The following is a 52677-nucleotide window of genomic DNA, read 5'->3' as shown; positions in this document are numbered from 1 at the left end:
GCCTGGGGCAGGTAGCCCAGACGGCGTTGCGGCACCGCGCGGTTGACCCGGCCACTGACGGGTCTCAGGGTGCCGGCGATGGCCTTGAGCAGGGTGGACTTGCCGGCGCCGTTGGGGCCGACGATGGCGGTGAGGCTGCCGGTCCGGAAGCAGCCGCTGAGATGATGGATGGCCGGATGTCGCTGATAGGCCAGGGTCAGGTCCTGGAGTTCGATGGCCGCGCTCATGGCAGGGCGACCGCCCAGAGCACGGCCAGCCACAGGGCGACCAGGGGAATGCTGGCGAGCAGCAGGCGGGCGGGTACGGAGAGCAGCAGCAGGGAAGCGCGCGGGGATGCCATGATCGAGCCTTGGATAACGTGCAAAAGTTATAACATAACAGATGCAGCGACGTCATCAGGGCGCGCGGGATGAATCACGCCAGGCGAGCAGGGTCGGGTTTTGCCGCAGAATGTTCCCTGCCCCATGCAAGAGGCAGGGTAGGGTGCGATCCTGTCAGGCCGCCTGGGTCTCCGCCATCCGCTCTTCCAGCCGTTGCAGGAAGTTGAGCAGCAGCACCTCTTCCTCCTTCAGCCCCTTGCGCTTGCGCGGTTTGGGCAGGGTACAGAGGTCACCGGCGAGGAAGGCATCCAGCACCCCGGGATGGATGTAGCACTTGCGGCAGACCGCCGGGGTATTGCCCAGGGTGCGGGAAACCGCCTTGACCATGTCCACCAGTTCCTTCTTGGCATCGGTCTGGGTCTCGCAGCGCAATTCGCGCAAGGCTTCCAGGGCAAGGGCGCTGCCCGCCCAGGTGCGATAGTCCTTGGCGGTGAAGTCGGCGCCGGTGAGTTCGTGCAGGTAGGCGTTGACGTCCGACGAGGTCACGGTATGGCGTTCGCCATCACCGTCCACATACTGGAAAAGGTGCTGGCCGGGCAGCTCCAGGCACTTCTTCACGGTGCGCGCCAGCCGCGGATCGCTGACCTTGATGTCGTGCTCCACCCCGCTCTTGCCGCGGAAGTGGAAGGCGATGGTGTTGCCATGCACCTCGGCGTGCCGGTTGCGCAGCGTGGTAAGGCCATAGGACTTGTTGCTCTTGGCATACTGGGCGTTGCCGACCCGGATCAGGGTCGCGTCGAGCAGGCTGATGACCGTGGCCATGACCTTTTCCCGACAGAGGCCGCGGCGGGCGAGATCCTCTTCCACCCGCTGCCGCAGCTTGGGCAGGGCCTGCCCGAAGGCCAGCATCCGCTCGTACTTGTCGGTATCGCGGATCTCGCGCCAGCGCGGGTGGTAGCGATACTGCTTGCGACCGCGGGCGTCGCGTCCGGTGGCCTGCAGATGACCGTTGGCGTCCGGACAGATCCAGACGTCGGTATAGGCCGGCGGGATGGCCAGCTTGTTGATCCGCTCGACTTCCGCCTGGTCGCGGATGCGCTCGCCAGCGGGAGTGAAGTAGGCCCATTTGCCACGCAGCTTGCGCCGGCTCAGACCCGGCTGGCTGTCGTCGACGTAGTTGAGGTCGGGCGGCAGGGGGGTGCAGAGGGCGGTACCGGTGTCGTCACGCTCATCGGCGGGGATGGGCAGGTCGGTCTGGGCGAGGCGTTGCATTACTTTCGAGGGTTTCGAGCGAGAGGTCATGACTGCACCGACGATTTCCTGGTCGAAACGGTGGACTCCAGGAAACAGGACCCGGTTCTCATGACAGCGCTCGAGCCGACCGACGCACAGTTGCGCGAAGCCTTGCTGGCCAAGGCACGGGCGCGCCGCCCAGGGACCACCTTCTGTCCTTCGGAAGTTGCGCGCGACCTTGCGGCGGACTGGCGACCACTGATGGAGCCCCTGCGCGAGGTGGCACGGGAGCTGGCTCGCGCAGGGCGGCTGAGGGTGACGCAGAAGGGCGAGGTCCTGGACACCGAAGCGCCCTGGCGCGGTCCGATCCGATTAAGCTTGGCTTAAGCGGCGTTTAAGTTTCGATTAATGGCCGATGGCTACTCTGGAACCCGTTCAGACAGCAACCAGAGGCATCACCATGAAAAAGCTTACCGCCCTCGCGACCGCCACCCTCCTGCTCACCGGTATGGGCGTTGCCCAGGCCCGCGATCTCGGCCCCGACGAAGCCCTCAAGCTGCGTGACAGCGGCAAGATCAAGAGCTTCGAGGTGCTCAACCAGGCCGCCATCGCCAAGCATCCGGGCTCGACCACCCACGAGACCGAACTGGAAGAAGAATACGGTCGCTACATCTATCAACTGGAACTGCGTGACCCCAAAGGTGTGAAATGGGATCTGGAACTCGACGCCACCACCGGCGAAGTCCTGAAAGATCAGCGCGACGACTGACCGTTGTCCTCGCCGGACTCTTGCTGCTCGGCAGCGTCTCGCCGCTGATCCAGGCCCGCGACCTGGATCAGGACGAGGCCCTCAAGCTGCGCAAGGAGGGGGTTATCCGCCCGCTGGAGACCCTCTTGCAGCGGGTCAACGAACGCTATCCCCAGGCTCGGCTGCTGGAAGCCGAACTGGAAGAAGAAGACGGTCAGTATCGCTACGAGATCGAGATCCTCGTCGGCGATGTCGTCCGCGAACTGGAAATCGGCGCGATGGATGGCGCCATCATGAAGGACGAGGTGGACGACTAGATGCGCCTGTTGCTGGTGGAAGACGATGTCGCCCTGGCCGACGAAATTTCGGCGTTCCTTGCCCGCCAGGGCTATGCCGTGGACTGGCTCGCCGATGGCCGCGACGCTGCCTGGCAGGGTGCTCAGGAGCCCTATGACCTCATCGTGCTCGATCTCGGCCTGCCGGGGCGGCCAGGGCTCGAGGTGCTCAGCGAGTGGCGCGCAAAGGCGCTGGCGACGCCGGTCCTGATTTTGACCGCCCGCGACAGCTGGGCGGAGCGCATCGACGGTCTCAAGGCCGGTGCCGACGACTACCTCACCAAACCCTTTCACCCCGAAGAGCTGGGCCTGCGCATCGCCGCCTTGCTGCGGCGGGTTCGCGGCGTGGCCAACCAGCCGCTCCTGCAGGCCGCCGGACTCGCGCTGGACGAGGCGCGCCAGTGCGTGGTGCGTGGCAGCGAAACTATCTCCCTGAGCGCCGCGGAATTCCGTCTGCTGCGCTGTTTCCTGCTGCATCCCGGGCAGATCCTCTCCAAGACGCGCCTGAACGACCACCTCTACGACGGCGAGAGCGAGCGCGACTCCAATGTCATCGAGGTTCACGTCAATCACCTGCGGCGCAAGCTGGGGCGCGAAGTCATCGAGACGCGGCGCGGCCAGGGCTATCGCCTGGGCGGTGTCGATTGAGGTCCATCCAGGCCCGCCTCAGGGGCGGGCTGGTGGCCATTCTGCTGGTGGCGGGCCTGGTGCTGGTCCTCGGGGGCGCCTGGCTGGTGGACCATGCCTTGCGCCGCTATCTGGAGACCGGGCTGCGCGGCGAGACGGAAAATCTGCTCGCCGCCCTGGTACGTGGGCCCCATGGCCTGCAACTGGACGAGGGCCGCCTGGGCAGCCTCTACACCCGCCCGCTGTCCGGTCGCTATTTCCTCATCGAGATCCCGGCGCTGGATATCCGCTGGCGCTCGCGCTCCCTGTGGGACGCGCAACTGGAAGCGCCGCCCAGGAGTGGCCTGAGCGAGACCCTGGCGGACGGCCCCAGCGGCCAGCGATTGCTCACCTACCGCGCTGACTACCAGCGCTATGGCCAGACGGTACGGGTCGTGGTGGCCGACGACTACAACCCGCTGTTGACCAACCTGACGCGCATCCTCGCGTTCGGTGCCCTGCTGGGGCTGGCGACCCTGCTACTGGTTCTGCTGCTGCAACGGCTGATCGTGCGCCGGGCACTGCGCCCGCTGGACCAGGTGCGCGAGCAGATCGCCCAGCTGCATCAGGGGCGCCGTTCGACGCTGGACGCCGGCGTGCCCATCGAGCTTGCGCCGCTGGTGGAGGAGATGAACGCCTTGCTGCGCCATACCGAGGACGGCCTGAAGCGCGCGCGGCATGGCATCGGCAACCTGGGGCATGCGCTCAAGACGCCGCTGGCGGTGCTCACCAGCCTGGCCGAGCGTCCCGAGCTCCAGGCACTGCCCGAGCAGCGCGAGGTCTTGCGCGAGCAACTGGCGCGTATCCGCCAGCGGCTGGAGCGGGAGTTGCGCCGCGCCCGGCTGGCCGGCGAGGCCCTGCCAGGCGCTCATCTGGATGCCGCCGAACTGCGCGAGCTCTGCCTACTGCTCAATCGCCTGCATGGCGAGCACCTGCGGTTCGACTGCCATCTGCCCGAAGGACTGCGCCTGCCCTGGGACCGGGAAGACCTGCTGGAGCTGTTCGGTACCCTGCTGGACAACGCCGGCAAGTGGGCGGATCGGCAGGTTCGGCTGGAGGTGGCGCAGCGGGAAGAGGGTTATCTGATCCGGATCGAGGACGACGGCCCCGGCGTGCCGGAGGCGCAGCGCGAGGCCATCCTCGAGCGGGGTTCTCGGCTGGACGAGGCGGTGGCCGGTCATGGCCTGGGGCTGGGGATCGCCAAGGACATCGTCGAAGGTTGCGGTGGAACCCTCGCCCTTGAGACTTCCCGGCTGGGTGGGCTGGCGGTGGTCATCCGCCTTCCGGCGCCGGTGCGCACAGCGTCTACGAGGTGACTTCTCGGTCAAGTTCTGCAGCGCGATGCCGATAACGGCATCAGCTCTTGCGATCAAGGAGAACCTCGTGAGCCTCAAACTTAAAGTCACCTTACTGGCGGTCCTGCCCGTCTGCCTGTTCACGCTCGTGCTGGGTGGTCTGTCTTACTGGGTCTTGCACGAGCAGGCGCTCAAGGACGTCGCCGATGCCCGCGAGCGGCTGATGGTGCAGAGTCGCAACGGCCTGCAGAACACCGTGGAAGCGGCCATGACCGTGGTCAAGCCGCTGTACGACAAGGCCGCCGCGGGTGATACCGAGGCGCGCCAGGAGGCCATCCGCCTGCTGTCCGCCATCAGCTACGGCAAGGATGGCTATATCTTCGGCTACGATTCCAACGTGGTCCGCCTGTTCAAGGGCAACGACCCGGCCGGGATCGGCAAGAGCTTCAAGGACAATCGCGATCCCAGCGGCGTCTACCTCAACCAGGAACTGGTCCGGGTCGGCAAGGATGGCTCGCATTTCAGTCGCTACAGCTCTTCGCTGCCGGGCAACAAGGACGTGCTGGTGCCCAAGCTCGCCTATACCGACTACCTGCCCAAGTGGGATCTGGTGATCGGTTCCGCGGTGAACCTGGATGGCGTGGAGGCCGAGGTCGCCGCCGTGGCCGACCAGGTCGCCAAGCGTACCCAGGACCAGCTCTGGCTGATCTTCGGTACCTCCGGCGTGCTGCTGGTGGTGATAGGTATCGCCGCGCAACTTTTTGCCGCCCGGACCCTCAGGCCCCTGGCGCAGATTCGCGAGAACCTCGATGACATCGCCGCCGGCGAGGGTGATCTGACCCGCCGCCTGCCGGTCAACGGGCGTGACGAGATCGGTGAACTCGCCGCTGCCTTCAATCGCTTCGTCGATCGCATCCAGGGCACCATCGCCCAGGTCGTCGACATCACCCACCAGTTCACCGGTCTGCTTGACGATGTGGCCCAGCAGGCCCAGCGCACCGATCGCGACATGCAGCGTCAGCGCAGCGAAACCGATCAGGTGGCGACCGCCATCAACCAGATGTCCGCCGCGGCACAGGAGGTGGCGAGCAGCGCCCTGCGGGCCTCCGAAGCCACCCGCCAGACCGAGGAGAAGGGCCGGCTGGCCCGGGAGACCGTGGCCACCAGCGTGGCGCGCATCCACGAGCTGGTCGAGGAGGTACGCCAGAGCAGCGTCTCCCTCGATGGCCTCAAGCAGGACGTCGGCGCCATCGTCGGCGTACTGGACGTGATCCGCGCCATCGCCGAACAGACCAATCTGTTGGCACTCAACGCCGCCATCGAAGCGGCCCGGGCCGGTGAAGCCGGGCGCGGTTTCGCCGTGGTCGCCGACGAAGTACGCGCGCTGGCCAGCCGGACGCAGCAGAGCACCCAGGAAATCCAGGGCATGATCGATCGTCTGCAGCAGGCCACTGGCCGTGCGGTGGGTGCCATGGAGCGCTCGGGAGGCATGGGCGAGGCCACTACGGCCCAGGCCGAGCAGGCGGGGACAGCCCTGGCTGCCATCAGCGAATTGATCGCCACCATCAATGCCATGAACACCCAGATCGCCAGTGCGGCGGAAGAGCAGACAGCGGTGGCGGAGGAGATCAATCGCAGCGTCCATACCATCGCCGGTGCCGTGGACAGCATGGCCCAGGGGGCTCAACAGGGTGCCCAGAGTACTGCCGGCATGGTCGGTCTGGGCGAGCGGCTGGACGGATTGGTTCGCCAGTTCCGTGTATGATCGCCGGCGCGTCGGGTTCTCCGGCGCGCCTCTTCAGGTCGAGTTGGGGGTGCTCACGGGAACCCCACGGCTTCCGAGGCTCTAAGGCAAGGCCTGTCATCCTTGTTTGGAATCGCGAAAGCCAATGAAAAGTGCTCGGCTGGAAAACAAGACGTTCCTGATCCTGCTGGTGGTGGTCTCACTGGCCTTCGTCTGGATCCTCACCCCGTTCCTGGGGGCGGTGTTCTGGGGCGCCATCCTCGCCATCCTGTTCGCCCCGCTGCAGCGCTGGTTCGTCCGCCGCTTCAACAACAGGCGCAACCTCGGGGCGCTCTGCACCCTGTTCGTGATCCTGCTCATCGTCATCCTGCCGGTGGTGTTCATCGCCATTTCCCTGGTCCAGGAAGGCTCGCTGCTCTATCAGCAGATCAGTAGCGGTCAGCTCAACTTCGGCCAGTACTACCAGCAGATCTGGGGCGCCTTGCCGGATTCGGTACGCAGCGTCCTGCAGCGCTTTGGCGCCGGTGACCTGGACGGCATCCGCCAGAAGCTCTCCGCCGGTGCCATGCAGGGCAGCCAGTGGGTCGCCACCCAGGCCTTCAGCTTCGGGCAGGGCACCTTCCAGTTCCTGATCGGCTTCGGCGTGATGCTCTATCTGCTGTTCTTCCTGCTGCGCGACGGTTCCCAGCTGGTGGCGCTGATCCGCAAGGCCATTCCGCTGAGCGACATGCACAAGCGCAGCCTGATGGCCAAGTTCACCGCCGTGGTGCGCGCCACGGTCAAGGGCAACATCATCGTGGCCGTGGTGCAGGGCGCCCTGGGCGGCTTCATCCTCGGCGTGCTGGGTGTGCAGGGCGCGGTGCTCTGGGGCACCCTGATGGCCTTCCTCTCGCTGCTGCCCGCGGTCGGCTCGGCGCTGATCTGGGTGCCGGTGGCCATCTACTTCCTGGCCACCGGCGCGGTGATCAAGGGCGTGATCCTGATCGTCTTCGCCGTGGTGGTGATCGGCCTGGTGGACAACCTGCTGCGCCCCATCCTGGTCGGCAAGGACACCAAGATGCCCGACTACGTGGTGCTGATCTCCACCATCGGCGGCATGTCGCTGTTCGGCCTCAACGGCTTCGTCATCGGCCCGCTGATCGCCGCGCTGTTCATGTCGACCTGGGACCTGTTCAGCCACCGCGACGATATTTGATGAGCGACGTGCTCCAGGGGACTGGAGCACACGAACGGGCAGGGCGCGTCAGCCTTGGTCGGGCTCCGAGGGATAGCGGGTCGCGACCAGACTTTCCTTTACCTTGCGCAGGTGCGGCTGGAAGTCCACGCCGCGCTTGAGCGTGACCCCGGTAGCCAGGATGTCCAGCACGGTGAGCTGGATGATCCGCGAGGTCATGGGCATGTAGATGTCGGTGTCTTCCGGCAGCGGAATGTCCAGGCTGTGGGTGCAGACCTTGGCCAGCGGGGTGTTGCTGGCGGTGAGGCCGAGCACCGAGGCGCCGTTGTCGCGGGCCAGCTTGGCCACGTCCACCAGTTCGCGGGTGCGGCCGGTGTAGGAGATGATCACGAAGAGATCGCCGGTCCTGGCGATGGAGGCGAGCATCCGCTGCATCAGCACGTCCGAATGCGCCGACACCGCCATGTTGAAGCGAAAGAACTTGTGCTGGGCGTCGAGGGCCACGGGCGCCGAGGCACCCAGGCCGAAGAAGTGGATCTGCCGCGCCTGGATCATCAGATCGACCGCGCGATCCACGGTGCGGGCGTCCAGGCGCTGGCGGGCGCTGTCCAGCGAGGCGATGGTGCTGCTGAAGATCTTTTCCGCGTAGGCCTCGGGTTCGTCGTTGGCTTCCACCGCCTGGCTGACATAGACCGCGCCACTGGCGATGCTTTGCGCCAGCTGGATCTTCATTTCCGGATAGCCGCTCACGCCCAGGGAACGGCAGAAGCGGTTGACGGTGGGCTCGCTGACCTGGGCCGCCTGGGCCAGGGCGGCGATGGTGTAGCGGGTGGCCTGCCGGGGATTCTGCAGAATGACCTCGGCGACCTTGCGTTCTGCGCGGTTGAGTTCGCCGATACGGGTCTGGATGGTTTGCAGCAGGGTGCTGGCACGATCCATGAGAACTCCTAGTGGTTGTTGTGCCTCTATCCTAAGGCTATAAAAGGTGTGGGCCGGGCTTACCCCTGCGCCGTATTTTTTAATATAAAGACTACGCGAATCGCCCCGGCTCCCCTATGATGGTGCTGGAATATCTCAAACTTTAAGTAAAAGAACGAATATTTATGGCTGGCGTCCGAGTTCTACCCTGTACCCTGGCAATCTTCGGCGCATTGGGCGACCTGGCCCTGCGCAAACTTTTCCCTGCCCTGTATCAGCTGGATCGTGAAGGTCTGCTGCACGAGGATACCCGCATCATGGCGCTGGCGCGTGACCAAGGCGATGGGGTCAAGCAGCTGGAGCACATCGAGGAGCGCCTGCGCCACTATGTGCCTAAGGCCGATTGGGACGAAGCGGTATGGACCCGGATGCGTGGTCGTCTCGGCTATCGCGCCATCGATTTCCGCAATCGCGAAGACTATACGGGACTTGCCGAGGATGTGGGTGAGACGTCGCCGCTGATCGCCTATTTCGCCACCCCGGCGCTGGTCTACAGCGCCATCTGCGAGAACCTCGCCGCCGTCGGCCTGTGCGAGCGCACCCGGGTGGTGATGGAAAAGCCCATCGGCTACGACCTGGAATCCTCCAAGGTGGTCAACGATGCGGTGGCGCGCTTCTTTCCCGAAGACCGCGTCTATCGCATCGACCACTACCTGGGCAAGGAAACCGTCCAGAACCTCATCGCCCTGCGTTTCGCCAACAGCCTGTTCGAGACCCAGTGGAACCAGAACTACATCTCCCACGTAGAGATCACCGTGGCCGAGAAGGTCGGCATCGAGGGTCGCTGGGGCTACTTCGACCAGGCCGGCCAGCTGCGCGACATGGTGCAGAACCACCTGCTGCAACTGCTCTGCCTGACCGCCATGGATCCACCGGCGGATCTTTCCGCCGACAGCATCCGCGACGAGAAGGTCAAGGTGCTCAAGGCGCTGGAGCCCATCACCGCCGACCAGCTCGCCAGCCGGGTGGTCCTGGGTCAGTACACCTCCGGCTACAGCGACGGCAAGCCGGTGCCGGGCTATCTGGAAGAGCCCAATTCCAACACCGAGAGCCGCACCGAGACCTTTGTCGCCATCCGGGCGGACATCCGCAACTGGCGCTGGTCCGGCGTGCCTTTCTACCTGCGCACCGGCAAGCGCATGCCGCAGAAGCTTTCGCAGATCGTCATCCATTTCAAGGAACCACCGCACTACATCTTCGCTCCTGAGCAGCGCAGCCTGATCAGCAACCGCCTGATCATCCGCATCCAGCCGGACGAGGGTATCTCGCTGCAGGTGATGAGCAAGGATCAGGGCCTGCGCAAGGGCATGCAGCTGCGCAGCGGTCCGCTGCAGCTCAACTTCTCCGAGACCTTCAAGCACCTGCGCACGCCGGATGCCTATGAGCGACTGCTGCTGGAAGTCATGCAGGGCAACCAGTCGCTGTTCGTCCGCAAGGACGAGATCGAAGCGGCCTGGAAATGGTGCGACCAGTTGATGGATGGCTGGTCGAAGATGGGCGACTCGCCCAAGTCCTATGCCGCCGGCAGCTGGGGTCCGCTGACCTCCATCGCACTGATCGCACGAGACGGGAGATCCTGGTATGGCGACGTCTGATCTGGGGCAGGGCGTGACCCTGCGCGAACTGCCTGACCGCGACGCCCACGCGGCGGCGCTGGCCGAGACCGTCACCACCGCGCTGCGCGAGGCCCTGGCGGCCCGCGGCGAAGCGCTGCTGATCGTCTCCGGCGGCCGCAGTCCGGTGCCCTTTCTGGAGCGCCTGGCCCAGGCCGAGCTGGACTGGTCCAAGGTGCTGGTGACCCTGGCGGACGAGCGCTGGGTACCCGGTGACCATCCGGACAGCAATGCCGGCCTGCTGCGCAAGCACCTGTTCCAGGGGCCTGCCGCCGCGGCCGGCTTCGTCGACCTCTACAGCCCGGCCAGCTCCACGGAAGAGGGCATGGCCCTGACCGAAGCCCGGCTGCGCGACGCCCTGGCGACGCCCGATGTGCTGGTGCTGGGCATGGGTGACGACGCCCATACCGCCTCGCTGTTCCCCGGCAGTCCCGGCCTGGAAGAGGCCCTGGACCCGGCCAGCGAGCGCCTCAGCTTTCCCGGCGTGGCACCGTCCGCGCCCCAGACCCGCATCACTCTGAGCCGTGCCTACCTGAGCCGCGCGCGGCAACAGATCCTCGCCATCCAGGGCGCAGGCAAGCGACAGGTGCTGGAAACCGCTCTGGCCGAGGGCGACGAGCTGGCCACTCCGATCAAGGCGTTCCTGCGCGAACCCCTGGTCGTCTTTTGGTGCCCCTGACGAGGAGTTGAGTTTTGGACATGCAGAACAAGATCGCGACCCTAGATGCCCTGTGCGCCCGCGCGCGGATCCTGCCGGTGATCGTGATCAACGATCCCGCTGACGTGCTGCCGTTCGCCGACGCCATGGCTGCGGGGGGACTGACCGCCCTGGAAATCACCCTGAGATCGGCCCACGGGCTGGACGCGGTGCGGCTGCTGCGCCAGGAACGTCCCGAGCTGGATGTCGGTGTGGGCACCGTGCTGGACGTGCGGATGTTCGACGCCGCGGTCGAGGCCGGCGCCCAGTTCATCGTCACCCCGGGCACCACCGAGGAGATCCTCCAGGCCGGGGTATCGGCGCCCATCCCGCTGCTGCCCGGCATCGCCACGCCCTCGGAGATCATGCAGGCCTACCGCCTGGGTTATCGCCGCTTCAAGCTGTTTCCTGCCAACGTCTATGGCGGCGTGGATGCGCTCAAGGCCTTTGCCGGTCCCTTCGCCGAACTCAAGTTCTGCCCCACCGGCGGCGTCAACCCGGGCAATGTGAAGAACTACTTCCAGCAGCCCAACCTGCTGTGCGTCGGCGGCAGCTGGATGCTGCCCGGCGACGTGGTGAAGGCCAAGGACTGGACCCGCGTCGAGCAGCTGTGCCGCGACGCCCTGGCCACACTGGACTGACACTGCGGCCATCCGTCACCCGCCAGGCTAGTGCGGTGTCTCTGAAGTTCGCGCAAGAATTGGCGAGTGATTTTTTGGCTATGGCTAGGCGCCGGTACGAGTCATAGCAGGGCTATGGCGAGGAGTGGCAGCGCCGCCATAGCCGAAAAAGCGCCGCCAAAATTGTGCAGTCAACTTCTGAGACGCCACACTCGCTAGGCTGGCGCGAGCAGGGGCGCTATCATGCGCCCCTGTCTATTTCCTGGCGCCCGTTCCGCGGCGCCTTTGTCGTCCACTACACCGGGAGGTGCCTGATGACCCTCGACAAGAATCCCCCAAACGAAATCCTCGAAGAAAGCGCACCCGCGCCGGCTGGCGAAAAGCTGCAGAAGGTGCTGTCGCGCCTGGGCGTCGGCTCGCGTCGCGACGTCGAGGCCTGGATCGGCGAAGGCCGCATCAAGGTCAACGGCGTGGTCGCGCCCCTGGGCCTGCGCGTCATGCCCAAGGACGCCATCGCGGTGGACGGTCGCCTGCTCAAGCGCGACCAGGTCGAGGAAGTGGTACGCCGCGTGCTGATCTACAACAAGCCCGAAGGCGAGATCTGCACCCGTGACGATCCCGAAGGCCGACCCACCGTCTTCGACCGCCTGCCCAAGCCCAAGCAGGGCCGCTGGATCAATGTCGGTCGCCTGGACATCAACACCACCGGCCTGCTGCTGTTCACCACCGATGGCGAACTGGCCAACCGGCTGATGCACCCGTCCTACCAGATGGACCGCGAGTACGCGGTACGGGTACGGGGCGAGGTGACCGAAGAGATGCTGCTGCGCCTGAAGAACGGGGTGATCCTCGAAGACGGCCCGGCGCGCTTCACCGACGTCCAGCAGGCGCCGGAGGGCGATGGCTTCAACCACTGGTTCCATTGCGTGGTGATGGAAGGCCGCAACCGCGAAGTCCGCAGGCTATGGGAATCCCAGGGCCTGGTGGTGAGTCGGTTGAAGCGCGTACGTTTCGGTCCGGTGTTCATGACCAGCGATCTGCCGGTCGGGCGCTGGCGCGAGATGACCCAGGGGGAGATCGACATCCTCGCGGGCGAAGTCGGCCTGCCGCCGGTGGCGCTGCCGTCCATGGGCGGCAAGACTAAGGAAAAGCTCGAGCGTCAGCAGCGCAAGACCGCGCGGCCGATCGATGCCGGTCGGGGTTCGCGCAACAAGCTCAACAAGACGGGCAAGACCGGCAAGCCCCAGGGGTCGGCCGTGGCCGAGCGTCCCAGCGAAATGGGCCGCAAGCCAGTCAGCAAGGGCCGTACCTCACCGGGCATTGCCCCGCGTCGTGGTCCGAGCGGCGGCGGTACCGGCAAGGGCGGTCGCCGCTAAGCAGAGAGGTCGCCTGGCCCCAGGCGACCGCTAGGCCAGGCTGCAGAATCGATTGCGGCCTTCGGCCTTGGCCTGATAGAGGGCGCGATCCGCGCGCAGCAGCAGGCAGCGCGGAGACTCGACGTCGCGCAGGGTCGCCAGACCCAGGCTCAGGGTGACCGGCAGGGGGATGGCCCCGGCGGTCTCCGACTGGGCCTCCACCGCCGCTCTCAGGCGTTCCGCCACGATATGCGCCGCGTCGTGGCCGGTGGCAGACAGCAGTACGCAGAATTCCTCGCCGCCAAAGCGAAAGACCATGTCCATGCTTCTCAGGTTGTTGCCGAGGGTGCGGGCGGTCTGGCGCAGCACGTCGTCGCCGACGCTATGGCCGAACCTGTCATTGATGCGCTTGAAGTGGTCCAGGTCCAGCATCAGCAGCGACAGCGGCTGCTGGGTCCGGCGGGCCAGTTCCATTTCCCGCACCAGGGCGCGATCCAGGGCGCTGCGATTGCCGACACCGGTCAGGGCATCGCGCAGGGCGTTGTTCTGGGCTTCGCGAAACAGCAGGGCATTGCGCAGGGGAAACAGCAGGCTGCCGAGCAGGTATTCCAGCGCCCCGAGTTCGCTCTCCTGGAAGCGCTCCTGGCGGTAGAAGGTCAGGTCACCCAGGCGCAGGTCCCCCTGGCTCAGGTGATAGTGCACCTGATGACCCTGTTCTTCGCCCAGGCCGATGGCCACGTCTTCCGCGGCATTGCGGTAGCTGAGGCCGGGCAGGTCCACCAGGGTATCAACCTCCTGCCGGAAGAGTTGCAGGACCCGTTCGAGCTCCAGCGAGGTCTGCAGGACGCTGAGCAGGCGCTGACGCAGCGCGCCCAGCACCGCCGGATCGCTGTCGCGGGCGGGGGCGGCCAGGTTGGAGTTGCGCTGCTGGCGAGCGCGATCGAGATTGATGGTGTTGGACGAGGGCGGGACCATGCCTGTTCTCCTTGGCGGATAGTCCCTCTACAGCGAGAAGCGTGCCAGTCTCGCAGTGGCAGTAAAATCAATGACTTAGGCGTATGGTGGCGATTGGCCGTCTGTAAGTTGACGCCTGAAGGCCAGGCGAGTCGCTTTTGCGACCCGCTCGTGACGACTTTCCGACGCGGGGCCTATACCTTGAGTACCAGCTTGCCGAAGTTCTCGCCGGAGAACAGCTTCATCAGGGTCTCGGGGAAGGTGTCCAGGCCTTCCACCACATGCTCGCGGGATTTGAGCTGGCCGTCGGCCAGCCAGATCGCCAACTGCTTCTGCGCCTCGGCATAGCGAGCCGCGTGGTCGAGCACGATGAACCCTTCCATGCGCGCGCGGTTGCTGAGCAGCGCCAGATAGTTCTGCGGGCCCTGCACTTTGTCGCTGTTGTACTGACTGATGGCGCCGCAGAGCACCACCCGTGCGCGGAAATTGATCTGCGCCAGCACCGCGTCGAGGGTCGGACCGCCGACGTTGTCGAAATAGACGTCGATGCCGTTGGGGCACTCGCGCTGCAGGGCGGCCGCGAGGTCCGGTTCGGCCTTGTAGTCGATGGCGGCGTCGAAGCCGAGCTCCTCGATCAGATAGCGGCATTTCTCCGCGCCACCGGCGATGCCCACCACATGGCAGGCCTTGAGCTTGCCGATCTGGCCGACCATGCTGCCCACCGCGCCGGCGGCGCCGGAGACCACGATGGTCTGGCCGGCCTTGGGCTCGCCGACCTCCAGCAGGCCGAAGTAGGCGGTCAGGCCGGTCATGCCGAGCACGGAAAGGTACTGGGGCAGGCTGGCCTTGCTGGGGTCCACCTTGTAGAAGCCCTGGGGCTCGCCCAGGTAATAGTCCTGGATGCCGAGCATGCCATTGACGGTATCGCCCACCTTGAAGTCCGGGTGGTTGGACGCCACCACCTCGCCGACGCCCAGGGCGCGAATGACCTCGCCGATGCCGATGGGCTTGATATAGGACTTGCCCTCGTTCATCCAGCCGCGCATGGCCGGGTCGAGGGAAAGGTACAGATTCTTGATAAGCACCTGACCGGCGCCGGGTTCGCCGATCGGCTGCTCGACGCGCTCGAAGGTGTCGGCGGTGGGTTCGCCGGATGGGCGTTTGGCGAGCAGGAATTGGCGATTGGTACGGGACATGGTGTTCTCCTGACGGGAAGGATCCAGTTCCGACCCGTCAGGAGGGGCGCGGGTTCTAACGGCGGCGTGCGGTCAGTAGCAAACTGGCCAAAATACCGGCGACCAGGCCCCAGAAGGCCGAGCCGATGCCGGCCAGGGTCAGGCCCGAGGCGGTGACCAGAAAGGTGATGAGTGCCGGTTCGCGCTGGCCGGGGTCGGCGAGGGCGCCGTGCAGGCCGTTCATGATGGAGCCGAGCAGCGCCAGGGCGGCTACCGAGATCACCAGTTCGCCGGGCAGCGAGGCGAACAGCGCTGCCAGGGTGGCGCCGAACAGCCCGGCGATGCCATAGAAGAGTCCGCACCAGACCGCCGCGGTATAGCGCTTGCTGGCGTCCTCATGGGCCTGGGGACCGGTGCAGATCGCCGCGCTGATGGCCGCCAGGTTGATGCCATGGGAGCCGAAGGGTGCCAGCAGCAGCGAGGCGAGGCCGGTGGTGGCGATCAGCGGGGAGGCCGGGACCGCGTAGCCATCGGTGCGCAGTACGGCGATACCGGGCATGTTCTGCGACGCCATGGCCACCACGAACAGCGGGATGGCGATGCCGATGGTGGCGGCCAGGGAAAAGGTCGGGCTGGTCCACACCGGCACCGCCAACTCCAGGCGCAGGCCGTGGAAGTCCAGCAGGCCCAGCCCGGCGGCCAGCAACAGGCCAGCCACCAGGGCGACCAGCACGCAATAGCGCGGCCACAGCCGCTTGGCCACCAGATAGGCCAGGGCCATGCCCAGCACCAGCGCGGTCTGGTGCTGGGCCGCGGAGCAGATCTCGATGCCGATGCGAAAGAGGATGCCGGCCAGCAGGGCGGCGGCCAGCGCCGGCGGGACCCGGCGCAGCAGGCGGTCGACGCTGCCGGTGAGACCGCAGAGGGCGAGCAGCACGGCGCAGAGGACAAAGGCGCCGATGGCGTCGCTGTAGGGCACCGATGGCAGGCTGGTGACCAGCAGCGCGGCGCCCGGGGTCGACCAGGCGATGACGATGGGGGTGCGGTACTTCAGCGACAGGCCGATGGTGGTCAGCGCCATGCCGATGGACAGTGCCCAGATCCAGGAGGAGATCTGTCCGCTGCTCAGGCCGGCATTCTGGCCGGCCTGGAACATCAGCACCAGGGAACTGGTGTAGCCCACCAGCATGGCGACGAAGCCGGCGACCACGGCGGCGGGCGAGGTATCGGCCAGCGGGGAAAGGCGTTGCGGAGCCGCGTGCATCGAAAAACCTCAGTGATGGCCGAACAGGATGGGATAGAGGGACAGCACCAGCAGCAGGGCCATGCTCCAGTTGAACAGCCGCAGCCGTGCCGGGCTGCTGAGCAGACGGCGCAGGCCCATGCCGAACAGCGTCCAGAGGCTGACGCTGGGCAGGTTGATCAGGGCGAAGAGCAGGGCGACCAGCAACAGGTTGGCGGTGAAGTTCTCGGCCGGAATATAGGCGGTGACCGCGCCGATGGCCATCACCCAGGCCTTGGGGTTCACCCACTGGAAGGCCGCCGCCTGGAAGAAGCCGAAGGGTTTGCCGCTGCCCGACTCCCGCGGTGTGGGGGCAGAAGCGGTGGCCAGCTTCCAGGCCAGATACAGCAGGTAGGCGCCGCCAATGACCCGCAGGGCGATCTGCAGCGGCGGATAGAGCACGAACAGCTGACCCAGGCCGAGGCCGGTGCAGATGACCAGCAGCATGTGGCCCAGGCTGATGCCGAACATGTGCGGCAGGGTCCGCCGAAAGCCGAAATTCACTCCCGACGCCAGCAGCATCATGTTGTTGGGGCCGGGCGTGGCGGAGGAGACGAAGGCGAAGAGCATGAAGGCGGAGAGCAGTTCGACGGTCATGAGGGGCATCCCTGGGCTTTGCGCCAGCTTAGCCAGGCCGCTCGGGCCGGTATCCGTACACCAAGGCCGCGAACCAGCGGTACAGTTTTCAGGAGTCGACCGAAGGGGTCAAACTGTCCTGGCTTTCGGTTTCGCTCTCCTGGCGGCCGGCCAGGGCCTGATTGAACGCCAGCCAGCCCTCGGCCGCGTCCGCTCCCGCCGAAGCCAGCGCCGCCTGCACCAGGCGCATCTGCTCGCGTCTCAGGGTCTGCTCCAGGGCGGCGCCACCCCGGGTCAGGGATAGCCGTCGCTTGCGCTTGTCCGCGGCATCCGTCTCCATGGCCACCAGTTGCATCTCCAGCAACTGCCGCAGCGGAATGTTCAACGCCTGCTTGCTGACGTTGAGCACCTCCAGCAGCGCCTTGTTGCTCAGGCCCGGCTCGCGCGCGATGAAGAACAGGATGCGCTGGTGGACCCGGCTCAGGCCGCGCCGCGCCAGCATATCGTCGGCCTTGGCGGTGAACGCCTGGTAACCGAAGAAGAAGGTCTCCATGACCAGGCGCTGCTGGGAGGTCTGATTTAGGTCAAGCATATTGACTTGTCTTTCCGGAGTGGATTAGGGTCGGTCAAGTAGTTTGACTCATTACCAGGCCACGGGCCACAGGAGGGCAGATGGCATTTTCCGAACGGGTGACCCGACTCAAGAGCAGCCTGATCCGCGACATCCTGGCAGCGGCGCAGCGCCCGGAGGTGATGTCCTTCGCCGGAGGACTGCCGGCCGAGCGCTGCCTGCCAGCGGTGGACTGGAGCACGATGCCGGCCGGCCTGGGTCAGTACGGCATGAGCGAGGGCGAGCCGGCGCTGCGCGAGGCCATCGCCGCCCAGGCCCGCGCCTATGGCCTGGACTGCACGGCGGACCAGGTGCTGGTGACCACGGGTTCGCAGCAGGCCCTGGATCTGATCGCCAAGCTCTATCTCGACGTCGGCACCCCGGTGCTGGTGGAGGGCCCGACCTACCTTGCGGCGCTGCAGAGCTTCCAGTTCTTTGGCGCCGAGTGCCTGGAGGTCAGTCTGACGCCGGAGGGCCTGGATCTGGAGGCCTTGCGCCTGCGCCTGGAAGAGCAACGCCCGGCCTTCGCCTATCTGATCCCGACCTTCCAGAATCCTTCCGGGGTGCGCTATTCCGCAGCCAACCGTGCGGCGGTGGCAGCCCTGCTGGACGAGTATGGCGTGACCTTGGTCGAGGACGAGCCCTATCGCGAACTCAGCTATGACGGCGCGCCGGCGCGGCCGCTGTGCGGCCAACTCCGGCGCAGTGCCTGGATCCACACCGGCAGCCTGTCCAAGACGCTGCTGCCCGGCCTGCGCGTGGGCTACCTGATCGCCTCGCCTGAACTGCTCAAGCCCCTGCGGGCGCTCAAGCAGGCGGCCGATCTGCACACCTGCCGCATGAGCCAGTGGCAGGTGCTGCAATGGCTGGGCAGTGAGCGTTATGCCCGGCACCTGGAGGAGGTAAGGACCTTCTACCGTGAGCGTCGCGATGGCTTCGCGCGGGCGCTGACGCGACATTTCAGCGACATCGCCGACTGGCAGATTCCCCAGGGTGGACTGTTCTTCTGGTTACGGCTGAAAACGCCCCTGGATACCCGTACGATGCTGGATGCCGCCCTGGCGCAGGACGTCGCCTTCATGCCGGGCGAGCCATTCTTCGCCGAACCGGATCGTCACCGCGGTCTGCTGCGGCTCAATTTCAGCCATGTGCTGCCCGAACGGCTGGATACGGGCCTTGCGCGCCTGGCCAGCGTGATCCGGGAAGCCACCCCCCATGACAAGGAGCTGTGAGATGTATCAGGTCTATGGCGATCGTCGTTCCGGCAACTGCTACAAGGTGGTGCTGATGCTGCACCTGCTCGGCCTGGAGTATCGCTGGCACGAGGTCGATATCCTCGCTGGCGAGACGCAGAGCGAAGCCTTCCTGGCGAAGAATCCCAACGGCAAGATTCCGGTGCTGGAGCTGGAAGACGGCACCTGCCTGTGGGAATCCAATGCCATCCTCAATTTCCTCGCCGACGGCACGCGCTTCCTGCCCAGCGAGCCGCGGCTGCGGACCCAGGTGCTGCAGTGGCAATTCTTCGAGCAGTACAGTCACGAACCCTATGTGGCGGTGGCGCGTTTCATCCAGCTCTACCAGGGGCTGCCGGCGGAGCGCCGGGAGGAGTACGAGGTCTGCCTGGTGCGCGGCTACAAGGCCTTGCGGGTGATGGAGCAGCAGTTGCAGCGCACGTCCTTCCTGGTCGGCGAGGACTACTCGATCGCCGATATCGCGCTCTATGCCTACACCCACGTCGCCCACGAAGGCGGCTTCAGCCTGGACGACTATCCGGCCATCCAGGCCTGGCTGGCGCGGGTAGCGGCGCAGCCGGGGCATATCGCCATCGGCTGAAACGCGAGCGGGGAGCCAGGGCTCCCCGCGGGACGCTCGGACGTGATCAGCGAGCGCTGACCACGAACTGCCAGTACTGGTTGAGGCGGCGCTCGCCACCGTTGGCGGTCAGCAGCACGGAGGACGGCGGCTTGGACTGCAGCTCCGGCAGGGATTTCATCAGCGTCAGCCAGTTGCTGTAGTAGGTCTGCAGGCAGCGGCGGGCGGTGCCGTTGTTCTGCAGGGAGGTGAGGGCCTTCTGATAGGCCGGCTCGATCTGCGACAGTGCCTGGACGACACAGCTGTCGGTATCGGAGAAGCGAGCCGTATCGCCGATGCGGGTTCCGGCGATCACCGCCTTGTTCGCGCAGCTCTTGAAGGCGACCATGCTGGCCTGCTCGAACTGCAGGGCATCCTGGTCCATGGCGAAAACGGGTGCGCTGCAGACAGCGGCTGCAACGAGGGCTAAGGCGTAAGCGTGGCGTTTCATGGTGGCGTCCCTGGCTACGTCATACAACGTGATGGCATCAATGCACAGCGGCAGACTGCACCGCCGGGCAAATGTTCAGCGCGAAAGGCGGCAAAGCGCCATCAGGTGAATTCCACCAGACCGACGGTAGTGAGACCTATGAACAGGGCGGTCAGGGCGACCATGGCGAACGCCAGGAGATAATCTTCCATCAGGGCTTTCCCTACTACGATGACGGCAGTAGGACCGATGGCAATTGGCCAGGTTCGTGCGGAAGCGCAGCGCGCGCAAGCGGGCCGACGAAAGGTCATCGGGCCGAGGGGAGGGCGACGACGCCCGATGGGCGCCGTCGCCTAGACATCACTCTTCCAGACGGTTCTTGTCGAGTTGCTTGGCCAGGCCGGCGCCCAGATCGGCACCCGTTACCGGTGCAGCATTCGGATCCGACATGGTGCGGGTCGCGAGCTGTTCGACCGCCTTGGCCTGCATCGGCGGCAGCTTGACGCTGGCCAGGCCGTCGCCGCCGTCCACGGCGGGGCTGGGCTGCTCCACGAACTCCCAGTCCTGACCCTGGTTCCAGGGACCGCGCATATCGCCTTCGCCTTGCGACATGTTGTAGTAGACGCTGGCGAATTCCGGCCGCGGTGGCATCTTGCCCTGGGGGAAGTTGGGCTGGATGGAGTGCAGCGCGTTCTCGAAAGACTTCTGGTGCGCGATCTCGCGGGTCATCAGAAAGCTCAGGGTGTCCTTGATGCCGGCATCGTCGGTGACGTTGATCAGGCGCTCGTAGACGATCTTGGCCCGGGCCTCGGCGGCGATGTTGGATCGCAGGTCGATGGTCGGCTCGCCGACGGTGTCGATGTAGGCCGCGGTCCAGGGCACCCCGCCCGAGTTGATCAGTTGCGGGCCGCCACCGTAGAGGATCTGGGTGAGGTGGGAGTCATTGCCGGCACCGGTCAGGGAGCGGTACATGTCCGCTTCTTCCTGGGTCTTTTCCGCCAGGTCGCCCTTTGCGCCCTTGTTCAGCATGGCGATCATCGAACCGATGATTTCCAGGTGGCTGAGTTCTTCGGTGGCGATGTCGAACAGCATGTCCTTGCGGCCCGGGTCGAGTTCGGCTATCGCCTGGGTGAAGTAGCGCATGGCGGCGGCGAGTTCGCCTTGGGGACCGCCGAATTGCTCCAGCATCAGGTTGGCGAGACCGGGATTGGGTTCGGACACGCGCACGGTGTATTGCAGTCGCTTGTTATGGACGAACATGTAACCTCCAGGGGCTAGTCACGGTATAACTCGGGCGTTTCAGCGCTTCGCGGTCAGATCGGGATCGGCGGAGCGTTCCAGGAAGGCGCGGGTGGTGGCGGGCAGGTCTTCCAGCAGCCAGGCCGCCATGGCCTTCTCCTGTTCGAGGATGCGTTCGCAGGCCTGCTGCGTTTCGCTGTCGCCGATCTCGGCAGCCGCCGCGATCAGCGTGGTGTAGGTGGCGATTTCGATGTTCTCGAAGACATAGCCGGCGATGGCCCCCTTGATGACCTCATCGCTCATGGGTGCGCCGCCGATGGCCTGGCCCAGCGCCATCAACTTGCCGCCCATGTCCTTGAGGGTCGAGGGGCTGCTGCCGTGACGGCTCAGGCAACCTTCGATCACCTGCCGCTGTTCCTGGGTCTCGCGGATGTGCTGCTCGATACGCTGGCGCAACTGCGGATAGTGCTCCAGGCGCGCGGCCTGGGCGGAGAGCATCTTCTCGGCCTGTTCCTCCATGGCATGGGCATCGCGCAGCCAGTCGATGAGGTTGTCTTGCTTGGAAGCGGTCATGGAAAACTCCTGCTCGTGGAGAGTGGCGACAACGGGCTGCAGCGCCCCGCCAGATTGCGTTCTGTCTGCTTATTAGTGGCCCTGGCCTAGCCAGAGATTCGGCTCATGGTGGCCTTTCGGATCGATGGGGAAGCCGTGGGCTTTTTGTTTTACAAGCCCAGCGGCAGAGGATTGTCTGGAACGCCGAGTTGTTGGACAGGCGCCTGTCGGCTGTACAACTCTTGTATTAGCCAAATAGCGTCTTTAGTCATCTCTTTGCCGTTCACCCCCTCGAGCAAACCGTTCATTCCGTACTTGCCGAAGCCAGGGACATCTGTGTCAGGATCCGGCGAATGCATGGGAAGGAGTCAGCATGAAAGGGGCTGAGGAACAGCTGCCAGGCGTAGGCCCGGTCAGGCCGCCGGAGGCACGCTGGCCGGATCCGAATGTGCCGGGGCTGGAGCCGGACGAGATCATCGCGCAACTGCGGGCGTCGGCTGCGGGCGCTGACTGGGCCTGGTACCAGCGCCGTGGCCACTGGTCTTGCATGGCCACCGGAAATGACGCCGGTGGCTGGCCGGAATTGCTCGACGACGAGGAACTGGCGCTACTGTCCGCCCAGACCTCGCTCCGCTGCTATCCCACCGGCAGTGGCCCGACCCCGCTGGGCTGGTTGCTCGCCCGTCCCGATGGCCATACCGATTTCGCCGCCCTGGCCCTGAGATTCGGCTTCGTACTGCAGCGCCTGCAGTTGCAGCGGGCCCAGGCCATCCAGCAGGTGCTCTACGACATCACTTACCTGGCCAGTTCGACCCTGGATCGCCAGCTGTTCATGCAGCGCACGCACGAACTGCTGGTCTCGCTGATCGATGCCGAAAATTTTTTCCTGGCGCTGCAGGATGCCGATTCGGACCAGATCCACTATCCCTATTATTTCGACCAGCGCGACGAGAGTCCCCCCGAGCCCGGCTCCTTCGAGCTGCTGGATCGCGAGCGGCCCTGCCTGACCGCCTATGTGCTCATGCACGGGACACCGCTGCTGCTGCCCAAGGAAGCCATTGAAGCGGCGCAGGTGTCAGGGCCCTACTATTGCCAGGGCTCGGTCCCCGAGTTCTGGATGGGCATCCCGCTCAAGGATGGCGCCGACCGGACCTTCGGGGTACTCAGCCTGCAGGTCTATGATCGCGAGCGCCGCTACGGACCCGAGGACCAGGCGCTGTTCCAGGTCATCGCCCGTGACGTGGCCATGGCCCTGGATCGCATCCTCCGGCGCGAATCGCTGGAGGCCACCGTGGGCCAGCGCACCCAGGAGCTGTCGGAGGTCAATGCCCGGCTGCGCGAGCAGATCGCCGAGCGCGAACGCGCCGAGCAGTTGCAGGCGGCGCTGTTCCGCATCGCCGAGCTGTCCAGCGCCAGCACCGACATGCCGGAATTGCTGGGGGGGCTGCACCGCGTCGTCGGCGAGTTGCTCTATGCCCACAACTTCTACATCGCCCTCTACGACGACGCCTCGGGCGAGGTGAGCTTTCCCTATTTCGCCGATGAGCGCCGTACCGCGGCCCCTGTCGCTCGGCGCGGCAGCCGCGGCTATACCGAATACACCATCCGCCAACGGCGACCCTGCATCATCGATCGGCACAAGGCCCGCCTGCTCATCGAGCGCGGCGAGATCACCCCGGTCGAGGGCACCCCGGAAGCCTGTTCCTGGCTGGGCATCCCGCTCTATGACGGCAAGCAGGTCCGCGGCGTACTGGCGGTGCAGAGCTATCGCGAAGACGTCCGTTACAGCCAGCGCGACCAGGAGCTGCTGACCTTCGTCTCGCGCCACATCGATACCGCCTTGTCCCGGCGCAGCGCTGCGGAAGCCATCCAGCAGTCGCGCCAGGCCCTGGAGGTCAGGGTGCAGGAGCGCACCCGGGCCCTGGATGCGGCCAATGCCCGACTGCTGTACGAGAACAATCACGATGCCCTGACCCGGCTGCCCAATCGCAGCTTCTTGCAGCAGCGCCTGGGCGAACTCTGGACGGCGCTGGAGCGCGACGGCGCCGGCCTGGCGGTGATGTTTCTCGACCTGGACAGGTTCAAGCGCATCAACGACCAGTTCGGCCATCCCTTCGGCGATCTGCTGCTGGTGGCGGCGGGGGAGCGGCTGTCTGGCTGCCTGCGGGAGACCGACCTGCTGGCGCGGCTGGGGGGCGACGAATTCGCCATCCTGGTGCCCGGTGGCGGCCTGGATTCGCCGGTGGCCATCGCCCAGCGCATCATCGACGCCTTCGATCGCCCACTGGTGATCGACGACCACAGTCTGTTCGCCTCCTGCAGCATCGGCATCGTGGTGGCCGATCCCAGTCTGCATCACCAGCCGGATGACCTGCTGCGCGATGCCGACACGGCCATGTACCGGGTCAAGCAGGGCGGCCGCGACAACTTCGCGGTGTTCAACCAGGAACTGCGCCAGGTGGTGTCCGACCAGGTGGTGCGCGAAGGCGCGCTGCGCAAGGCGCTGAAGAACGGCAACGAACTGGAGCCCTTCTTCCAGCCGATCATCGAGGTCGGCACCGGTCGCGTGGCGGCGCTGGAGGCGCTGATCCGCTGGCGACAGCCCGATGGCAGCGTGCTGGCGCCGGGGGCCTTTCTCCCCGAGCTGGAAGGCCTGCGCCTGATCGGGCGGCTGGATACCTACATGCTGACGCGCATCGCCGCCACCCTGGCCGAGCCCGCCCAGGCCCACTGGCCGGTGGTGCACGTCAATTGCTCCAGCTACAGCATCGTGCAGCCGGAATTCGCCGACGAGGTGCTGAGCATCCTCGCCGCGTACGGGGTGGCGCCGTCACGGATCTGCCTGGAATTGACCGAAGGGGCCCTGGTCGCCGAGCCCGAGCGTGCCAAGGCGGCCATGGAGGCCCTGGATCGCCACGGGGTCTCGGTGGTGCTGGACGATTTTGGCGCGGGCTTCTCGTCGCTGGGCTATGTCCACGAATACCGCTTTCGCGGCCTCAAGATCGACAAGTCCTTTGTGCTGCGTCTGGGCGACAGCACGCGCAGTGTCGCCATCGTCCGCGCCATCGTGCGCATGGCCGAGTCGCTGGGCCTGGATGTGGTCGCCGAGGGCGTCGAGGACGCCCAGGCACTGCAACTGCTCAAGGACATGGGCGCCCGCCATGCCCAGGGCTATCTGTTCGCCCGGCCGCTGGACCTGCAGGCGACCCGGCAGCTGCTGGGCAGGGCCGCCGGCTAGAAGGTGACGCCGGCCACCAGGATCAGGTTGGTGTAGGGCTGGCACTCGCCGGTACGGATCTGCACCCGCGCCTGGCGACACAGCGTCTTCATCTCGTCATGGGAAACCAGGCGGCGGCTGCCCAGGGCGCCGTCGGCGTTCAGGCGCTCCAGTTCGGCCAGTGCCGGGGGCTGGACCTCGAGGGTTTCCTCGGCGAGCAGGTGACTTTCCACCTGCATCTCGCTGAGCAGCGCCTGCAGCACACTGAGGAAATCCGGGACGCCCGGGGTCACGGCCAGATCGACCAGAGGCGTGCCCGGCGGCACCGGCATGCCGGCGTCACCGATGACCACCAGGTCGCCGTGGCCGAGACTGGCGACGGCCTGGGACAGGGCGATGTTGAGCAGAGCGGTCTTCTTCACCGGGCGAGCTCCTGGCGGCTGGGGATGGAGGGCTGGGCGCCCGGACGGGTGACGGCGATGGCGGCGGCCTGCTGGCCGAGGGCGATGGCCGCCGAGACGCTCAGACCCTCCGCCAGGCCGGCGGCGAAGCCACCCAGGAAGGTGTCTCCGGCGGCCGTGGTGTCCACCGCCTTGACCGGCGTGGCCGGGTGGTGCTGGCAGCCGTCGGCGGAGACCTGCAGCAGGCCCTGGCCGCCCAGGGTCAGCAGCACCTGCCGGGCGCCAGCGGCGACCAGTTGGCGCGCAGCGGCTTCGGCCTGCTCCAGCGTGTCCACCGGCAGGCCGGTCAGCAGGCTGGCCTCGCTTTCGTTGGGCACCAGGTAGTCGATATGGGCGTACCACTCGGCCGGCAGCGGTCCGGTGGCCGGCGCCGGATTGAGGATCACCGTCTTGCCCAGCGCATGGGCGCGGGCGAGGGCGGCGCCCACGGTAGCCAGCGGGACCTCCAGCTGGGCGATCACCAGCTTGGCCTGGTCCAGCACGGATTCCTGGGCCTGCAGATGGGCGGCGGACAGTTCGCCGTTGCCACCGGCGACGATGACGATGGCGTTCTGGCCCTGGTCGTCCACCAGGATGGAGGCGATGCCGGTGGGCACCTCGGCCGCCACCGAGACGCCCTGGCAGTCGATGCCCTCCTGGAGCAGGCTGCGGGTGAGGAAGTCGCCATAGGGATCGGCGCCGACGCAGCCGATCATGGCGACCCGGGCGCCCAGGCGCGCGGCCGCCACGGCCTGGTTGGCGCCCTTGCCGCCGGGTGCGGTGGTGAAGGTATGGCCGGCGAGGGTCTCGCCGCCCTTGGGCAGGCGCGGGGTGCGCACCACCAGGTCCATGTTCAGGCTGCCGATGACGACGACGTCAGGGTGCATGGGAGGTCTCCAGAGCAGAGGGCGCCGCGGTGGATTCGCGCAGCACCAGCCGGGGTACGGCGATGTCGTGGGTGGAAGGGCTGCCGACCGTCTCGCGGCGCGCCAGCAGCAGCTGGGCGGCGCGTTCGCCGAGGTCACGGATCGACTGGCCGATGGTGGTCAGGGCCGGGTAGAGATAGCGGCTGAGTTCGATGTCGTCGAAGCCCACTACGGACAGCTGGCCGGGGACGCTCAGGCCCCGTTCGGCGGCGGCGCGCAGCACGCCCAGGGCGATGGTGTCGTTTCCGGCGAAGATCGCGGTGGGGCGCTCCGCCCGGGCCAGCAATTCGCGGGCTGCGGCATGACCGGCGGCGGCGGTGAAGGAGCAGCGCTGGATGGCGCCAGGGGCGATACCGGCCTCCGCCAGGGCCTGCTGGTAGCCGGTGATGCGCTCGCTGGCGACGGGAGAGTCGGCCGGGCCGCCGATGCAGGCGATGCGCCGATGACCGAGTTGCAGCAGGTGGCGGGTGGCGAGCAGGCCACCCTGGTGGTGATCGATGCGGATATGCGCGGCCTGGACGCCATCCAGCGGCCGGTCGGCCAGCACCAGCGGGATGCGCAGGCCGGCGAGGGCGCGGGCGAAGCGCGGATCGCCATCCACGGTGGCGACCACCAGGCCGTCGATCCGGCGCTCCTTCAGCACCCGCAGATAGCGCAGCTGCTTGTCGGCGTCGTCATCGGAATTGCAGAGGATGACGCTGTAGCCCTGGCGTTCGCAGTGGTCCTCGATCCCTCGCGCCAGCTCGGCGAAGTAGGGGTTGACCGCATTGGGCACCAGCACGCCGAAGGTGCCGGTGGCGCGACTGCGCAGGGAGCGCGCCACGCCGCTGGGCACGTAGCCCAGTTCGGCGATGGCCGCCTCGACCTTTTCCCGCACGCCCGGGCTGACCGGGCGGCTGTTGTTCACCACATGGGAGACGGTGGTGTAGGAGATGCCGGCGCGGGCGGCGACATCCTTGATGGTCGCCATCAGCCCTTGCTCTTGGCGCGCTGGCTGCGGTAGGTGTCGAGGATCACGGCGACCACGATGACCGCGCCGGTGATGATGCGCTTGGTCGGCTCGCTGGCGCCGATCTGGGCCAGGCCCGCGGCCAGCACCGAGATGATCAGTACGCCGAAGAAGGTGCTGATGACCGAGCCGCGACCGCCCATGAGGCTGGTCCCGCCGATCACCACGGCGGCGATCACCTGCAGCTCCAGGCCGACGCCGGCATTGGGATCGGCGGCTTCCAGGCGGGAGATCTGGAACAGCGCGGCGAGGCCCGCCAGCAGGCCCATGAGGGCGAAGACGATGACCTTGTAGGGCTTGGGATTGATCCCGGCCAGGCGCACCGCTTCCTCGTTGGTGCCGATGGCGATCAGGTAGCGCCCGAGCACCGAGCGGGTCAGCAGCAACTGGGCGACCACGATCACCAGCAGCGCGATGACGAAGGAGGGCGAGATGCCGAAGGCGAAGGGCGTCGACAGCCAGGCATAGGCATCACCGATGTAGGCGGTGCGCGAATCGGTCAACTGGTAGGCCGCGCCGCGGGCCATTTCCAGCACGCCCAGGGAGACGATGAAGGAAGGGATGCGCCAGGCCACGGTCACGCTGCCGGTGAGGGTGCCGGTCAGGGCGGCGCAGAGCATGCCCAGGGCCGCGGCGGGCAGGATGCCCCAGCCCCATTCCAGGGTGGCGACGCTGACCACGGCGGCGGCCAGGGCCACTACCGAACCCACCGAGAGGTCGATGCCGCCGATGATCAGGATGAAGGTCATCCCGGTCGCCAGCACCATCAGATCGGGGATCTGGTTGGCGAGGGTGGTGAAGGTGGCATAGGAGAGAAAGTGACTGCTCATCAGGGAGAACAGCACGATCATGGCCAGCAGGGCGGCGGCCAGGCCGACGTAGGTGCCCAGGCCCAGGCCGAAGGCGCGCCGGGAGGAGGTGACGGGAAGACTGCTCATCGAATGGCTTCCTGAGAAAGGGGTTGCGGCGGGACAGGTTCTTCCAGCAGGGCTTCGCGGGAGCGATAGCCGGCGAAGGCGGCGGCCAGCAGCCGCTCCTGATCCCAGTCATGGCGTTCGAAGGTGGCTTCCAGGCGGCCGGCGGAGATCACGCCGATGCGATCGCAGATCAGCATCAGCTCGCGCAGATCGCTGGAGACCACGACCAGGGCCTTGCCCTGGCGGGTGAGTTCGGCCAGCAGGCCATAGATCTCGAACTTGGCGCCGACGTCGATGCCGCGCGTGGGTTCGTCGAACAGCAGCACCTGGCAGTCGCGTTCGAGCCAGCGGCCGATGACCACCTTCTGCTGGTTGCCCCCGGAAAGTTCGCCCACGGGTTGGCTGCCGTCGTTGCAGCGGATGCGCATGCCCTTGATATGACGCTCGGCCAGGGCGGCTTCACGGGCGCCGCTGACCAGGCCCTGCTGAGCGACCTTGGCCATGTTGCCCAGGGCCAGGTTGGCGCTGATGGGCTGGCTGAGCAGCAGGCCTTCGCCCTTGCGGTCCTCGGTGATCAGGGCGATGCCCTGGCGAACCACCTTGGCCGGCGAGGCCAGGTCGACCGGCTTGCCGGCCAGGTGCACCACGCCGGAGTCGGCGCGATCGGCACCGAAGATCAGCCGCAGCAGTTCGGTCCGTCCGGCGCCAATCAGTCCGGAGATGCCATAGATCTCCCCGGCGCGGACGCTGAAGGAGACGTCCTGGACCTTGTCGGCGCGCGACAGGCCCTTGACCTCCAGCAGCGGCGGCCCGAACCGGCGCTCGCCCATGTCCAGATGCTCGCCGAGATCGCGGCCGACCATGAGGCTGACGATCTGGTCGGTGGCGTACTCCGCCATGGGCGCATCGGCCACGAGGCGGCCATCGCGCAGCACCACCAGTTGCTGGGCGATGCGCTTGAGTTCTTCCAGGCGATGGGAGATGTAGACCAGGGCCACGCCCCGGGCACGCAGCCGCTCGATCTGCTCGAACAGCAGCTCCACCTCGCGCGACGTGAGCATGGCGGTGGGCTCGTCGAGGATCAGCACCCGGCAATCGCCAATCAGGTTGCGGGCGATTTCCACCATCTGCTGGTGACCCACGCCCAGTTCGGCGATGGGGGTATCCGGATCGATGGACTCCAGGCCGACCTGGGCCATGGCCAGCCGCGCCTGTTCGCGCAGCTGGCGGCGGTCGATCCAGCCCAGCCGCCGGGGCAGGCGGTCGAGAAAGAGATTTTCCGCCACGGTGAGGGTGGGCAGCAGATTGAGCTCCTGCATGACCATCCGCACCCCCTGGGCTTCCGCCTCGCGGCGGCTGCCCGGAGCGTAGGGTCGGCCGAGAAAGCTCAGCTCGCCGGTGGTGGGTTGCACCAGGCCACAGAGGATCTTGGACAGGGTGCTCTTGCCGGCGCCGTTTTCTCCAGTGAGCGCCAGCACCTGGCCGGCGCGCAATTCCAGGTCCACGCCGCCGAGTACCGGCTGTGCATAGGTCTTGCCGATGCCACGGGCGCTGAGGATGACCTCGGACGACATGGGGGCTCTCCTCGGATCAGGGCTGGGTGACGAGTTCGACCGGGGTCTCGATCACGCCGTCCTTGGCACCGGTGGGCTCGCCCTTGACCAGCTTGAGCGCGGCTTCGATCCCGAACACGGCCTGCTTGGCGGCGAACTGGTCGGCGGTGGCGAGGACGCGACCGTCCTTGAGCATCGGGTGGATGGCCTTGATGTTGTCGTAGCCGACGATCTGCACCTGGCCTTTCTTGCCGGCCGCGCGCACGGCGGAGACGGCGCCCAGCGCCATGCTGTCGTTGCCGGCCAGCAGGGCCTTCAGGTCAGGGTATTCGTTGAGCATGGCCGCGGCGACGGCGTTGCCCTTGTCGATTTCCCAGTTGCCGGATTGCACGCCGACGATCTTCATGCCGGCCGCTTCCATGGCGTCCTTGAAGCCTGCGGTGCGCTGCTGGGCGTTGGTGGTGGTGGAGACGCCCTCGATGATGCCGACCTGGTCACCCTGCTTGAGCTGCTTGGCCAGGTACTCGCCCACCAGGCGCGCGCCCTTGCGGTTGTCGGGACCGACGAAGGGGATGTCCAGGGACTTGGACTTGAGCACCTCGGGATCCAGGCGATTGTCGATGTTGACCACCTTGATGCCGGCGTCGCTGGCCTTCTTCAGTACCGGAACCAGGGCCTTGGAGTCGGCCGGCGCGATGACCAGGGCGTCGACCTTGGACACGATCATCTGCTCGACGATACGGATCTGGCTGGAGGTGTCGGTCTCGTCCTTGATCCCGTTGGAGATCAGGTCGAAATCGGCGGAATGGTCTTTCTGGTAGGTCTTGGCGCCGTCTTCCATGGTCAGGAAGAATTCGTTGGCCAGGGACTTCATGACCAGCGCGACCTTGGGCTTTTCGGCGGCCGTGGCGTGACTGGCGGCGAGCGGCAGGATCAGCGAAGCGGAGGTGAGAGCGATAGCCGCCAGCAGGCGGGCAGGGCGAAAGGCCAGCATAGGGGAATCTCCGAATTCTTATGGTTCTTGTGGTCGCGCAAACGTTTGCGCGAAAGCGAGAATGTCCGCTTCGTTGGTAGCTGTCAACGGAAGTCACTACATGAATCGATTCAGCGCCAGGGGACGGCAGGTTGGCCCCGGCCCTGTAGCCCCCGGTATACTGTGCAATCGTGTTCAACCAGGCGCCCGGCGCCCGAGAGTCTCTGCCATGTCCTTTTCCGAATCCGCCCTGAAATCCCTCATCCGCGCCGTGCCCGATTTTCCCAAGCCGGGGGTGATCTTTCGGGACATCACGCCGCTGTTCCAGTCGCCCGAAGGCCTGCGCGCCGTCATGGCGGAGTTGCTGGAGCGCTATCGTTCGGCGTCCTTCACCCATGTCGGGGCGCTGGATGCCCGCGGATTCCTCATCGGCCCGATCCTGGCCTATGAACTGGGCAAGCCGCTGGTGCTGTTCCGCAAGCAGGGCAAGCTGCCGGCCGAGTTGCTGACCGAGGTCTACAGCACCGAATACGGCGACTCCGTGATCGAGGTGCACAAGGACAGCGTCGGCGCCGGCGATTCGGTGCTGCTGGTCGACGACCTCATCGCCACGGGCGGCACCCTGGTCGCCGCCGGCAACCTGATCCGCCGCCTGGGCGCCGAGGTCCACGAGGCCGCCGCCATCGTCGACCTGCCCGAACTGGGCGGCTCCAAGCGCCTGGAAGCCGCCGGCATCCCCACCTTCGCCCTGACGAGCTTTGCGCTGTCCGAGTATTGAGTGGCCCCTCGATCGCGGCCATGGGCCGCTCCTACAGGCGCACCGGATACCTGTAGGAGCGGCCCATGGCCGCGATAACAGCGTCGAACCTGACCTCAGCGTTCTGCCGGCACCTCCCGAGGTGCCTGTTCGCGGACAAGGCTGCGCCGTTGTCCACCCTACGACGGTGGTGCCTTTGCAGGACGGGTCGCATCGGCAGATCACCTTGGCCGTAGCAGATCACTCAAGTCGTAGGTTGGGTTGAGAGCAGCGAAGCTCAACGGATGTTGCCTCCGCGGCGCCTATCTCGTTGGGCTTCGACGACGGAGCCGTCTCAAGACAACCCGCGATTTAGCGCAACCTTGGCAGCCTCTCGTCAAAGCTCAGCCGTCGGCCCTTTCGGCTCCAGCGGATACAGGTCCACCTCGTCCGCCAGCTTGGGCAACTCGTCGAGGAAGGCGAGGGTATGGGGCTGGTTGAAGTGGTCGTCCTGGGCGGCGACCGAGGCCCAGCGGGTCTGGATCACCCAGAGGTCGCCATCCTCGCTGCCCTGGAATACCCGGTAGTCCAGGCAGCCTGCGTCGGTCACCGCCACGGCGGCGAGATCGAGGAGATGGGCGCCCAGCGCCTGGGAGCGTTCGGGCTGGGCCCTGAGCAGGGTGAGGCTGTGGACATCCGGCATGGCGGGCAGGTCTCCTGGAGGTTCGAGACTTCGACCCTCCAGGGCGGCGGACGTCGCAGCCGACTCAGCGATTGATCAGGCTGAGGAATTCGGCGCGGGTGGCATCGCTGGCGCGAAACTGGCCGAGCATCACCGAGGTGACCATGGAGGAATTCTGCTTTTCCACGCCGCGCATCATCATGCACATGTGCTGTGCCTCGATGACCACTGCGACCCCGGCGGCACCGGTGACCTGTTCGATGGCCTCGGCGATCTGCCGGGTCATGTTTTCCTGGATCTGCAGCCGACGGGCGAACATGTCGACGATACGCGCCACCTTGGACAGGCCGAGCACCTTGCCCTTGGGCATGTAGGCGACGTGGGCCTTGCCGATGAAGGGCAGCATGTGGTGCTCGCACAGGGAGTACAGCTCGATGTTCTTGACCAGCACCATCTCGCTGTTGTCGGAAGTGAAGAGCGCCTCGCCCACCACCTCTTCCAGCGTCTGGTTGTAGCCACGGCAGAGGTACTGCATGGCCTTGGCCGCGCGCTTGGGCGTGTCCACCAGCCCCTCCCGGCCGATGTCTTCGCCGAGTCCGGTCAGGATCGAGGAGTAGTGCTGTTCGAGAGACATTTGGGTTCCTGTTTGTCGATAAGGAGGTTGGCGCTCGGATGAGACGTCACCCGAGTCGCGGAGTCACTCGTCGCGACCTTCGAGCATGGTGCGCTTGAGCAAGACATAAAGCGAGCCGGTACCGCCGTGGCGGGGCAGGCAGGAGGTGAAGCCCAGCACCTGGGGATGCTGGCGCAGCCAGGTGTTGACGTGGCTCTTGATCAGCGGACGGCGCCCGTCCAGGCGCGCGGCCTTGCCATGGGTGATGCGCACGCAGCGGATTTCCAGGCGGGTGGCCTCGGCGAGAAAGTCCCAGAGGGTTTCCCGGGCCTTCTCCACGGTCATGCCGTGCAGGTCCAGGCTGCCCTCGAAGGGGATCTGGCCGCCCTTGAGGCGGCGCAGCTGGGTGTCCTGGACACCGTCGCGACCCCAGTAGAGTTCGTCCTCGGCGCCCACATCGATGACGAAGGCATCGCTCAGGCCATCGACCCGGGTAGCGGTCGTGGTCCTGGTCGCATCGGCACGGCGCTGGGCGACCTGGCCCAGGTCGGCGCGCGGTTTGCCGGTGTCGGCGCGATCCTGCTTGAGCGGACGGATCCCACGGGTGAAGTCGGCGAAAGAGGCATCGTCGTCGTGCATGGCGTTCTCCGGTGTAGGACGTCATTCTACCGGCGGGTCAGGCCTCGTGCAGCAATCGGCTCACCGCGGCCAGCGCGGCCGTTTGCCGCTCGGGCCAGTCGCCGGTGATTTCCAGCAGCGGCTGGCCATGGGCCTGCAGCCAGTCGCGACAGTGGGCGAAGAACGCCAGCCGCTCGGTCAGCTCCGGCTGGCAGCGCTGACCGTCGTCCTGCCAGGCGACGTCGCGGGGGTCGAGCAGCAGGTGCAGATCGTAGCGGCGGGCCAGCAGCGCCGGCTCCAGCCAGGCGGGCGCGGCGCCGAACAGCAGCCGACTCCACAGCAGATTGCTCAGCAGGTGGGTGTCCAGCAGCAGCAGGGGCGGCGCGGCGGCGCGCGCCTGGTCTTCCCGATGCACTTGCTCGCGGGCGATGAGCTCCACATCCGCCAGGGTGGTGTCGGTACCGTGCCGCTCGCAGTATTCGCGGACGTACTCGTCGACCCGCATACCGCCGAACCTTTCGCTCAGCACCTGCGTCAGCCAGGACTTGCCACTCGATTCGGGGCCGGTCAGTACCACCACCTTCATGGCGCGGTCGCCAGGGCACGACGCCAGTCGAGCCAGCCATAGGCCGCCAGGCCGACAAAGACCGCATAGAGGATCGCGGTGGGGTAGAGGCCCTTGTAATAGAAGAGGCCCACATAGATGACGTCCAGCACGAACCACAGCACCCAGCACTGCAGGCGCTTCTGCGCCATCCAGAACTGGGCGACCAGACTGAAACCGGTGAGCGCGGCGTCCAGCCAGGGCAGGGCGGCATCGGTATGGGTGCCCATGAGATAGCCGAGGGCCAGGCTGCCCAGGGCGCCAACGGCCAGACCGGCCAGCAGGGGTTTCGCCGCCAGCGAAGTGACCTCGCGGCCCTGGTGCTGCTGGCCGCCCCTGAGCCATTGCCACCAGCCATAGAGTTGCAGCACCGCATAGATGCACTGCAACAGCATGTCCGAATAGAGCTTCACGTCCAGGAAGATCCAGGCGTAGAGCACCACCATCACCAGGCCGATGGGCCAGGCCCAGATGTTCTGGCGCACCGTCAGCCAGACGGCGATCACCCCGAGAACGGCGGCCAGCAGCTCCACGGGCGACATGCCCAGCAGGGTGGTGAGCGACTCCAGAAACGACATGCTTCACATCCGGAAAGATTGAATTCGTCATTGTACGGCACCTAATGGCCGTCTATCGGTCTCTTCAACCGGTCTCGCTCTGGTAAGGTGCCGGGCGCTGACTTCAGCACGTGCTGTCTTGGGTACCGCGAAGGGCCATGCCCTGCGGAGCGTCACGGTTCGAACCCCGTTGCCGCCGGAGCCTGCAGCTCCGGCTACCTGCAAATGTTTCACTTGGATGGAGTAATACCATGGACCTATGGAGTGCCTTGCAGGCGCTGATTCTGGGGATCGTCGAGGGCATCACCGAGTTTCTGCCCATTTCCAGTACCGGCCACCAGATCGTCGTTGCCGATCTGATCGGCTTCGGTGGGGAAAGGGCCATCGCCTTCAATATCATCATCCAGCTGGCGGCCATCCTGGCCGTGGTCTGGGAATACCGCTTCAAGGTCTTCGAGATCGTCACCGATCTGCCGCGCAAGTCCTATGCACAGCGTTTCACCGGCAACCTGATCATCGCCTTCCTGCCCGCCGCGGTGCTGGGCGTGATCCTGGGTGACCTGATCCACGAATACCTGTTCAACCCGATCACCGTGGCCTTCGCCCTGGTGATCGGTGGCGTGATCATGATCTGGGCGGAAAAGCGTACCCATCGCATCCGCGTGGAAGAGGTGGACGACATGCGCTGGCATGACGCCCTCAAGGTCGGCTGCGCCCAGTGCCTGGCGATGATCCCGGGCACCTCGCGTTCCGGTTCCACCATCATCGGCGGCCTGCTGTTCGGCCTGTCGCGCAAGGCGGCCACCGAGTTCTCCTTCTTCCTGGCCATGCCGACCATGGTCGGAGCGACGGTCTACTCCGTGTACAAGTACCGTCACCTGTTCACCGCCAGCGACGTCCTGGTGTTCGGAGTCGGCTTCGTCACCTCCTTCCTCTTCGCCATGCTGGCGGTCAAGGCCCTGCTGAAGTTCATCGGCAACCACAGCTACGAAGTCTTCGGCTGGTACCGCATCGTCTTCGGACTGCTGATCCTGGCCACCTGGCAATTCGGCTGGATCGACTGGCACGCGGCCAAGGCGGCCGGGTGAAACCCGAGAAGGAACAGCAGAGCCGGCGCAAGCCGGCTCGTGCGTCTGGGCAGAATGCTTCCCCCAAGGCCGCCAAGCGGGCAGCGCCGCTGACGCCCTATCAGCAGCGCGCCGCCATCGCCCGCCAGGACATGCTGGCGCTGCTGCAGATCGCCGTCTTCATCCTGCCCCTGGTGGGCATGCTGTCGCTGGCCTTCGGCCGCGGGGTGCTCTGGCCGATGCCGCTCTATCTGGTGGCCAGCGTGGCCACCTACCTGCTCTACAAGCACGACAAGCAGCGCGCCCGCGACAAGGGTTGGCGCGTGCCGGAGCGCATGCTGCACCTGGGCGAATTGCTCGGCGGCTGGCCGGGCGCCCTGATCGCCCAGCAGCGCTTTCGCCACAAGACCGTCAAGCTGAGCTTTCGGCTGGTGTTCTTCGCCATCGTCGCCCTGCACCAGCTGCTCTGGCTGGATGTGCTCTGCGGCGGCTTTCTGCACCGTCACCTGCCGCTCTGAGGTCAGACAGGCGGCGGTGGGGCAGGTGATGGGCTAGGCTTGGCGGGCGAAAGCCCCCGTTGCCCAGGAGCCCCCCATTGCGAATGCCTCTGTCGATCTTTACGCCCCTTTTCCTGTCCCTGACCCTGGCCGCCTGTAGCCAGGGTCGCGAGACCTCACTGCCCACGGCTCCCGAGGCCGGTTCCGGTTACCGCCCCGGGCTGACGGCCAGCGCAGCCACCCGGCAGATGGCGGCCGCGGCCAATCCCCTGGCCGCCGAGGCCGGCCGGGAGATCCTGCGCCAGGGCGGCTCGGCCATCGACGCCGCCATCGCCATGCAGGCGGTCCTGACCCTGGTCGAGCCGCAATCCTCCGGGATTGGCGGCGGTGCCTTCCTGCTCTACTGGGACGGTCGCAAGGTCCAGGCCTACGACGGTCGCGAGACCGCGCCAGCCGGGGCCACGGAAAGGCTCTTCCTGCACCCGGATGGCAGCCCCATGGCCTTCGAAGAGGCACGGATCGGCGGTCGTTCGGTAGGGGTGCCCGGGGTGCTGCGGGCCCTGGAGCTGGCGCATCGCGACCACGGCAAGCTGGCCTGGCAGGTGCTGTTCGAGCCGGCCATCCGCCTGGCCCGGGAGGGTTTCCCGTTGTCGCCGCGGCTGCATAACCAGCTGCTTCACGACCCCTTCCTCAAGCAGTCACCCGGGATGGCCGCGCTCTATCTGGATGCCCAGGGACAGGTGAAGCCGGTGGGTACCCGGCTGCGCAACCCGGAATTGGCCGATACCCTGGCGCTGATCGCCCGGGAGGGCGCCGGAGCGCTCTATCGCAGCGACCTGGCCCAGGCCATCGCCAGCGCCGTGCAGGAGAGCCCCAATCCCGGCAGCCTGAGTCTTCAGGACCTGGCCGGCTATCGTGCCAGGACGCGCACGCCGCTGTGCACCGACTACCAGCGCTGGCGCGTCTGTGGCATGCCACCGCCCGCCGGCGGCATCACCGTGGCCCAGACCCTGGGCATTCTCCAGGCCCTGGAAGCCCGTGATCCGGCCTGGGCCCTGGCGCCGTTGCGGCCAGTACCGACCGCGCTGCCGGCGGGCCAGGAGCCGCGTCCCGAAGCCGTGCACCTGATCGCCGAGGCCGAGCGCCTGGCCTATGCCGATCGCGCCCAGTACGTAGCGGATCCGGAGCTGGTGCCGGTCAACGTCAAGGGGCTGCTCGATCCCGGGTATCTGGCCAGTCGTGCGCAGCAGGTCGGTGAGCGCAGCCTGGGCAAGGCCGCGCCGGGGGTCCCACCCGGCCCGACCCTGGCCTGGGCACCGGATCGCTCGCCACTGCGCATCTCCACCTCCCAGGTGGTGGCGGCGGATGCCTGGGGTGGCGCCCTGTCCATGACCACCACGGTGGAGAGCTACTTCGGCTCCCACCTGATGGTGAAGGGCTTCATGCTCAACAATCAGCTGACGGACTTTTCCTTCGTGCCGTGGGAGAAGGGCCTGCCGGTGGCCAACCGGGTGGAGCCGGGCAAGCGACCGCGCTCGACCATGTCGCCAACCCTGGTGTTCGACCGCCAGAGTGGCGAGCTGCTGGCGGCCCTGGGCTCGCCGGGCGGTTCGCAGATCGCCGGCTATGTGGTCAAGACCCTGGTCGGCTTGCTGGACTGGCAGCTGGATCCCCAGGCGGCTGCGGGCCTGCCGAATTTCGGCAGCCGTAACGGCCCCACCGAGCTGGAGCGCGGCGAGACCACCCCGGCCTTGCGCCAGGCACTGGAGCAGCGTGGGCACCAGGTACGCGAAGACGAGATGACCAGCGGCATCCAGGTGATACGCCGAATGGGCTCGGGTTGGCAGGGCGGTGCCGATCCGCGGCGGGAGGGCGCGGCGCTGGGGGATTAGGCCGGCGTCGGAAGGCGATAGCCCCTCACCCCAACCCTCTCCCAAGAGGAGAGGGGGCGGTTTGCCGGGGTGGGGACGTCAGGCGCAGGGATGGCCCGCCAGTGGGCAATCCAGGTGGGGTCAGGCCGGCTGGTCGAGTTGCAGGACGCGGGTGGTGCGCTCGCGCACTTCGCGCAGCAGTTCGGGCTCTTCCGCCAGCTTGTGACCGAAGGCCGGGAACATCTTGCGCAGCTTGGCCTGCCAGTCCTCGCTCTGGAAGCGGCTGGGGAAGCAGCGCTCGACCAGGGTCAGCATGATGGACACCGAGGTGGAGGCACCCGGGGAGGCGCCCAGCAGCGCGGCGATGGTGCCGTCGCCGGAGGCGACGATCTCGGTGCCGAATTGCAGCACGCCGCCTTTCTGCGGGTCCTTCTTGATGATCTGCACCCGCTGGCCCGCCACTTCCAGGCGCCAGTCCTGCTTGCGCACGGCCGGGTAGAAGGCCCGCAGTTCCTCGACACGCTGGTCGAAGGACTGCAGCACCTGGCCGACCAGGTAGCGGGTCAGCGGCATGTTGTCCCGCGCCACGGCGAGCATGGGGCCAATGTTGCCCGACTTGATCGACTTGGGCAGGTCGAGGAAGGAGCCACGCTTGAGGAACTTGGTGGTGAAGCCGGCGAAGGGGCCGAACAGCAGGGACTTCTTGCCATCCACCACGCGGGTGTCCAGGTGCGGGACCGACATCGGCGGCGAGTTGACGCCGGCCAGGCCGTAGACCTTGGCCTGGTGCCGTTCGACGATGTGCGGATCGTCGCAGCGCAGCCACTGGCCGCTCACCGGGAAGCCACCGTAGCCGGCGCCCTCGGGGATGCCGGACTTCTGCAGGAGCGGCAGGGCCGCGCCACCGGCGCCGAGGAAGACGAACTTGGCGATCAGGGTGCGGGTGGCCCCGGAACGACTGTCCTCGATGGTCAGGCGCCAGCGCTGGTCGGCCTCGCGGGTCAGGTCCACCACCTTCTGGTTGTAGCGGACCTGGGTGCCGGGACGGGTCTGCAGGTGACCGAGCAGGCTCATGGTCAGGGCGCCGAAGTTGACGTCGGTACCCCCGGCCACATGGGTCGCGGCCACGGCTTCGGTGGCCGGCCGGCCTTCCATCACCAGGGGCATCCACTCGCGCAGCTTGGCGTGATCCTCGGAATACTCCATGCCGTCGAAGCAGGCGTGGTCCTTGAGGGCCTCGTAGCGCTTGCGCAGGAAGGCCATGTCCTTGGCGCCATGGACGAAGGACATGTGCGGCACCGGGCTGATGAAGGCGCGCGGCGAGCCGAAGTGGCCTTCCTCGACCAGGTAGGACCAGAACTGCTTGGAGGCCTCGAACATGCCGTTGATGCTGAGGGCCTTGGTGATGTCGATGCTGCCGTCCGCCTTTTCCGGCGTGTAGTTCAGCTCGCAGAGGGCCGCATGGCCGGTTCCGGCGTTGTTCCAGGGGTTGGAACTCTCCGCCGCGCCTACGTCGAGCAGTTCGAGCACCTCGACGGTGCTCGTGGGCTCCAGTTCCTTGAGCATGACCGCCAGGGTCGCACTCATGATTCCCGCGCCGACGAAAACGAAATCCGACTCTTCGTTACCACTGTGCATTCATCGTACTCCTGAGACAGTGTCTCGCTTTACACCTGAGGGAGAGCGGGCGTCGGAGCCCGCCCTCGAGTTGGGCAACCCCGGGCTGACCGCGAACGGCCGGGCAGGGGTGAGCAACCGGTAGGGCATGGCAGTCAGTTGCGACAGCGGCCGTCCGGCAATGTTCTGATTTGTTGAATGGGGGGCAAGGGTCCTGGCGGACCGGCGGAGGCCGGTACCAGGCGGGGAGATCAGGATGCGACAGGGAACCCGTCGAGCGTGCCGGAAGGGGGCGCTACGTGTTACGAGACGTGGCAGGAGACCCCTGGTCTCCCGGCGCAAACGATAGGTGATGATCGCGGCGATCCTGGTCGAGTACCCGTTTCGGTGCGAAATGATACCTAGGGTAACTGCTTAGGGCACCCTCTATTTTATTCGTGTAGTGGGTGTCGCGACCCACTACACGAACCTCGCCTCAGCCGCTGATACCCTGGCTGCGCAGATAGTCGTCGTAGCTGCCGCTGAAATCCACCACCCCGGCCTCGCTCATGTCGAGGATGCGGGTGGCCAGCGAAGAGACGAATTCGCGGTCGTGGCTGACGAAGATCAGGGTGCCCGGATAGTTTTCCAGCGCCAGGTTCAGCGCCTCGATGGATTCCATGTCCAGGTGGTTGGTGGGTTCATCCATCACCAGCACATTGGGCTTCTTCAGGATCAGCTTGCCGAACAGCATGCGACCCTGCTCGCCACCGGAGATGACCTTGACCGACTTCTGGATGTCGTCGCTGGAGAACAGCATGCGACCCAGGGTGCCGCGTACCATCTGTTCGCCGCCCTGGGTCCACTGACCCATCCAGTCGAACAGGGTGACGTCGTCGGCGAAGTCCTCGGCGTGGTCCTGGGCGAAGTAGCCCACGTCCGCGCTGTCGGTCCACTTCACCTCGCCGCTCTGCGGCGCCATCTCGCCCACCAGGGTGCGCAGCAGGGTAGTCTTGCCGATCCCGTTGGGGCCGATGATGGCGACCCGCTCGCCGGCTTCGATCTGCAGGCCGAGACGCTTGAACAGCGGGGTGCCGTCGAAGCCCTGGGTGACGTTTTCCAGGGTCACCGCCTGGCGGTGCAGCTTCTTGTACTGCTCGAAGCGGATGAAGGGGCTGACGCGGCTGGACGGCTTGACCTCGTCCAGCTGGATCTTGTCGATCTGACGCGCCCGGCTGGTGGCCTGCTTGGCCTTGGAGGCGTTGGCCGAGAAGCGGCTGACGAACTGCTGCAGCTCGGCGATCTGGGCCTTCTTCTTGGCGTTGTCCGACAGCAGGCGCTCGCGGGCCTGGGTGGCCGCGGTCATGTACTCGTCGTAGTTGCCGGGGAACAGGCGCAGTTCGCCGTAATCCAGGTCGGCCATGTGGGTGCAGACGCTGTTCAGGAAGTGGCGATCGTGGGAAATGATGATCATGGTGCTGTTGCGGGCGACCAGGATGCCTTCCAGCCAGCGGATGGTGTTGATGTCCAGGTGGTTGGTCGGTTCGTCGAGCAGCAGCAGTTCCGGATCGGAGAAGAGCGCCTGGGCCAGCAGTACGCGCAGCTTCCAACCGGGGGCGACGGCGCTCATGGGGCCGAAGTGCTGGTCCTGGGGGATGCCCAGGCCCAGCAGCAGTTCGCCGGCACGGGCTTCGGCGGTGTAGCCGTCGTATTCGGCGAACTGGACCTCCAGCTCGGCCACGGCCATGCCGTCGTCTTCGCTCATTTCCGGGAGGGAATAGATGCGGTCGCGCTCGGCCTTGACCTTGGCCAGCTCGGCGTGGCCCATGATCACGGTATCGATGACCGTGCAATCTTCGTAGGCGAACTGGTCCTGGCGCAGCTTGCCCAGTCGCACGTTGGGCTCGAGCATCACTTGGCCGCCAGTGGGTTCCAGGTCACCGCCGAGAATCTTCATGAAGGTGGACTTGCCGCAGCCGTTGGCGCCGATCAGGCCGTAGCGATGGCCGTTGCCGAATTTGACGGATACGTTCTCGAACAGCGGTTTGGCGCCAAACTGCATGGTGATGTTAGCGGTGGAGATCAAAGGTCTTACCTGCAAAGGGTTTCAGGCTGGTTCGATTTCTGCCGGGGCCAATTTGGGGCCAATCTGCAGCTTTGCGATTTCGTTCCAGTCGGATTGGGAGGAGATCCAGCGCGCATAGGTCGATAGCAGCATCTGCACGCTGTGGCCTAGCTGGCCTGCGATGAAGGCGGGGTTCATGCCCGACATGAGGCATATTGTGGCATAGGTGTGCCGGCAGTTGTACGGCGGCCGATGGCGGATGCCCAGGGCCTTGAGCGCCGGCTTCCACTGATGGTGGACGTCTGACGTCTGCTTGATGTGCTCGTTGTTCTTGGATGGCGGGAAGACGTAGGGCGTCTGCTTGATCTTACCTACCCCTGCCTTGCGCCGCTCGGCGTACTGCCTGGCGAACTCAAGGGCATGCAGCGCCCGATCGTTCAGCAGCACGAAGCGGCCGGCGCCGGTCTTGGTCCGCTCGACCACCTCACCCTGGGCCACGGTCCGGCAGACGTGCATCTGGCGCGCCGGTAGGTCGATGGCATCCCAGCGCAGAGCCAGCGCCTCGGAGATTCGGAGTCCGGTGAAGAACAAGAATTCGAAGAGGGCGGCATAGATCTGGCTGGGCCAGTGCTCATGCCGGTAGAGCTGAGCGATGATCTGGTTCGCCTCGTCCAGGGTGAAGGGATCCACCTCTTTGCGCGAGCGCTTCGGCAGTTCCAGCACCGCGGCCGGGTTCTTGGTGATTACCCCATCGTGCACCGCGGCCTTGAGGATGGTAGAAAGCCTGACCAGGGCATTGCGCTTGACGCCTGGCGACGCCCACTCGGTCTCGGTGAGGATGCGCCGGATCATCGTCGTGGTGATCAGATCCACCCGGGTCAGCGCCAGCCTCGGCATCCAGTAGAGGTTCAGCGCGCCCTTGTAGTTGTTCCGCGTTCCAGCGGTGATGTCCCGACTATCCAGCCATAGCTGGGCGTATTGCCCGAAAGTCTGCCCACCCCCTGCGATGTTGACCGAGCCCGGGAACAGCTCGGCATACTTCGCGTCATCCATCAGGCCCAGCTTGATCAGCTGGACTACCTGATCTCTAAGCTTGGCGGCAGCCGAGATCCCTTTTTGCGTCGCGGGAAATGTGAGGTTTTCACGGTGCCGCGTTCCGTTCCAGGTGAACCGGATGCGGACGGCGCCGCTGTGGATCTCGACGCCTGCGGGCATGTCCATTGGCTTTCGAGCCATTCCTCATATCTCCTGATGCTGTAATAGATAGCCTTGCCGCGCTTCATCCAGACCCCCTCAGGGATCTGGCCGCGGTACCGTCGATGCTGGAGGGACTTCACGGTCGTCCCCAGCATCATGGCCATTTGCTCTTCGCTGACCTTGTCGAGGGCCGGCAGGTGGTCTTGCTGTAGGGCTGCGCTCATGGCTGCTCCTTGGTCATCGCCTGGTCGATGGCTTTGCACGCGATTGATACCTTCCGGTACCAATCCTTCAGCTTTCGATAGCCCTGGTCACTGTGGAGGCCGTGCATCTCCAGATGCTCTAAAGCATCGTCTAGGTCGGGCAGCAAGACCTGCAGTCCAGCCTGGGCCCGCAGCTCCGTGTTCTCCGCCTGAAGCCGCTCGATCTCCGCGCGCAGCTGCTGTACAAGGATGGTCATGGCCGGATCTCCATATTGCCGCGTAGCAGCCGCCGCGCCAGGCGCTCGCGAATGGTCAGCTGACGTACCTTGCCGCGAGCATTGATCACCTCAAGGTGAGCACCAGCCCGTCGAAGCCGGACGGAGTGACTATCCAGAGCGTGGGCCGCCTCCTTCAGCGCATGCTTCAGCTCGCCCTCTAGCGGCGACTCGTCGTAGCTGAGCTGGGCCGCCAGCGACTGGCAGGTGGTAGCGACGCGAGATTCGTAGCTTTCGTTTTCCGTAGACATGACAGTCCTCATCCCGCGCCAGGGCGCAGGCTCAATGGGGTAGAGGTAGGGGATCAAGCGGACTTGCGAGAGCGGCGATTGGCGCTGATGCGGGCAAAGGCCTTCCGGGCGCCGGCCTGAATGCGCTCCAGATTGGTGTCGCGGTTGTCGATCTCGACGTATGGCAAGAGCACGGCCTTCTCGACTGGCCAGTGGCTGTCGTGGACCCGGTGCCGGACGGTGCTCAGCGGTACAGATGCGAAGCGCTCGGTAAGCTCTCGAAGTGAGCCGCGGACACCGTTCACCTCATAGCTGCGGTAACGCTCTGAGCGTTCTCGCTGCCGGCCTGCGCCGTAGCGCTGAACGAAGGTTGCCTGGAGCCCTCGATCCTCAAGGGCCTTGCGCAGGGAGGTACCGCTGGTGCCAAGAAGCTGCGCTGCCTGGTGCAGGGTGTGGCTCTTCGACAGCCTGATCGCTGCCGCTGCCAGTGTTTCACCATGCTCTCGAAAGTATCGGAGCGCAGCGTCCTGGGGCTCGAAGGGGTCGCCGTGACGCTGCAGGAGTTTCAGCAGTGCCTGGTAGGAGATGCCCAGGATGCGCGCCGTGTCTTTGCGCGAGATGCCCTGGGCTGCGTACCGAGCCATGAGCTTATAGAAGGGCAGGCCGTGCGCCTGCTCAAGGTCTTTCCGAATGGACATAGGTCACCTCAGCTGGCGTGACGGTGTGCGTTCATCTGCTGGCGGATCTTCGAGCAGCGGTCATGCCGCGCCGGACCCTGGCCCCGGTTCCGAGGTTTGCCGCAGATGTCGCAGATGGATGTGGAGTGCTGGAAGGAGAAGCGGGACATGGAGCCTTTCATGGCTCACGCCTCAGGTATATCCGTGCGCAGCGCGCTGCATGGGATACCCTCCCTCGAGTGCAGAACCTGCGCAGCCATTCTTCTATGGTCATACGGACTCCCCGACGCCCTGGGCGCGCATGGCGGCGTCAGCCAGCAGCGGGTCCAGGCCACGCTCGCGGCGCCAATCTACGACTGAGCCGTCTCCGTCGAGAACCACGCGGGCAGCCATACAGGCGACCTGGACGGCTTCTTCGCGGACAGCCTCAGCGCTCTCGTCCAGCACGGCCTTGCACAGCTCGCCGAACTCCTCGGCCAGGGCTAAAGTCATGATCCGGTCGCCGGGAAACTTGGCGCGGGCGCGCCGCAGCTCTGCCTTCACCTGCTCGAAGAACTGATCCACCTCATCCCCATGCGCGGCGGCAGGCGGGGCGGTCCACAGAACTCGGGTCTGATGGCCGTTCTCTTTAGCTATGCGGATGCCACGCTCTGAGGATTCGATCCACGCGGCACCAGCATTCCACTGATACACCGGCTCACCAGCGGCGGGCTGGGTGGCTCGGCGGTTCCAGGCGGCAGCAGCGAGCGAAGGGCCACTGGTGATAGGGCCGCACATGCCGCATTCAAGGTTGGTGCATTGGACCCAGGCCGACTCGTCGCCTTCATCATGGGTCGGCTTATCACCACCACAGAACGGGCACGGCAGCAGTTGGTTACTCATGCTCAGCACCTCGCACGGCGGGCAGGGAATCAAGGAAGCTGTCGATACGGCCAGGTAGGTCTGCCGCGTTCGGAGCAACCAGCGCTTCTACAAGCAGGTCAATTGCCTGCTGAGCCGGCGACACTTCAAGCGCCAGCTTCCAGCCCGAGTAGGCGGCCTGAATATGCTGCTGGACGTAGACCTCACAGCCATCAACCTCGTGGCGGCTAAGGTCTGGCTCGTTGAAGCCAGCTGCCAATGCCTCTTCGGTAATGGCCTTTTCGAAGGTGGCTATCGACACTGGCGCCACATACTTGCGCACGACGGGCTGGGTGGCGAGGGCGGCGCGTAGCTCAATGATGGTGCCGGACTCGGGAAGCAGGTCTAGTAGCGAAATAGCGCGCTCGATTAGGTCTGACGAAACCGCGATCATGCGTTCGTTGTTCATGGGTCAATACTCTGTCGGCACGCCAGATGGCATGCGGGGAGGGAAATCAGGCTGCTTGCGTGCGATCACCGTGAGCCGGCTTGCGTCTCTTCTCACGAGCGATCATCAGCTTTGCCCGTCTGCTGTTGTTCATCCATTCCGCATGAACCGCTTCTGGTTCAGGCTCGGGATCCAGGCAGGTGATCAGGCCGCCCTGGGCGAGGTAGGCGGCGATCTGCAGGTCCAGCTCGGTGCGCTCGGCTGCCCGGGCCTGGATGTCGTGGGCGAAGTCACTGATCATGGCGGGGTTCCTTGCGCGGTCGGGCGCAGTAGATGCCGTACTCGACGCATACCTTCCGAATGGTCCCGATGGTCCAGCCGGTGGCGTCAGCTATTTCCTGGTGGGTGAGGTGCCTGTTGGCCTCGATGTACTTGGCCTTGTCGCGGCGCCGCCGCTGTGGGTGAGGGATATAGCCAGCGCCCGCGGATCCATGAGCGCCTGGGCGGCTTCGTACTGCGCGGCCCGGTTGCTCTTGGTCTTCTCATTGACCTTCTTGCGCGCCTGGGCGATTTCCCAGCGGCGCGGGTGCTTGACCGGGTCCAGGATCGCAGCGCTACCCAGGGCAGCGCGAAGCTCGGATTCGGAGTGGAAGAGGTTGGCGCAGGTGTTCATGCGGCTACTCCCAGAACGCGGTTCATGCGCTCATCCAGCAGTTCGTAGAAGGAGAGGACGCGGGCCTGGATCTTGGCGATCAGCTCGTCATCGCGGTACGCACGCTTCACGAACAGCGGCATGCCCGGCCAGTAGCTGATGAAGTCGATCCACTCACGCTCGGATACCCAGAGGCCGGCCTGGCACTGGGCGATGTGTTCCTTGGGGATCTCGCCGGCGAGGATCACGCCGACCTGAATCTTGGGCAGCTTGGTCTTGATCTCGACCAGGCCGTCGGCGCCTACCAGGCCGTCCGGGGAATAGCCGATGCCGTGGTTCAGGATGATCCCGACCTGATCGACCTGGCATTCCTCGGTGTCGGCGTACAGCTTCCGAGCTACCGGCTCCATCAGGTGGCCGCGTTCGGTGTGACGATTGCCGCCGAAGGCATCGGCAGAGACGCCGGTGATGCGCTCGCCGATCAGTTGGTCCATGTAGCTGATGGCGTCAGCACCGAACCCACGCTCGCCCTTGCCATTGACCAGCAGGCTGCCAACCTCTGACGCCGTGATGATCCCCAGCCTGGCAGCGAGCCAGGCTTCAGATCCTTGTTCCAGGTCAAGCAGCTGCATCTTCTTGCTCCTTCAGCTTGGCCTGGTACTTCTGCGCGGCGCGCTGCAGGCTGCTGGCGATGGCGTCGTACTGGTCGGCGGGCATGACGCTGGTGTCCGGCCAGTCACTGGTGAAGCGCTGCACGACTTGCTCAGGGCAGGCGCTGAGGATTCCCTGCAGGCGCGCTGCCTGGGCCTGGGTGATGACGCGCACCTGCTGCGGGCGCTGGCGGCTGGCTGCGTTGCCGTCGTCATCCTCCGGCGCGATACCGCAGGCCGCCATCAGCGAGTAGCGGCGGGCGTAGGTGAGGGCAGAGCCGTAGCCCTGGGGGTCTTGCTTGGCGGCGGGGACGTGCAGCTTGCCGGCGCTCAGGGACTCGCCAGACTCGTGGATAAACAGCGTCTCGACCGTCACCCCGGTGCTGTCCTCGTGCGTCGGCTGAAGGAGGGCGATGCCGTTGCTGTTGAGCGCATCAATCACCGCCTCGACGCAGGTCGCCAGGTCCGCATACTGGCTCTTGAAGTGCGGGTTCTTGCTGGTCTTGAGCGCAGGGGCGAAGGCCATCTGTGCTTTCACGAAGGCGGAGTAGATGTTTTTCATGGCAGCAGGTGTCCTGGCCGCGAATGCAGCCGGTGAAAGATGGTGGGTTATGCGTAGGCCAGAACGGCCGCGATGCAGAGGGTGTAGGTGATCAGGATGGTGAAGGCGCAGCGGATAGGGGTCATGCTTGCTCTGGCCTCACTGGGCGCCAGGAACCGCCTTTGTAGATCAGCCGACCTACCTTTCTTTCCTGCTGAAGCAAGCGATCCGCAGCGCGGTCACAGGCATTTGGATCAACGCCGTGCTCAGCTAGAACCTTTTGAACGTGGCCGTAATTGAATGACTGCTTTGTCTGTAGGTATTCCTTCACGGCAGCGATTGCCGAGTCACTGACTTGTTTGCCGGCCACGATCATGCCTGCATCTCCCTTTCGATGATTTTGTCCGCCAGGCGCCGGCAGAACCGAGAGTCTTCCACCAGCTCGATCCGATGGCCGTCTATGCGAGCCATACGCATGGTCTGGGCCTGGATGACCTTGAAGTGCTTGGGGGTGGCGCAGGCTGGGTGGAGATAGACTTGGGCGCTCATGATTGCACCTCACGAGCTTTCAGCATTTCATCAGCCTGAAGGTATGCCAGTTCAGCGATCTTCCGTACGTTATCGTTGGTAAAGTCTGGATTGGCGTTGAAAGCCTGCATGGCCTTGGCTGCGAAGTAGTCGCGCAAGGTCATGCCATTGAAGTCTTCGTCGTGTTGAAGACCCGGAATCGGAAATGCTGGGCCGCCGTTATTGATGCTCATGCTGCTCTCCCGGTGTACTTGTGCTGGCTCTCGGCCCGCAGGAATTGGCGGCGGAACTGGGCTGCGAGCTTGGCGCTGCGCTCCCAGTAGGCGAAGTCGCCGGCGTCGATCAGTAGCAGCTCGCGGAATCCTTCAGCCTTGACCACCAGGTCATGGGCGTCGGAGTCGGGCATGCGGGACCGGCTCAACCGGTCGAACTCGCGCTGCAGGATCTCGTTGGCGGGGCAGGGTGTGGTGATCATGCTCAGCTCTCCAGCCAGGCTTTCAGGTCCCGGTCGGCCATCTCGGCTACCGGCGCCAGGGGTAAGCACATCTCGTGGATGACCTTGTCCCGTAGGGATTCGTATTTGGTGCAGCGCTCGCCCTTGATCAGGGCCACGTCCAGGGCGAACTGGTCGTCCTCGCTGTCTTCCTCGACGCGGCGCTCACTGAACTTAAGGACGAAGTCGCCGTGCTTGATGACGGTCATCGACCCGATCTTCACGTCCATGAAGTGGGTCAGGTTGAAGTGGCAGGAGCGAAGCCACTCTTCGCCAGCGTCGGTGTAGATCCAGGCCGACTCTTCCGGGCAGGCGTTGTCGTACTGCCGCTGGGCGCCTTCGAGCGCCGCGTGATTTGCGTATGCGTTCATGGTGTGGGTCTCGATGGGCGCCGTAGCGCGGGGATGGCTTGTGTTGCTGCTGCTTCCAGCGTCTCTCGCCACACATCCAGGGCCTCTTGGCTCGAACCAACCTGGGCGTGGCATTCGTTCTGGATCGGGCACCTGAAGCAGCTGCTGCGATCCTTGAAGCTGTAGTGCTCGGTACACACCTCAACGGCGTGTGGGATGCTCGTCATGGCGTGACCTCGCGGGGATAAAAGCGCCAGCACGCACCGCTGGGGGATTGCGGTGATCTGCGTACTGGCGAAAAGGGGGACTAGCTAGATAGCTTGGCGGTGGCTATCTCATCGCTAAGGGCAGCCACATCGCTCTCGCATTCGATCAGTGCTTCGCGCAGCTTCTTTTCCAATAAGCCGATAGCTGCATGGCTCAAGGAGTCGAAGTTTTCACGAATGACTGCGGCCAATGCGGCGTCGAAAGCTTCGGGTGATTCGTGGTAGTTGTTTGCCCCTGCGTAAGACTGACCGCAGTATTGTCCGTGGACCTTTATTGCACGCAGCTGGTAGCGCGAGTTGCTCTGCGAGTCGATTTTGGTCTTGTTGCTCAGCCAGGAATGAGCCGCGGCCAATTCCCGTTTAGCTTCCTGATAGCGCTTGTAGCTTTCCATTTGCTCACTCCTGGATTGAATTGGGTGATGCAGTGCCAGCCCCTGTTGGTTGCTAGCTGGCGCGACTCCGTCTTCCTGCATCCCGTCTGGCCCTCGTGGGAAGGCCAGCCAGTGATGCTTTTGGCAGCTAGCTGACTTTCTTGCCCATGTCTGAGTAGGCGAATTGCTTGACTTGATCAATCTGCCTTTCAAGATGGCCAAGAAGCTCAGTCTTGGCTCGCTCGAACTCTTGTTCTCGGGTTTCTAGAGGTCTTGTGCCGACCATGTATCCATCAATCAGGTTCTTGATCTGCTGATGCTCGTATCGATTAAGAGTCATTACTCATCCTCGTTTGTTTTCCCTGATGCGCCTCATCGAAGCGCATCGAAGAAAACGTTTATCTCCCTCAGCCTTCCCTGTCGCGGGCCCTCCCGACTTCCGCTAGGAGCTACTGGCTCGGTCGCGGTGACTGGCTGAGTTCGCATGCAGCGCATGGGCCTGCATGGCTGGTGATCCGCACCAGCTCGGGAGCCGAAACTTGTAGCCCGCGCTGTACACCAGAAGGCGGATCGGCTCGCGGGGGTCCCAGGTTGTGTAAAGAGCAGTGAGGTCCGATTGAGGCCCTCCGAATCGCTGCGGTGTGTTACTGCGTTCGATGGGTGAACAATACGAAAGCGTATTAATGGTTTCAATACGGAAACGCATTATTTTTGATGCGACGATGGGCGGTCGATACGGCCGGGCTTTCGAAATGGGGAATCTGTGGGATGAGGACAGCAGCGACGTGGACGCGATGCTCTGAGCCTGCACTGCAGTAGAGAATGAGTATTGGGGGCGGGTATCTGGTTTTCGCCAGGCGCCGGCGCCTTTCTGCTTCCTTCGCGCAGCGATCCTATGCCGAAAGCATCGAGATTATTCGGGGGAGCTGGCCATCTGCGAGCGCTGGTTAAAGCTGCTCGTAAGCTACGACAGCCAGGATGAGGTAGAGAAAGGCCGGGCGGCCAGATTGAGCGCGTCTGCGTCCAGCCGAAAGATATTGGCTAGGCTGCCGAAAGCTCGCCAGCTGAGCTCCTATCCAGAAAAAAATAGCCCGCGCGTGGCGGGCCATTGCTAATCCTTGGCGGAATCACCGAGGAGGATTGTCGATCCGGTCTTTGAGCTGGTTACAAGCGCCCTGCATGATCCTTTTTTCCCCAGCAGAACCTATGTGCTGGTCTAGCTGCTGCTGGCAATACTCATAGGCGTTGCGCGCTTCAGCACGTCGCTTCCCTTCAGGGGTGCTATTCACGTACATGCCGAACCCCAAGAATGCGATCACGGCCAGGGCAACCACGATGACGATCCATAAACACCCACTTCCTTTCTTTTTCGGCGGGTCAAGCAGGGGGCTCTTCGCTGCTGCACCCTCCGTGAGGTCGGATCCGCAGTGCTTGCATTTCACCGCGGCAGCTTTGACCGTCTCTGCGCAGAATGGACAGATCTTCTCATCTGCTTCCAATGGGCTACCTCCATGTCATCAAAGCCCCAATTCTAGCGGTTGAGGAGAGAAGGGCGCCTGAAAGTGACGGAGGGTACGGATTAGGGGAGGGGAGGTAGATGCAAAAAGCCCGGCTCAAGGCCGGGCTTTCGTCACGCTGCAGCTCTAGGCTTCCATTCGTCTCCGTCCTTCACAAACTCAACCTTGTGAGCGGGAGACGAGCTAATGGTAGGGAAGGTAGGGGTGCGGTTTGCCTGCAGATAGGCCATAAAGTAGGCGCGTGCCGCTATATCGACAGCTTTCTGCACAGGTTCGTCGCGCTTCTTCTCCCAGGCAGCGATGGTTTGGGCGTCCACGCCTAGTAGCGCCCCCATTTCTGCCTGCGTAAGCCCCTGCTCGTTACGTAGAAACCGAAATTGCTTGCCCAATAGAACGCTCTGCTGCGCTAGCAAATCAAGCGCGATTGCCAGATGCAGGCCGTCCATATCATCGATAGTGACGACCTTTCCATGAGCAGTCTCCTTGAACGTGTAGCCATTTTTCAGGAACACGTTCTCAAGCCCACAGGCACTGTACTGAAACATCTCTAAACCTCCCAAACCGTGATAGCCGTGACTACTCGGCTTGCTAGATCAACGGAAACTGCTGCTACCAGACAGATGATGTCGTTGGGGTAGGGCTCTTGAAGCCTGAATTTCCACGATCCGTATTCCTCGCTGTACTCGATATCGCTGACCACCAGCCCGCGGCGTAGGCACCGAAGGGCTTCTTGGGTAGTCACATCGCGTTCTTCAAGACGCTGAAGGCAATGCACCTTCCAATCGATGTTGGACGAGTCGAACGCTCGCTCATGAACGGTTTTCTCCAGCTCTTCCTTGGACAAAGGGAAAACGTGTTTAGTCACATGGCACCTATGATTTTCATAGGTCGCGCGATTCTATCGACCTATTCGTAAACGTCAATATCGTCAAAAAAGTGGCTACCTTGAGCTTTCCCGACATACGGGCTGCATCATTCCATCTTCCTGACGTTGAGCCCGATCAGCACACGCGCGTGGATCATGATGTCGGCCAGGTCGGCTTCCCAGCGGTCATACGTGGGGTTGTCCGAGATCACCTTGACCCTGGACCCGCCGATCCGCTGAAGACGCTTGATGTGCGCTGCGCCATCAACAGAGAAGACGTAGATCCCGTCCTTGTCCATCGAGTTGACGCCGCGGTCGACCATGAGCGGATCGCCGTCGCTGAAAGTGCCCAGCATGCTGTCGCCGAAGCCGGTGATGATCGCCAGGTTCGGAATACCGGTGTGAAGAAGCCGCTGCTCGCGGATCCACTCACGGTCCACTACTAGCTGCTGGATGACTTCCAGGTGCTCCGGAACGACGATGCCCGGGCCCATAGAGGCTGACATGTCAAAACGGGGAATGAAGATGAAACGATCGTCAACCAACGCCGCGGCTGTGTAGTCGGCAATAGGCGATCTCACCTCAGCCGGCGGCATCGCCTTCGCCTCTCCGCCGTACCATAGGAACTCTACCGAGACTCCAAGAGCTTTCGCGATGCTGTCGATGTTCGACTGTCTGGGGCTCTTGGACTCACCCGTAATGATCCGGTGCACAGTCGGCTGAGGCACCTTGCTGCGCCTGCTTAGCTCTCCCTCGCTCCAGCCTTGCTCGGCCATCTTGGCCGCCACTCTGTCACCAATGCTCATCGCTCACCAATAAACAAACGTATTGCGCTGAGCAGTCTATTGCCTTGATCAATACCTTTGCGTATCATCAAATCAATACGAAACCGCATTGGAGGGCACGCCATGACCGTGCAGGAAATGCTGGCCGGATTAGCAGCCCGAGGGCTATCGCAAGCTGCGATCGCCAAGCACATCGGTACTACCCAGCCAACGATCCATCGGGCCAGCAAAGGCGCTGCCGTCCGTTACGAAACAGGTAAGGCCATCGAGGCCTTGTACGAATCAACCAACCCCGTAGCCGCTTAACCAGGAGCAGTAGAAACATGTACGCCGACCCCAAGCACATCCGGGATCACATCACCAAGGTTCGACTGAACGAGGACACGGATGAGCTTCTGACG

The 52677-nt window shown here is 65.0% G+C and carries 65 protein-coding genes (2 of these 65 running past the window's edge); 20 read left to right on the top strand and 45 right to left on the bottom strand.

The annotated features are described in order from the left end of the window. Positions 1-227: the start of a zinc ABC transporter ATP-binding protein AztA gene (gene aztA / locus OXS31_RS11500; protein ID WP_042133963.1), read on the bottom strand. 508 nt of this gene lie to the left of the window's left edge; the window shows 227 of its 735 coding nt (coding positions 1-227); the start codon lies at positions 225-227; the stop codon falls past the left edge of the window. A 267-nt stretch (positions 228-494) separates the two neighbouring features. Next, the gene (locus tag OXS31_RS11495) at positions 495-1592 is read right to left on the bottom strand and encodes a DNA topoisomerase IB (RefSeq protein WP_007158469.1); all 1098 of its coding nucleotides are present in this window, start codon (positions 1590-1592) and stop codon (positions 495-497) included. Positions 1593-1682: 90 nt separating this feature from the next. Here OXS31_RS11495 and OXS31_RS11490 point away from each other — a divergent pair, with 90 nt between their 5' ends. From OXS31_RS11490 to OXS31_RS11460, 7 genes are all read left to right on the top strand, one after another. Then, positions 1683-1940, top strand: a complete 258-nt coding sequence (locus OXS31_RS11490) for a DUF3253 domain-containing protein (protein WP_027599494.1) — start codon at positions 1683-1685, stop codon at positions 1938-1940. Positions 1941-2013: 73 nt separating this feature from the next. Continuing rightward, positions 2014-2322: a PepSY domain-containing protein gene (locus OXS31_RS11485; RefSeq protein WP_007158467.1), complete on the top strand. Its 309-nt coding sequence runs from the start codon at positions 2014-2016 to the stop codon at positions 2320-2322. Next, positions 2262-2618 carry a PepSY domain-containing protein gene (locus OXS31_RS11480; RefSeq protein WP_223855441.1) on the top strand — a complete coding sequence of 119 codons (357 nt, stop codon included), beginning with the start codon at positions 2262-2264 and terminating at the stop codon, positions 2616-2618. Before OXS31_RS11485 ends, OXS31_RS11480 begins: the two co-directional genes overlap by 61 nt. After that, positions 2619-3284, top strand: a complete 666-nt coding sequence (locus tag OXS31_RS11475; protein ID WP_007158465.1) for a response regulator transcription factor — start codon at positions 2619-2621, stop codon at positions 3282-3284. It abuts the gene before it with no gap. After that, positions 3281-4618, top strand: coding sequence for a sensor histidine kinase (locus OXS31_RS11470; protein WP_267399070.1), 1338 nt, complete (start codon positions 3281-3283; stop codon positions 4616-4618). Before OXS31_RS11475 ends, OXS31_RS11470 begins: the two co-directional genes overlap by 4 nt. 67 nt (positions 4619-4685) lie before the next feature. Further along, positions 4686-6362, top strand: a complete 1677-nt coding sequence (locus OXS31_RS11465) for a methyl-accepting chemotaxis protein (protein WP_082066397.1) — start codon at positions 4686-4688, stop codon at positions 6360-6362. A gap of 124 nt (positions 6363-6486) precedes the next feature. After that, the gene (locus tag OXS31_RS11460; protein ID WP_027599490.1) at positions 6487-7536 is read left to right on the top strand and encodes an AI-2E family transporter; all 1050 of its coding nucleotides are present in this window, start codon (positions 6487-6489) and stop codon (positions 7534-7536) included. A 48-nt stretch (positions 7537-7584) separates the two neighbouring features. Here the strand turns inward: OXS31_RS11460 and OXS31_RS11455 are convergent, their stop codons facing one another. Next, entirely contained in the window at positions 7585-8454 is an 870-nt protein-coding gene (locus OXS31_RS11455) for a MurR/RpiR family transcriptional regulator (RefSeq protein ID WP_007158461.1), read from the bottom strand. A gap of 164 nt (positions 8455-8618) precedes the next feature. On the opposite strand from OXS31_RS11455, the gene zwf reads away from it, so the two are divergent. The 4 genes from zwf to rluB all read left to right on the top strand — a co-directional run bounded on the left by zwf (position 8619) and on the right by rluB (position 12799). Then, entirely contained in the window at positions 8619-10088 is a 1470-nt protein-coding gene (zwf, locus tag OXS31_RS11450; protein WP_027602213.1) for a glucose-6-phosphate dehydrogenase, read from the top strand. Next, a complete protein-coding gene (pgl, locus tag OXS31_RS11445) occupies positions 10075-10785 on the top strand; it encodes a 6-phosphogluconolactonase (RefSeq protein WP_150338699.1) in 711 nt (236 codons plus the stop codon). Before zwf ends, pgl begins: the two co-directional genes overlap by 14 nt. A 20-nt stretch (positions 10786-10805) precedes the next feature. Beyond that, positions 10806-11444, top strand: a complete 639-nt coding sequence (locus OXS31_RS11440; RefSeq protein ID WP_059316883.1) for a bifunctional 4-hydroxy-2-oxoglutarate aldolase/2-dehydro-3-deoxy-phosphogluconate aldolase — start codon at positions 10806-10808, stop codon at positions 11442-11444. Positions 11445-11737: 293 nt separating this feature from the next. Further along, complete coding sequence (gene rluB / locus OXS31_RS11435) at positions 11738-12799, top strand: 23S rRNA pseudouridine(2605) synthase RluB (protein ID WP_267399063.1); 1062 nt, start codon at positions 11738-11740, stop codon at positions 12797-12799. Between the two features lie 30 nt (positions 12800-12829). Here rluB and OXS31_RS11430 read toward each other — a convergent pair whose 3' ends face one another. The 5 genes from OXS31_RS11430 to OXS31_RS11410 all read right to left on the bottom strand — a co-directional run bounded on the left by OXS31_RS11430 (position 12830) and on the right by OXS31_RS11410 (position 17357). Continuing rightward, complete coding sequence (locus OXS31_RS11430; protein ID WP_267399062.1) at positions 12830-13753, bottom strand: GGDEF domain-containing protein; 924 nt, start codon at positions 13751-13753, stop codon at positions 12830-12832. A gap of 173 nt (positions 13754-13926) precedes the next feature. Beyond that, positions 13927-14928, bottom strand: a complete 1002-nt coding sequence (locus OXS31_RS11425) for an NADP-dependent oxidoreductase (protein WP_007158455.1) — start codon at positions 14926-14928, stop codon at positions 13927-13929. A 55-nt stretch (positions 14929-14983) separates the two neighbouring features. Beyond that, positions 14984-16171, bottom strand: a complete 1188-nt coding sequence (locus OXS31_RS11420; RefSeq protein ID WP_169853814.1) for a benzoate/H(+) symporter BenE family transporter — start codon at positions 16169-16171, stop codon at positions 14984-14986. 9 nt (positions 16172-16180) lie between these two features. Beyond that, the gene (locus tag OXS31_RS11415; protein WP_042133985.1) at positions 16181-16786 is read right to left on the bottom strand and encodes a LysE family translocator; all 606 of its coding nucleotides are present in this window, start codon (positions 16784-16786) and stop codon (positions 16181-16183) included. A gap of 88 nt (positions 16787-16874) precedes the next feature. Next, complete coding sequence (locus OXS31_RS11410; protein ID WP_077172765.1) at positions 16875-17357, bottom strand: MarR family transcriptional regulator; 483 nt, start codon at positions 17355-17357, stop codon at positions 16875-16877. Positions 17358-17437: 80 nt separating this feature from the next. Between OXS31_RS11410 and OXS31_RS11405 the strand changes: the two genes are divergently transcribed. Together OXS31_RS11405 and OXS31_RS11400 are read left to right on the top strand one after the other, a co-directional pair. Continuing rightward, positions 17438-18607, top strand: a complete 1170-nt coding sequence (locus OXS31_RS11405) for a PLP-dependent aminotransferase family protein (RefSeq protein WP_267399061.1) — start codon at positions 17438-17440, stop codon at positions 18605-18607. Position 18608: 1 nt separating this feature from the next. Beyond that, positions 18609-19208, top strand: a complete 600-nt coding sequence (locus OXS31_RS11400; protein WP_027599481.1) for a glutathione S-transferase family protein — start codon at positions 18609-18611, stop codon at positions 19206-19208. Positions 19209-19254: 46 nt separating this feature from the next. Here OXS31_RS11400 and OXS31_RS11395 read toward each other — a convergent pair whose 3' ends face one another. From OXS31_RS11395 to OXS31_RS11385, 3 genes are all read right to left on the bottom strand, one after another. Then, positions 19255-19677, bottom strand: a complete 423-nt coding sequence (locus tag OXS31_RS11395; protein WP_235389917.1) for a hypothetical protein — start codon at positions 19675-19677, stop codon at positions 19255-19257. Between the two features lie 339 nt (positions 19678-20016). Continuing rightward, complete coding sequence (locus OXS31_RS11390) at positions 20017-20916, bottom strand: manganese catalase family protein (protein ID WP_007158448.1); 900 nt, start codon at positions 20914-20916, stop codon at positions 20017-20019. A 39-nt stretch (positions 20917-20955) separates the two neighbouring features. Continuing rightward, positions 20956-21468, bottom strand: coding sequence for a ferritin-like domain-containing protein (locus OXS31_RS11385; protein ID WP_007158447.1), 513 nt, complete (start codon positions 21466-21468; stop codon positions 20956-20958). A 352-nt stretch (positions 21469-21820) separates the two neighbouring features. On the opposite strand from OXS31_RS11385, the gene OXS31_RS11380 reads away from it, so the two are divergent. Further along, the gene (locus OXS31_RS11380) at positions 21821-24685 is read left to right on the top strand and encodes an EAL domain-containing protein (protein WP_267399059.1); all 2865 of its coding nucleotides are present in this window, start codon (positions 21821-21823) and stop codon (positions 24683-24685) included. On the opposite strand, the gene rbsD is transcribed toward OXS31_RS11380, so the two are convergent. The 6 genes from rbsD to OXS31_RS11350 are packed head-to-tail and all read right to left on the bottom strand — an operon-like array spanning position 24682 to position 30503. Then, the gene (gene rbsD / locus OXS31_RS11375) at positions 24682-25086 is read right to left on the bottom strand and encodes a D-ribose pyranase (protein ID WP_077172769.1); all 405 of its coding nucleotides are present in this window, start codon (positions 25084-25086) and stop codon (positions 24682-24684) included. The two genes, OXS31_RS11380 and rbsD, sit on opposite strands and share 4 nt — an antisense overlap. Then, on the bottom strand, positions 25083-25991 hold the full coding sequence (gene rbsK, locus OXS31_RS11370; protein WP_027602222.1) for a ribokinase: 909 nt from the start codon (positions 25989-25991) through the stop codon (positions 25083-25085). The genes rbsD and rbsK overlap by 4 nt, the downstream gene beginning before the upstream one ends. Further along, on the bottom strand, positions 25981-27000 hold the full coding sequence (locus OXS31_RS11365) for a LacI family DNA-binding transcriptional regulator (RefSeq protein WP_027599476.1): 1020 nt from the start codon (positions 26998-27000) through the stop codon (positions 25981-25983). The genes rbsK and OXS31_RS11365 overlap by 11 nt, the downstream gene beginning before the upstream one ends. Continuing rightward, a complete protein-coding gene (locus OXS31_RS11360) occupies positions 27000-27977 on the bottom strand; it encodes an ABC transporter permease (protein ID WP_007158442.1) in 978 nt (325 codons plus the stop codon). Before OXS31_RS11360 ends, OXS31_RS11365 begins: the two co-directional genes overlap by 1 nt. Next, entirely contained in the window at positions 27974-29530 is a 1557-nt protein-coding gene (locus OXS31_RS11355) for a sugar ABC transporter ATP-binding protein (protein WP_150338692.1), read from the bottom strand. The genes OXS31_RS11360 and OXS31_RS11355 overlap by 4 nt, the downstream gene beginning before the upstream one ends. A 16-nt stretch (positions 29531-29546) precedes the next feature. Continuing rightward, on the bottom strand, positions 29547-30503 hold the full coding sequence (locus OXS31_RS11350) for a sugar ABC transporter substrate-binding protein (RefSeq protein WP_007158440.1): 957 nt from the start codon (positions 30501-30503) through the stop codon (positions 29547-29549). Positions 30504-30711: 208 nt separating this feature from the next. On the opposite strand from OXS31_RS11350, the gene OXS31_RS11345 reads away from it, so the two are divergent. Next, on the top strand, positions 30712-31260 hold the full coding sequence (locus tag OXS31_RS11345; protein WP_017640536.1) for an adenine phosphoribosyltransferase: 549 nt from the start codon (positions 30712-30714) through the stop codon (positions 31258-31260). 355 nt (positions 31261-31615) lie between these two features. Here the strand turns inward: OXS31_RS11345 and OXS31_RS11340 are convergent, their stop codons facing one another. From OXS31_RS11340 to pnuC, 5 genes are all read right to left on the bottom strand, one after another. Then, positions 31616-31921, bottom strand: a complete 306-nt coding sequence (locus OXS31_RS11340) for an antibiotic biosynthesis monooxygenase (RefSeq protein ID WP_074582473.1) — start codon at positions 31919-31921, stop codon at positions 31616-31618. A gap of 64 nt (positions 31922-31985) precedes the next feature. Continuing rightward, a complete protein-coding gene (gene folE / locus OXS31_RS11335; protein WP_027599472.1) occupies positions 31986-32534 on the bottom strand; it encodes a GTP cyclohydrolase I FolE in 549 nt (182 codons plus the stop codon). 63 nt (positions 32535-32597) lie between these two features. Continuing rightward, the gene (locus OXS31_RS11330; protein WP_027602225.1) at positions 32598-33152 is read right to left on the bottom strand and encodes a Smr/MutS family protein; all 555 of its coding nucleotides are present in this window, start codon (positions 33150-33152) and stop codon (positions 32598-32600) included. A gap of 37 nt (positions 33153-33189) precedes the next feature. Further along, on the bottom strand, positions 33190-33717 hold the full coding sequence (locus OXS31_RS11325) for an AAA family ATPase (RefSeq protein ID WP_150338690.1): 528 nt from the start codon (positions 33715-33717) through the stop codon (positions 33190-33192). Then, complete coding sequence (gene pnuC / locus OXS31_RS11320; protein WP_027599469.1) at positions 33714-34277, bottom strand: nicotinamide riboside transporter PnuC; 564 nt, start codon at positions 34275-34277, stop codon at positions 33714-33716. The genes OXS31_RS11325 and pnuC overlap by 4 nt, the downstream gene beginning before the upstream one ends. Before the next feature lie 266 nt (positions 34278-34543). Here pnuC and OXS31_RS11315 point away from each other — a divergent pair, with 266 nt between their 5' ends. The 3 genes from OXS31_RS11315 (at position 34544) to OXS31_RS11305 (ending at position 37748) form a co-directional block, all read left to right on the top strand. Beyond that, a complete protein-coding gene (locus tag OXS31_RS11315; RefSeq protein ID WP_027599468.1) occupies positions 34544-35380 on the top strand; it encodes an undecaprenyl-diphosphate phosphatase in 837 nt (278 codons plus the stop codon). Continuing rightward, on the top strand, positions 35377-35877 hold the full coding sequence (locus OXS31_RS23445) for a DUF1294 domain-containing protein (protein ID WP_027599467.1): 501 nt from the start codon (positions 35377-35379) through the stop codon (positions 35875-35877). Before OXS31_RS11315 ends, OXS31_RS23445 begins: the two co-directional genes overlap by 4 nt. 83 nt (positions 35878-35960) lie before the next feature. Next, a complete protein-coding gene (locus OXS31_RS11305) occupies positions 35961-37748 on the top strand; it encodes a gamma-glutamyltransferase family protein (RefSeq protein ID WP_267399050.1) in 1788 nt (595 codons plus the stop codon). A 120-nt stretch (positions 37749-37868) separates the two neighbouring features. On the opposite strand, the gene mqo is transcribed toward OXS31_RS11305, so the two are convergent. The 23 genes from mqo to OXS31_RS11190 form a co-directional block, all read right to left on the bottom strand. Further along, complete coding sequence (gene mqo / locus OXS31_RS11300; RefSeq protein ID WP_044343209.1) at positions 37869-39365, bottom strand: malate dehydrogenase (quinone); 1497 nt, start codon at positions 39363-39365, stop codon at positions 37869-37871. Between the two features lie 454 nt (positions 39366-39819). Next, positions 39820-41409, bottom strand: coding sequence for an ABC-F family ATPase (locus tag OXS31_RS11295; protein ID WP_169853824.1), 1590 nt, complete (start codon positions 41407-41409; stop codon positions 39820-39822). Positions 41410-41430: 21 nt separating this feature from the next. Then, on the bottom strand, positions 41431-42624 hold the full coding sequence (locus OXS31_RS11290; protein WP_267399047.1) for a site-specific integrase: 1194 nt from the start codon (positions 42622-42624) through the stop codon (positions 41431-41433). A gap of 181 nt (positions 42625-42805) precedes the next feature. Continuing rightward, on the bottom strand, positions 42806-43045 hold the full coding sequence (locus tag OXS31_RS11285) for a hypothetical protein (protein ID WP_267399045.1): 240 nt from the start codon (positions 43043-43045) through the stop codon (positions 42806-42808). Continuing rightward, complete coding sequence (locus OXS31_RS11280) at positions 43042-43314, bottom strand: hypothetical protein (RefSeq protein WP_267399044.1); 273 nt, start codon at positions 43312-43314, stop codon at positions 43042-43044. Before OXS31_RS11280 ends, OXS31_RS11285 begins: the two co-directional genes overlap by 4 nt. A 53-nt stretch (positions 43315-43367) precedes the next feature. Then, positions 43368-43991, bottom strand: coding sequence for a hypothetical protein (locus tag OXS31_RS11275; RefSeq protein ID WP_267399042.1), 624 nt, complete (start codon positions 43989-43991; stop codon positions 43368-43370). Positions 43992-44240: 249 nt separating this feature from the next. Beyond that, positions 44241-44852: a Lar family restriction alleviation protein gene (locus OXS31_RS11270; RefSeq protein ID WP_267399041.1), complete on the bottom strand. Its 612-nt coding sequence runs from the start codon at positions 44850-44852 to the stop codon at positions 44241-44243. Beyond that, entirely contained in the window at positions 44845-45279 is a 435-nt protein-coding gene (locus OXS31_RS11265) for a hypothetical protein (protein ID WP_267399039.1), read from the bottom strand. The genes OXS31_RS11270 and OXS31_RS11265 overlap by 8 nt, the downstream gene beginning before the upstream one ends. A 46-nt stretch (positions 45280-45325) precedes the next feature. Next, positions 45326-45559 carry a hypothetical protein gene (locus OXS31_RS11260; protein WP_267399038.1) on the bottom strand — a complete coding sequence of 78 codons (234 nt, stop codon included), beginning with the start codon at positions 45557-45559 and terminating at the stop codon, positions 45326-45328. Between the two features lie 90 nt (positions 45560-45649). After that, entirely contained in the window at positions 45650-45931 is a 282-nt protein-coding gene (locus tag OXS31_RS11255) for a hypothetical protein (RefSeq protein ID WP_267399037.1), read from the bottom strand. Then, complete coding sequence (locus OXS31_RS11250; protein ID WP_267399036.1) at positions 45928-46542, bottom strand: lambda exonuclease family protein; 615 nt, start codon at positions 46540-46542, stop codon at positions 45928-45930. The genes OXS31_RS11255 and OXS31_RS11250 overlap by 4 nt, the downstream gene beginning before the upstream one ends. Further along, positions 46529-47122: an ERF family protein gene (locus OXS31_RS11245; RefSeq protein WP_267399035.1), complete on the bottom strand. Its 594-nt coding sequence runs from the start codon at positions 47120-47122 to the stop codon at positions 46529-46531. The genes OXS31_RS11250 and OXS31_RS11245 overlap by 14 nt, the downstream gene beginning before the upstream one ends. A 121-nt stretch (positions 47123-47243) precedes the next feature. Beyond that, positions 47244-47477 carry a hypothetical protein gene (locus OXS31_RS11240; protein ID WP_267399033.1) on the bottom strand — a complete coding sequence of 78 codons (234 nt, stop codon included), beginning with the start codon at positions 47475-47477 and terminating at the stop codon, positions 47244-47246. After that, positions 47474-47650: a hypothetical protein gene (locus OXS31_RS11235; RefSeq protein WP_267399032.1), complete on the bottom strand. Its 177-nt coding sequence runs from the start codon at positions 47648-47650 to the stop codon at positions 47474-47476. The genes OXS31_RS11240 and OXS31_RS11235 overlap by 4 nt, the downstream gene beginning before the upstream one ends. Then, positions 47647-47862, bottom strand: coding sequence for a hypothetical protein (locus OXS31_RS11230; RefSeq protein WP_267399031.1), 216 nt, complete (start codon positions 47860-47862; stop codon positions 47647-47649). The genes OXS31_RS11235 and OXS31_RS11230 overlap by 4 nt, the downstream gene beginning before the upstream one ends. Continuing rightward, positions 47859-48104 carry a hypothetical protein gene (locus OXS31_RS11225; RefSeq protein ID WP_267399029.1) on the bottom strand — a complete coding sequence of 82 codons (246 nt, stop codon included), beginning with the start codon at positions 48102-48104 and terminating at the stop codon, positions 47859-47861. The genes OXS31_RS11230 and OXS31_RS11225 overlap by 4 nt, the downstream gene beginning before the upstream one ends. 2 nt (positions 48105-48106) lie before the next feature. Beyond that, on the bottom strand, positions 48107-48493 hold the full coding sequence (locus tag OXS31_RS11220; protein ID WP_267399027.1) for a hypothetical protein: 387 nt from the start codon (positions 48491-48493) through the stop codon (positions 48107-48109). Positions 48494-48779: 286 nt separating this feature from the next. Next, the gene (locus OXS31_RS11215; protein WP_267399025.1) at positions 48780-49130 is read right to left on the bottom strand and encodes a hypothetical protein; all 351 of its coding nucleotides are present in this window, start codon (positions 49128-49130) and stop codon (positions 48780-48782) included. Between the two features lie 127 nt (positions 49131-49257). Then, positions 49258-49449 carry a hypothetical protein gene (locus OXS31_RS11210; protein WP_267399024.1) on the bottom strand — a complete coding sequence of 64 codons (192 nt, stop codon included), beginning with the start codon at positions 49447-49449 and terminating at the stop codon, positions 49258-49260. 787 nt (positions 49450-50236) lie between these two features. Further along, a complete protein-coding gene (locus OXS31_RS11205; protein WP_267399023.1) occupies positions 50237-50608 on the bottom strand; it encodes a hypothetical protein in 372 nt (123 codons plus the stop codon). A 131-nt stretch (positions 50609-50739) separates the two neighbouring features. Continuing rightward, positions 50740-51171, bottom strand: coding sequence for a helix-turn-helix transcriptional regulator (locus OXS31_RS11200; protein ID WP_267399022.1), 432 nt, complete (start codon positions 51169-51171; stop codon positions 50740-50742). A 2-nt stretch (positions 51172-51173) separates the two neighbouring features. After that, positions 51174-51470: a DUF4258 domain-containing protein gene (locus OXS31_RS11195; protein ID WP_267399021.1), complete on the bottom strand. Its 297-nt coding sequence runs from the start codon at positions 51468-51470 to the stop codon at positions 51174-51176. Positions 51471-51598: 128 nt separating this feature from the next. Continuing rightward, complete coding sequence (locus tag OXS31_RS11190) at positions 51599-52267, bottom strand: S24 family peptidase (RefSeq protein WP_346674099.1); 669 nt, start codon at positions 52265-52267, stop codon at positions 51599-51601. 132 nt (positions 52268-52399) lie between these two features. Between OXS31_RS11190 and OXS31_RS11185 the strand changes: the two genes are divergently transcribed. After that, complete coding sequence (locus OXS31_RS11185) at positions 52400-52582, top strand: hypothetical protein (RefSeq protein WP_267399019.1); 183 nt, start codon at positions 52400-52402, stop codon at positions 52580-52582. 17 nt (positions 52583-52599) lie between these two features. Continuing rightward, a protein-coding gene (locus OXS31_RS11180) for a hypothetical protein (RefSeq protein ID WP_267399017.1) crosses the window boundary here: on the top strand, positions 52600-52677 show its 5' end (the start). Its footprint extends 111 nt past the window's final position; the window shows 78 of its 189 coding nt (coding positions 1-78); it begins with the start codon at positions 52600-52602; the stop codon falls past the right edge of the window.

Origin of the sequence: Pseudomonas sp. GM_Psu_1 (genome assembly GCF_026544185.1) — a bacterium.
GTDB classification, from domain to species: Bacteria; Pseudomonadota; Gammaproteobacteria; order Pseudomonadales; family Pseudomonadaceae; genus Chryseomonas; species Chryseomonas oryzihabitans.
The sequence above is the reverse complement of the archived record's forward strand: the minus strand, read 5'-3'. Positions and strand labels throughout refer to the sequence as shown.

Bases quoted from the DNA above. Each gene is read 5' to 3' on its own strand.
- OXS31_RS11480 (WP_223855441.1), top strand. From the start codon at position 2,262: ATGGGATCTGGAACTCGACGCCACCACCGGCGAAGTCCTGAAAGATCA.
- OXS31_RS11365 (WP_027599476.1), bottom strand. From the start codon at position 27,000: ATGGCGACCATCAAGGATGTCGCCGCCCGCGCCGGCATCTCCTACACC.
- OXS31_RS11355 (WP_150338692.1), bottom strand. From the start codon at position 29,530: ATGTCGTCCGAGGTCATCCTCAGCGCCCGTGGCATCGGCAAGACCTAT.
- OXS31_RS11475 (WP_007158465.1), top strand. From the start codon at position 2,619: ATGCGCCTGTTGCTGGTGGAAGACGATGTCGCCCTGGCCGACGAAATT.
- OXS31_RS11485 (WP_007158467.1), top strand. From the start codon at position 2,014: ATGAAAAAGCTTACCGCCCTCGCGACCGCCACCCTCCTGCTCACCGGT.
- rluB (WP_267399063.1), top strand. From the start codon at position 11,738: ATGACCCTCGACAAGAATCCCCCAAACGAAATCCTCGAAGAAAGCGCA.
- OXS31_RS11240 (WP_267399033.1), bottom strand. From the start codon at position 47,477: ATGATCGTGGCCGGCAAACAAGTCAGTGACTCGGCAATCGCTGCCGTG.
- OXS31_RS11250 (WP_267399036.1), bottom strand. From the start codon at position 46,542: ATGCAGCTGCTTGACCTGGAACAAGGATCTGAAGCCTGGCTCGCTGCC.
- OXS31_RS11495 (WP_007158469.1), bottom strand. From the start codon at position 1,592: ATGCAACGCCTCGCCCAGACCGACCTGCCCATCCCCGCCGATGAGCGT.
- OXS31_RS11225 (WP_267399029.1), bottom strand. From the start codon at position 48,104: ATGATCACCACACCCTGCCCCGCCAACGAGATCCTGCAGCGCGAGTTC.
- mqo (WP_044343209.1), bottom strand. From the start codon at position 39,365: ATGCACAGTGGTAACGAAGAGTCGGATTTCGTTTTCGTCGGCGCGGGA.
- OXS31_RS11275 (WP_267399042.1), bottom strand. From the start codon at position 43,991: ATGTCCATTCGGAAAGACCTTGAGCAGGCGCACGGCCTGCCCTTCTAT.
- pgl (WP_150338699.1), top strand. From the start codon at position 10,075: ATGGCGACGTCTGATCTGGGGCAGGGCGTGACCCTGCGCGAACTGCCT.
- OXS31_RS11380 (WP_267399059.1), top strand. From the start codon at position 21,821: ATGAAAGGGGCTGAGGAACAGCTGCCAGGCGTAGGCCCGGTCAGGCCG.
- OXS31_RS11360 (WP_007158442.1), bottom strand. From the start codon at position 27,977: ATGAGCAGTCTTCCCGTCACCTCCTCCCGGCGCGCCTTCGGCCTGGGC.
- OXS31_RS11400 (WP_027599481.1), top strand. From the start codon at position 18,609: ATGTATCAGGTCTATGGCGATCGTCGTTCCGGCAACTGCTACAAGGTG.
- OXS31_RS11460 (WP_027599490.1), top strand. From the start codon at position 6,487: ATGAAAAGTGCTCGGCTGGAAAACAAGACGTTCCTGATCCTGCTGGTG.
- pnuC (WP_027599469.1), bottom strand. From the start codon at position 34,277: ATGTCGCCCGTGGAGCTGCTGGCCGCCGTTCTCGGGGTGATCGCCGTC.
- OXS31_RS11385 (WP_007158447.1), bottom strand. From the start codon at position 21,468: ATGACCGCTTCCAAGCAAGACAACCTCATCGACTGGCTGCGCGATGCC.
- OXS31_RS11490 (WP_027599494.1), top strand. From the start codon at position 1,683: ATGACAGCGCTCGAGCCGACCGACGCACAGTTGCGCGAAGCCTTGCTG.
- OXS31_RS11185 (WP_267399019.1), top strand. From the start codon at position 52,400: ATGACCGTGCAGGAAATGCTGGCCGGATTAGCAGCCCGAGGGCTATCG.
- OXS31_RS11260 (WP_267399038.1), bottom strand. From the start codon at position 45,559: ATGATCAGTGACTTCGCCCACGACATCCAGGCCCGGGCAGCCGAGCGC.
- OXS31_RS11425 (WP_007158455.1), bottom strand. From the start codon at position 14,928: ATGTCCCGTACCAATCGCCAATTCCTGCTCGCCAAACGCCCATCCGGC.
- OXS31_RS11350 (WP_007158440.1), bottom strand. From the start codon at position 30,503: ATGCTGGCCTTTCGCCCTGCCCGCCTGCTGGCGGCTATCGCTCTCACC.
- OXS31_RS11325 (WP_150338690.1), bottom strand. From the start codon at position 33,717: ATGAAGGTGGTGGTACTGACCGGCCCCGAATCGAGTGGCAAGTCCTGG.
- OXS31_RS11405 (WP_267399061.1), top strand. From the start codon at position 17,438: ATGGCATTTTCCGAACGGGTGACCCGACTCAAGAGCAGCCTGATCCGC.
- OXS31_RS11390 (WP_007158448.1), bottom strand. From the start codon at position 20,916: ATGTTCGTCCATAACAAGCGACTGCAATACACCGTGCGCGTGTCCGAA.
- OXS31_RS11305 (WP_267399050.1), top strand. From the start codon at position 35,961: ATGCCTCTGTCGATCTTTACGCCCCTTTTCCTGTCCCTGACCCTGGCC.
- OXS31_RS11285 (WP_267399045.1), bottom strand. From the start codon at position 43,045: ATGACCATCCTTGTACAGCAGCTGCGCGCGGAGATCGAGCGGCTTCAG.
- OXS31_RS11415 (WP_042133985.1), bottom strand. From the start codon at position 16,786: ATGACCGTCGAACTGCTCTCCGCCTTCATGCTCTTCGCCTTCGTCTCC.
- OXS31_RS11245 (WP_267399035.1), bottom strand. From the start codon at position 47,122: ATGAAAAACATCTACTCCGCCTTCGTGAAAGCACAGATGGCCTTCGCC.
- OXS31_RS11345 (WP_017640536.1), top strand. From the start codon at position 30,712: ATGTCCTTTTCCGAATCCGCCCTGAAATCCCTCATCCGCGCCGTGCCC.
- folE (WP_027599472.1), bottom strand. From the start codon at position 32,534: ATGTCTCTCGAACAGCACTACTCCTCGATCCTGACCGGACTCGGCGAA.
- OXS31_RS11395 (WP_235389917.1), bottom strand. From the start codon at position 19,677: ATGAAACGCCACGCTTACGCCTTAGCCCTCGTTGCAGCCGCTGTCTGC.
- OXS31_RS11420 (WP_169853814.1), bottom strand. From the start codon at position 16,171: ATGCACGCGGCTCCGCAACGCCTTTCCCCGCTGGCCGATACCTCGCCC.
- OXS31_RS11455 (WP_007158461.1), bottom strand. From the start codon at position 8,454: ATGGATCGTGCCAGCACCCTGCTGCAAACCATCCAGACCCGTATCGGC.
- OXS31_RS11230 (WP_267399031.1), bottom strand. From the start codon at position 47,862: ATGAGCATCAATAACGGCGGCCCAGCATTTCCGATTCCGGGTCTTCAA.
- OXS31_RS11270 (WP_267399041.1), bottom strand. From the start codon at position 44,852: ATGAGTAACCAACTGCTGCCGTGCCCGTTCTGTGGTGGTGATAAGCCG.
- OXS31_RS11315 (WP_027599468.1), top strand. From the start codon at position 34,544: ATGGACCTATGGAGTGCCTTGCAGGCGCTGATTCTGGGGATCGTCGAG.
- OXS31_RS11330 (WP_027602225.1), bottom strand. From the start codon at position 33,152: ATGCACGACGACGATGCCTCTTTCGCCGACTTCACCCGTGGGATCCGT.
- OXS31_RS11280 (WP_267399044.1), bottom strand. From the start codon at position 43,314: ATGTCTACGGAAAACGAAAGCTACGAATCTCGCGTCGCTACCACCTGC.
- OXS31_RS11440 (WP_059316883.1), top strand. From the start codon at position 10,806: ATGCAGAACAAGATCGCGACCCTAGATGCCCTGTGCGCCCGCGCGCGG.
- OXS31_RS11235 (WP_267399032.1), bottom strand. From the start codon at position 47,650: ATGAGCGCCCAAGTCTATCTCCACCCAGCCTGCGCCACCCCCAAGCAC.
- OXS31_RS11410 (WP_077172765.1), bottom strand. From the start codon at position 17,357: ATGCTTGACCTAAATCAGACCTCCCAGCAGCGCCTGGTCATGGAGACC.
- OXS31_RS11200 (WP_267399022.1), bottom strand. From the start codon at position 51,171: ATGTTTCAGTACAGTGCCTGTGGGCTTGAGAACGTGTTCCTGAAAAAT.
- OXS31_RS11255 (WP_267399037.1), bottom strand. From the start codon at position 45,931: ATGAACACCTGCGCCAACCTCTTCCACTCCGAATCCGAGCTTCGCGCT.
- OXS31_RS11210 (WP_267399024.1), bottom strand. From the start codon at position 49,449: ATGACTCTTAATCGATACGAGCATCAGCAGATCAAGAACCTGATTGAT.
- OXS31_RS11290 (WP_267399047.1), bottom strand. From the start codon at position 42,624: ATGGCTCGAAAGCCAATGGACATGCCCGCAGGCGTCGAGATCCACAGC.
- OXS31_RS11220 (WP_267399027.1), bottom strand. From the start codon at position 48,493: ATGAACGCATACGCAAATCACGCGGCGCTCGAAGGCGCCCAGCGGCAG.
- OXS31_RS11190 (WP_346674099.1), bottom strand. From the start codon at position 52,267: ATGGCCGAGCAAGGCTGGAGCGAGGGAGAGCTAAGCAGGCGCAGCAAG.
- rbsK (WP_027602222.1), bottom strand. From the start codon at position 25,991: ATGCACCCTGACGTCGTCGTCATCGGCAGCCTGAACATGGACCTGGTG.
- OXS31_RS11215 (WP_267399025.1), bottom strand. From the start codon at position 49,130: ATGGAAAGCTACAAGCGCTATCAGGAAGCTAAACGGGAATTGGCCGCG.
- OXS31_RS11265 (WP_267399039.1), bottom strand. From the start codon at position 45,279: ATGAACAACGAACGCATGATCGCGGTTTCGTCAGACCTAATCGAGCGC.
- OXS31_RS11340 (WP_074582473.1), bottom strand. From the start codon at position 31,921: ATGCCGGATGTCCACAGCCTCACCCTGCTCAGGGCCCAGCCCGAACGC.
- OXS31_RS11430 (WP_267399062.1), bottom strand. From the start codon at position 13,753: ATGGTCCCGCCCTCGTCCAACACCATCAATCTCGATCGCGCTCGCCAG.
- zwf (WP_027602213.1), top strand. From the start codon at position 8,619: ATGGCTGGCGTCCGAGTTCTACCCTGTACCCTGGCAATCTTCGGCGCA.